Below are 57,671 nucleotides of genomic sequence, written 5' to 3' on the forward strand. Positions count from 1 at the left end.
GACGTACACCCTCGACCAGATCAACGAGGGCTATGCCGACATGCACGCGGGCAAGAACCTGCGTGGAGTCATCGAGTTCTCCGCCTGACCCCCGGAACCTTCAGCTACAGACAGGGGCCGCACCCTTACCGGGTGCGGCCCCTGTCGTCGTACATGTGGGTCAGACCAGGGCGGTCTTCAGCTCGGCGGTGAGTCGTTGCAGGTAGGCACCCATGCTCTTGGGCATCCCGAGCAGCACGACGCCGACCAGCGCACCACCGCGCCGGTAGCCGACGGCCGCCTCACCACCCAGCTCGCCCTCCAGCACCTCGACCTCGTCGCCGAGACCGGGCTGGCCGAGTGCGCGCAGGCTCACTGCGCCCTGGTCGGACCAGAACGTGGGGATCGTGCCGAACGGCTCGGTCCACGGCGTGTCCGCCAGATCAGCGAGCAGCACCCTGGCGGCGTACATGCTCGTGTCCACCGCCACCTGCCAGTGCTCGATCCGGCGCGGCTCGGCGTCGTACAGCGCGTTCGGGAAGCGGCCGACGTCGCCCACGGCGACGACGCCCGACAGTCCGCCCGGACGAAGAAACTGATCGCAGACGACGCCGTTGGTCAGATCGAGTCCGTTGCCCTCGAGCCAGCCGGTGTTCGGCTCCGAGCCGATCGCCTCCACGACCACGTCCGCGCGTAGCCGGATGCCGTCGGTGAGTTCCACGGCCCCAGGCTCGATCGCCGCCACGCCGGTGCCGAGGTGGAACGTCACGCCCGCCGCCGCATGCCGACGGCGCAGCTCGGCGCCGACCACGGCACCGAGCGGAACCTGCATCGGCACGTCGTCGACAGCGACCATCGCCACCTCGCAGCCACGGGCGATCGCCGTCGCGGCCACTTCGCAGCCGATGAACCCGGCGCCGATCACGACCACCCGCGAGCCGGGCCGCAGCCTGTCGCCGAGGGCGATCGCGTCGTCGAGCGTGCGCAGGGCCGTGGCCGGGCCACCCACCTCCGGTGGCAGCCTGCGGGCCCGGACCCCCGTCGCCGCCACCAGTCCGTCGTAGCTCAGCTCCGTGCCGTCATCGAGCACGACGACCCGGCGGCGGAGATCCGACGAGACGACGGCACGGCCCAGCAGCCAGTCGATCGGGTGCTCGCTGTCACGCCGACGCAGTTCGACACCGGCGTGATCGCCGCCGTCGGCGAGCAGCTTCTTCGACAGCGGCGGCCTGGTGTAGGGGTAGTGCACCTCGTCGCCGACGATCGTGATCTTCCCCGTCCAGCCGTGCCGGCGCAGACCCTCTGCCGTGCGCAGTCCGGCCAAGCCGGCTCCGGCGACGACGATGGTGCGCTCGTCGGGATCGAGTGCCTCCAGGTGACCCATTTGACGTACTCCTCGCGGTTCGTGGTGAAAGGTCGGTGCGACGTCAGACGACGCCGTCGGCGTGCAGTTCTTCGATGGCGCCGGGCTCGAGTCCGAACTCGGCCAGCAGCGCGTCGGTGTGCTCCCCCAGGGCGGGTACGTCGCCCATCACAGGCGTCAGGCCGGCGATGTCGATCGGCGGTGCGAGGGCGGGCGCGGGGCCGCCGGGCGTCTGCACCTCGTGCCAGCGCCCGCGCTCGCGCAGGACGGGGTGGTCGAGGAAATCGGCCACCTGGTTGATCCGCGCGTTGGCGATCCGCAGCCTGTCGAGCAGCGCGACCACCTCGTCGCTCGTACGCCGGGCAAAGGCCGCTGTCACGAAGACATCCAGCTCTGCCCGGTTCGCGACCCGATTCGCGCCGGAGCTGAACCGCTCGTCGTCGACGATCGCCACATCCTCGAGGAAGTCGGTGCAGAAGGCCTTCCACTCGACGTCGTTCTGGATCGAGAACAGCACCTCGGTCCCGTCGGCGGCCGGGTAGGCCCCGTACGGCGCGATGGTGGCGTGGTGGGTGCCGAGCCGACGCGGCTCGACCCCGGTGAACGCGGTGTAATACGCCGGCTGGCTCATCCACTCCGCGAGCGCGTCGAACAAGGAGACCTCGACGGGGCGTGCCACGCCGGTGGTGGCACGGCCGAGCAGCGCGGCCAGGACTCCGCTGAAGGCATACATGCCGGCGGCGATGTCGGCCACGGAGATGCCGACCCGGGCACCGGTCTCGGGACCGCCGGTGATCGAGACCAGGCCGGTCTGGCACTGGATCAGCAGGTCGTAGGCTTTGCGCTGTGCCCACGAGCCGGTGCTCCCGTAGCCGTTGACCGCGCAGTCGACCAGCCGCGGGTTGAGCTCGGCGAGGGCCTCCACGCCGAACCCGAGCCGGCCGACGGCGCCGGGCCCGAGGTTGTGCACGAAGACGTCGGCCTTCTCCAGGAGTGTCCCCAGCACGGCGCGTCCGCTGTCCGACTTCACATCGAGGGTCAGCGACTCCTTGCCCCGGTTGAGCCAGACGAAGTAGCTCGAGAGCCCGTGCACGGCAGTGTCGTAGCCGCGGGCGAAGTCGCCTGAACCGGGGCGCTCGATCTTGATCACGCGGGCCCCGAGATCGGCCAGCTGGCGGGTGGCGAAGGGAGCCGCCACAGCCTGCTCGAGACTGACGACGAGCAGGCCTTCCAACGGGCGCGGTGCGGCAGGGGATGGCATGGTCGGCAAGTTGTTTCTCCTGACGGATCTCTGTAGCGGATTTGTAGTTCAAACCTCACTCAGCCGGTCGGCCAATCATGGACTTCCACGATTGCAACCTTGGTCATATGATGTAAGCATAGTAACCGAGCATTATTGGATCGGGCAGTGTAGCCCCGGGTCGAAAGCGGAACACCGATGGACACCTCCACTGACATCACCACCCCGCCGGCCCAGCCTCGCCTGGCTCCCGGGCTGCGCTGGGGCATCAAAGGCTCGTTCGTCGACTACGTGCGCCGGATGCCGGACGGCAAGGGCTCGGTTGGCGAGGGCGCGACACCCGTCGGCACCGGTGATCTCTTCTACGAGTACGACGCGGCAGCGAGCAGCGCCGGCGACGACGCGGGCAGGCAAGTGTGGGCCTTTCGCGGCGACGTCCGGTTCAGCGGCCACTTCGGCATGCTCTTCGTCCGGATCGCCCATCCCTGGGTGGAGGTCGACGGGTCGCGGGCCGTGCTGACCATCGAGGATCCCCAGGCGCGCGAGGGTGCGCCGCGGGTGCCGCTGGTGACGGCCCGGCTGGAGCGCATCGCCACCGACGACGGGTCCGTGGTCTGGGGTGCCGACGACGTGGCCCTGACCGCCGACGGCGTGACGCTCTTCAACGACGTCTACGCCGAGGGCGAGCCGTTCGACCCGCTGGTGGTCCAGCTGCCCGCGTGACGGGCGCTCACCGATCCGGCAGGGCCGACGGAAGGGTCACGAAGGCATCCAGAACGCGAGCGAACCGTTGCTCCAGCAGCGGCTTGAGCACGTGATCGGTGAAGACGGCCTCGCGTCCCGCCGACATCGCGTTCAGCGCGAGGTCCGCGACCTGCTCCGGATCGAGCGCGGGACTCAACCCGTAGTCGGCGAACGCCTCGTCCTCGGGGTCCTGCCGGGAGCGGGTCATCCGCTCGGGCCGCACCTCCTCGGCACGGCTGATGTTCGTGCGCACGGCTGCCGGGTTGAGCAGAGTGACTCCTACCCGGGTCGAGGCGAGCTCCATGCGCAACGTCTCACTGAGCCCCACCACGCCGTACTTCGCAGTCGAGTAGAGCGTGCTGTGCCGACTGGGCAGGTAGCCGTTCATCGAGGCCGTGTTGAGGATGTGGCAGTCGCGTTTCGACTCGAGCATGCCGGGCAGGAACTCCTCGATGCCGTGGATCACTCCCCACAAGCAGACGCCCAGCACCCACTCCCAGTCCTCGTGCGTCGCGGTTGCCGCATGTCGCGGCGTGAAAACGCCGGCGTTGTTGCACAAGACCTGCACTCCGTCCGGCGCCCAGGCGGCGACCTGCTCACCGAGCGCCGCGACGTCCGCCCGTGACGAGACGTCGCATGCCACCGCGAGCGCGGGCGCGCCCTGTGCGGTGAGCTCGTCCACGACGGCGGCGGCGTCCTCGGCGCGGATGTCGACCACCACGACCCGGCTGCCCGCCAGCGCCAACCGCAGCGCCAGCGCCCGGCCGATGCCGTGCGCTGCTCCCGTGACCACGGCCGTCGTGCCGGCGAAGGTGCGCAGCGTCACCGCTCCACTCCCAGCGCCCGGGCCAGGACGGCGATCTCCTCGGCCAGGTAGCGGCGGGAGATACCGGCCGAAGGCTCGGCGGTGAAGGCCGCGTGGAACGCGCCGGGGAAGCGGTGCGCCTCGACCGCCACTCCCGCCTCGGCCAGCATCGCCCCGTAGGCGAGACCCTCGTCGCACAGCGGGTCCAGTTCCATCACCGCAACGTACGCAGGCGGCAGACCGCGCAGGTCGTCGATGCTCGCGCGTCCGGGGGCTGCCTCCGCCGGCACATCAGCCGATCCCGGGGCGAGGTCGCCCAGGTAGTGAGCCCAGCTGACCTCACCCACGGGACGGCTCCAGATCGGGGTGTCGTCGTAGCGCAGCATGCTCGCCGTGGCCAGTCGGTCGTCGGTGATGGGCACCGAAAGGAACTGGAAGCACGGCGCGAGTTCGCCGCGCACCCGGATCGCCAGGCCGGCTGCCAAGGCACCGCCGGCGCTGACACCGTGGAGGGCGATCCGCCCCGGATCGACACCGAGGTCGGTGGCAGCGGCGATCAGCCAGCGCAGCGCCGTCTCGCAGTCGTCGAGCGGTGCCGGGTAGGGGTGCTCGGGCGCCCGGCGGTAGTCGACCGAGACGACGACCGCCCCCAGCTCGCGGCTCAGCTCCACGTTGCGGGCGTGGCCGGCATCGGACGAGCCGCTCACGAATCCGCCACCGTGTAGGTGCAGGACCGCGGGCCGAGGCTCGGGTCGTGCCGGTGGCCGGTAGAGCCGCACCGATACAGTCCGGCCGTCGGGGCCGATTTTTCGGTCGGCGATCTCGATCTCCCCCGGTTCGACCTCGCGGGCGCGGGCCGCTGCCCCGGCATCCGAAGCTGCGCGGAAGCGCTGGTAGTCCACGAAGTCGACCACGGGCAACGCGTCGAGCACATGCTCCAGCTCGGGGTCGAGGAGCTCACGCCAGCCGCTCATGCGTCCGTCCCGCGGCGCAGCCCGTAGGTTCCGAGCGGTCGGCCGAGCTTGAGTAGCAGCCATTGCAACGTGATGCTCCCGTCGAACTGTGTGACGATCCGCCCCGAGGGGTGCTTGAAGTAGTTGCTCGACCGCGCCCAGGCCGTGCGCCGCAGGCGACGCTGCAGCCAGGCGTTGTATGCCGTACAGGCCAGCTCGTGGGTGTCGATCGCGCTGAAACCGCGTCGCTGCATCCGGCGCAGGTCGGCGACGACCCACGCCGCCTGCTGCTCGGACTTCCAATAGATGCTGACGGCGCCGGAACCGCTGGTGTTGGGGCCGAAGAGCATGTAGAAGTTCGGGTAGCCGGGGACCGTCACCCCCACGTGCGCGAACGCGCCGTCCGCCCAGGTGTCGCGCAGTCGGCGTCCCCGTCGTCCGATCACGTCGTAGCCGGCGAGAAGCTCTGCGGCGGTGAACCCGGTCGCCGTGACGATCACGTCCACCTCGTGATGCTCTCCGTCGACATCGACCAGACCGGTCGGCGTCGCCGAAGCCACCGGCCGCGGGACCAGGCGGACGTTGTCGCGCTTGAGCGCCGGATAGAAGTCGTCGGAGAACACCACTCGCTTGCCCTCGAAAGGGTAAGTGGGCGTGACTGCCTCACGTAGGTCGGGACGGTCGGCGAAGGTGGCGCCGATGTAGTCGCGCGCCATCTGATCCATCGCCCGGTTTCGCCTACTGCCCGCGACATAGCTCGGCCGGCCGCTGAGGTTGCGCCACTCCTTACGGATGATCTGGACGCTGCGGTCCAGCCGCCGGTGCCACGCGCGGGAAGTACGGCGCAATTCGGCTGCGTCGTAGGTGCGCTCGCCCTTGGGCAGCACCCATCCGGGTTCCCTCTGGAAGACGTTGACCGAGCGGGCGACCGGTGCAATCGCCGGAACGACCTGTGCCGAGGACGACCCGACCCCGACCACCGCCACCCGCGCATCGGCCAAGTCGACGTCGTGGCGCCACTGCTGGGTGTGCATGACGGCGCCACCGAAGGTGTCGAGGCCCGGCCACGCGGCGAGGTTCGGGTTGCTGAGCAGCCCGACGGCGCTGACGAGGACTTCGGCCCGGTAGATCTCACCCGCCGCCGTCGTGACGCTCCAGCGATGTTCGTCCTCGTCCCATCGGGCCTCGGTGACCCGCGTCCCGAAGACGAAGTGCCGCTCGAGGTCGGCCTCCTCGGCCACCTGCTCGAGATAGTCCAGCACCTCTTGCCGGCGCGCGTGGGTGCGTTGCCAGGGATGGGTGCGGAAGCCGAATTGGAAGATCAGCGACGCGATGTCGACCGCCGCACCGGGATAGGTGTTGATCCGCCAGGTCCCGCCGAGACCGTCGGTCTCGTCGAGAATGCGGAAGTCGTCGATTCCGGCTCGCTTCAGCCGGACTCCCATGGCGATTCCGCTGATTCCGGCGCCGATCACGAGGACACGCACGAACTCCTCCAATCGAGACCCTCCCCAACGATCCGCGGAAGGGGCTAAGGTAGCGAACATAACAAGAAAACCTTAGCGGAAGGTTAGCAACAAGATATGGGACGTGTCAGCGGAAAAGTTGCCTTCATTACCGGGGCTGCACGCGGTCAGGGCCGTAGCCATGCGGTCCGGCTCGCCGAGGAGGGTGCCGACATCATCGCCGTCGACCTGTGCGACGACGTACCGGAGATGGCCTATCCGGGCGGGACGCGCGAGGAGCTGGACGAGACGGTGCGCCTGGTCGAGCGGACGGGTCGCCGGATAGTCGCACAGCAGGCGGACGTGCGTGACTTCGCCCAGTTGCAGCAGGCGGTCGATGCAGGTGTCGCCGAATTGGGCCGGCTCGACGTCGTCGTGGCGAACGCCGGTGTCCTGACCGCCATCGGGCCTTTCGACCAGATGAGCGAGGCCGCCTTCACCGATCTCGTCGACATCAACCTCACCGGAGTGTGGCGCACCGTCAAGGCGGCCATGCCGCACCTGCGCGCCGGCGGACCGGGCGGCTCGATCATCCTGACCAGCTCGAGCGCCGGCATCCGGGCGTCGCGCAGCACCGCCCACTACGTCGCGAGCAAGTTCGGCGTCGTCGGTCTCATGCGAGCGATGGCACTCGAGCTCGGCCCCGAGATGATCCGGGTCAACAGCGTGAACCCGGCGCAGGTCGACACCCCGATGATCCAGAACGACTTCATGTACCGGCGCGCCTGTCCCGACGTGGAAAGCCCCGGCCGTGAGGAGCTCGCCGCGGCGTCGCTCTCGCGGATGGCGATGCCGATCCCGTGGGTCGACTCGGCCGAGGTCTCGCACGCGGTCGTCTTCCTCGCCTCCGATGAGTCGCGCTATGTGACCGGCCTGGCGATGACGGTCGACGGCGGGATCAGCATCTCCTGACCCCTGGTCCCTAATAATGCTTGCTGTTATCTTTTTAGATAAATAGACCACATCTAGGCGCCCGGGTGACGAGGCGTCTCCCGCCCAATCAGGAGCACCAATGACAACCCCACTCCTCGGCCGCGCGATCATCATCGGCGGCAGCATCGGCGGCACCCTGGCCGCAGCCGCGATCGCCGATCACTTCCGCGAGGTGGTGCTGCTCGAGCGTGACGAGCTACCCACCGAGCCGGTCTTCCGCAAGGGGGTGCCACAGGGCGCCCACTTCCACGCGCTCTTGGCCGCAGGCCGGGCCGCGATGGACTCTCTGCTTCCCGGCTTCTCCGATCACGCCTTCGAGATGGGCGCGGTGCGACTCGACTCCGCACAGGACGTGATGCGCCTGGACCGGGTCGGCTGGTCGCCTCGGTTCGAGTCGGGCCTCGAGTTCCTGATGGCGAGTCGGCCGTTGATCGAGAAGGCGCTTCGCGACAAGGCGGCCGAACTCGACGGCGTGCAGTACCGCTCAGGCGTCGAGGTGGCCGGACTGCTCGGCGCCGACGGCCGGGTCACGGGGGTGCGCACCACCAACGGGGAGGAGCTGCCCGCCGATCTGGTGATCGATGCCAGCGGTCGCTTCTCCGAGTCTCCGGCGTGGCTGCACGCGCTCGGTTACCCCACTCCCCGGGAGGAAGTCGTCAACGCGCACTGGGGCTACTCCTCCACCTTCCTGGAGGTGCCCGAGGACTGGGACCCGGGCTTCCAGGCACTCGCGCTCACCGCGTTCGGGGACGGCGCCCTGACTCCCGAATCGGCGTCCCGGGCAATGGCGATGTGGGTCGTCGAGGGCGAGCGCCGCTGGATCCTGACCGCTCAGGGCTCCGCCGGCGACCACCCGCCCCGGACCGAGGAGAAGCTGCGCGACTTCATCTCGAGCATCGGCGTGCCCGAGCTGGACAAGGCGCTGTCGCAGGTGACGTTCCCCGAGAAGATCTCGATGTGGCGCGACACCCGCAGCCGGCTTCGCGACTTCGCCGGCCAGCCGGAGCGGCCCGAATGCTTTCTCACCATCGGTGACGCCTGGATGGGCTTCAACCCCGTCTACGGGCAGGGTATGACCGCCGCGGCGCTCGAGGCCTCGGACCTGCGCACCGAGCTGGCCGCCCACCTGACCGAGCGCACCGATGAGCTGACCGGACTGGCGGGGCGGTACTACGCCAAGGCCGATGCCCTGATCAAGTACTGCTGGACCTCCTCGAACACCCTCGACCACCGCATTCCCGGTGTGGAGTACACGATCGACGGCGTCGCTCAGGAGGTCGATCCGACCTCGTCGGACTTCTCCGACCGGCTCGCCGCCTACATGGCGCTCGACCCGGAGCGTTACGTCCGTTACCGCGAGACCACCCAGCTGCTGCGCTCTCCCGAGTGGCTGGCCAGCGACGAGATCGTCAATGCCGTACGCGAACGCTGGGAGGAGCTGGGCAAGGCTGTCGTTCCGCGCTGAACGGAGGCGAAGCCGCATAATGGCGGCCATGGGATCTGTATTCAGCGCCATCATCAACGGAGATCTGCCCGGACGGTTCGTGTGGGAGGACGAGGACGTCGTCGCGTTCCTCACCATCGCGCCCGTCACGCAGGGCCACACCCTCGTCGTGCCCCGCGAGGAGGTGGACCAGTGGCAGGACGTCGACGGTGAGATCTGGAACAAGGTCATGGACGTGGCCCGCACGATCGGGCAGGCCGTCCGCCCGGCGTTCGACGCCCCGCGCGCGGGACTGCTGATCGCCGGACTCGAGGTGCCCCACCTGCACCTGCACGTCTTCCCCGCCTACGATCTCGGCGATTTCAACATCAGCAACGCTCAGCAGAATCCGTCGCAGGAATCGCTCGAGGAGGCGCAGGCGAAGATCAAGGCGGCGCTGCGCGAACTCGGCCACGGGGACAACGTCCCCGACTGACGGTCAGCTCGACCGCGGCAGTTCCACCCGGAACGTGGCACCTTCGCCGGGCCGGCTGTCGACGGTCACCGACCCGCAGTGGGCGGCGACGAGGGCCGCGACGATCGACAGGCCGAGCCCGCTGCCGCCGCTCTCCCGGGTGCGGGACGCGTCGGTGCGGTAGAACCTCTCGAACACCCGGGCCGCGTCTTCCTCGGTCAGTCCGGGTCCGGTGTCGGCCACCTCGAGCACGACGGTGTGCTCGGTGGTGCCGAGCCGGACCGTGACGTCCGCGGTGGCGGGGGTGTGTTTGACGGCATTGGCGAGCAGGTTGCCGAGGACCTGCCGCAGCCGGGCCTCGTCGCCGATCACCTCCGGTGTCCCGGGACCGGGGCGGACGTCGAGAGCGATGGACCGTTCGGGGGCGACGGCACGCGCCCCGTGCACGGCGTCGGACGCCACCGACAGCAGGTCGACGGGCCGGGTCTCGAGGGGTCGCTGGGCATCGAGGCGGGCGAGCATCAGCAGGTCTTCCACCAGGAGACCCATCCGCGACGCTTCCCCTTCGATGCGGCTCATCAGGGTTTCGGTGTCGGTCATCGCGCCCTGCCGATACAGTTCGGCGAAGCCGCGGATCGTGGTGAGCGGGGTGCGCAGTTCGTGACTCGCGTCGGCGACGAATCGCCGCATCTTCTCCTCGGACCGCCGCGCCGACTCCTCCGACGCCTCGGTGGCGGCGAACGCGTGCTGAATCTGCGCGAGCATTCCGTTGAGCGCCACGGACAGTCGCCCGATCTCGGTACGGTCGTCCCGTTCCGGGACGCGCCGGTGCAGGTCTCCCGACGCGATCGCCGCTGCGGTCTCCTCCACTTCGACGAGGGGTCGCAGACTGCGCCGGACCACGAAGTACGCGACCACTCCGAGCGCGATCAGCACGACCACTCCGATGATGAGTTGCAGCACGACCAGACGGTTCACCGTTTCGTCGTTCTCGGTGAGCGTCATCGCGACGGTGGTCTCGGTTCCGTCCGGCGCGGTCGTGGTCAGTACCCGCCACCGCACGTCGGAGTCGTCGGTCGAACCGACCGTGATGGGCACCGATGGCAGGTCTTCCGGCAGTGCGGGCGAGACGGATTCGTCGTTGATCTCACGCAGGACCGTTCCGTTCGCCAGCGTCGTGCGGACGTAGAACGGGCTCGGTGGGCGACCGGGGTTCGGTTCGTCCGGCGGCGGCAGAGGCCGCGATTTGCCGGGCTTGGCCCACCCCTGGGCCGCGTCGTGCAACTGGTGGTCGACGCGGTTGGTCAGCGAATTCTCGAGCGCCGACGTCACCGCGACACCGGACGCGAGGAGGCCGAGCGCCGACAGGAGGAGCACGGCGCCGACGAGTGTGATGCGCAGCGGCATCGCCCGGATCCACCGTCGCGCAGGCTTGTTCGGGACGGCGGTGACCACCTCGGCCGACTCCCGGGGAGCCGCGGGCGCGGTCATCGCCGCGGTTCTCGCATCACGTAGCCGACGCCGCGGAGGGTGTGGATCAGCGGGGTCTCGCCGGTGTCGACCTTCCGACGGAGGTACGACACGTACGACTCGACCACCCCGACCTCACCGCCGAAGTCGTAGTTCCAGACGTGGTCGAGGATCCGCGGCTTGCTCAGCACCGTGCCCGCGTTGACCATGAAGTACCGCAGCAGCGTGAACTCCGTCGGGGACAGCGACACCAGGTCGCCGGCCTTCCAGACCTCCCGCGTGTCGTCGTCGAGTTCGATGTCGGCGAACTTGATGCGGGCCGACTGCTCCTCCACCGACACCTTGCCCGCCCGCCGCAGGATGACGCGAAGCCGGGTCACCACTTCTTCGAGGCTGAACGGCTTGGTGACGTAGTCGTCCGCGCCGAGGGTGAGGCCGCTGATCTTGTCCTCCACCGCATCCTTCGCGGTGAGGAACAGCACCGGTGCGTCCACACCGTCGGCGCGCAACCGCTTGAGCAGGCCGAACCCGTCCATTCCCGGCATCATGACGTCGAGAATGACGGCGTCCGGGCGGAAGGTCCGCGCCGTGTCGAGTCCCTCGGCCCCGGTCGACGCCGTCGCCACCTCGAATCCCTGGAATCGGAGACTCACGGAGAGCAACTCGAGGATGTTCGGTTCGTCGTCGACGACGAGGACGCGGGCTTCGACAGGCTTATCATTCACGCAACCCATCATCACGCGTGAGACTGGATTGTCGCTGTAGGTTTCCTGGGAGGTTCCTGTGAGCCGGTGCGGCCGGCCCGGATCGGGCGGATTCCGGGCGTCAGTTCACCACGATATTGAGGTTGAACACTACCCCGCCGAACGTCAGGATCGTGTTGGCCAATCCGAGTGTGACACCACTGTTGAGCGCCCCGAGCAGTCCCAGCATCATGACCTCCATCGTCGCCCCGGTGAAGGGGTGTTTGCGCGCTGTCCGTGCGCGTTGCGGATGACACTAAGTCAAGTTCGAAGAATTCGTGGCGACACGCGCATGCAATTTCCCTGAATAAAATCACCCATTCTTCTCGAGCGAAAAAGGGTGAAATTCCGGGCGCATGAGCGAGGATGGGACAGTTGCGCTTCGGCGCCCCGGCGCTCACCGTCGTCGCACACACGACAACCCCGCCGTCGAGCGGACGGCGGGGTTGCGTGAAACGGAGTTGTCTTGACAGGCAGGAAGTTCAGGCGACGACGTTCATGTTGAGCACCACTCCGCCGAACGTGCCGATCGTGTTGGCGAGTCCGAGGGTGAAAGCGCTGTTGATTGCGGCGAGCAGTCCGAGCATCATGATGTTCCTCGTTATCTTCCGTGGTATACGCACAGAATTCACTGTCGCGCTCGACAATAAGTCAGCAGGGCTCGCTCTGCGAGATATTCGGCGCATTCCCGCGTCGTGCGCGCGGAGCGTGTCTGTGGGGTCGCTCACCACTCACGGGCGCGGAGCGCGTCGTTGGGTACCGTGGAATTCGTCGACACGACATCCGGACGAGCGCACCGTACCCGGCCAGCGACAAGACGGTGCCCGGAGGTTTGTCATGGCGTGGATCGTCCTTGTGCTGTCGGGAGTCCTGGAGGCCGTCTGGGCCACCGCCCTCGGCCGGTCGGAGGGATTCAGCAAGCTCGGACCAAGCATCGTCTTCGGCGTCGCCCTGGTCTTCAGCATGGCGGGTCTGGCCTACGCGATGCGCAGTCTCCCCACCGGAACGTCGTACGCGGTATGGGTCGGCATCGGCGCGGCACTCACGGTCGGGTTCGCGATGCTGACGGGCGCCGAGAGCACCACACCGGTGAAGATTCTGCTGATCCTGGGCATCGTCGGATGCGTCGTCGGACTGAAGGCTCTCCACTGACCGGATCGAGACGCTCGATGATTGTGTGTCGCGGGTTACAGTAACTCCATGAACCTGGTGTCGTTGATTGCCCTTCCGGTGCGTGCCGGTCTTGCGGCGGCCGATGTCGGTCTCGGTATCGCCGAGGCCACCCTCGTGACGGTCCGGACCGCGGTCGCCGGGACCGGAGTCGTCACGGGCATGAGCACCCAGGGCAGCCCGTTGCAGGTGATCAGCCAACTGTCCTCGCTGGCGGCCAACGACCGGCCGCTCGGGCAGGCACTCCAGCCGGGCGGTCCGCTCGACCGTCTCCTCGCCCCGGGCGGCCCCGTCGACCGTCTCACGTCGGAGGGCGGCACCCTCGAACGACTGCTGGAGCCGGGCGGCCCGCTCGAGCGGGTCCTCGCCAAGGACGGTCCGCTCGACCGGGTCCTCGCCGAGGACGGCACCCTGGAGCGCCTGCTCGCGAAAGACGGCCTGCTCGACCGTCTCACCGCCGAGCAGGGCCCACTCGAACGGCTGACCGCGCAGGACGGCGCGGTCGAACGGCTCACGGCGCCGGGCGGACTGGTGGACCGGGCGCTTGCCGAGAACGGCATCCTCGACACACTGCTGTCGGAGGGCGGCGCGTTCGAACGCCTCATCGCCGAGGGCGGCCCGCTCGATCAGATCGTGGCGCTGTCCGAGACGTTGACGGCGCTGGCACCCAACCTGGAGCGGATGAGCGCGAGCGTCGACCTGTTGCAGGAGACGGTGGGCGTTCTCAGTGCCGCCGTCGGGCCGCTCGGCGAACTGGCGGGCAAGTTGCCGGGGCGCTGGCTCAACAAGGGCAAGGCCGACCGTCCGGGCGTCGACTACACCCTCGGCCCCGCCTGACGCCTCGACCTCGAGCGTCCCGGGAGCGACCGGCCGACACTGACCGACACCTGCCTCTGGTATGTATTTCGCATGACACGAACCATCGTTGCGCTGTTGATCCCGGCCGCCCTGCTGCTCGGGGCGTGCAGTTCCGAATCGACCACCACCGAGGCCGAGTCCCCGGCGAGCGCAACGACCGAGGCCACCGAGGCGTCCTCCGCAGACCTGCCCGCAGTCGCGGACCTGTGCAAGGGCCTCCTCCAGTACGCGAACGGCGCCGAGGCCCGCGCGCAGCAGAGCGGCGAGACGTTCGACCGCACGCAGGCCCTCGACGACCTCTTCACCCAGTCGGCCGAGACGCCGGAGTGGAAGGACGCTCCGCAGGAGCGCAAGGACCAGATGATCCAGGCCTACGACGCCGCCAAGACCGGGGCCTGCTGACCCGTTCCCGATCGAGGACCGGACCTGTCCTCAATCCTTCGTGGCGTGGTCTGCATGACCGACACGACGAAGTCCATCCGACCGTTTCGCATCGACATCGCGCAGGTCGGCTCGACCGCCTGCTCACCAACGTCATGCTGTACTGGCTCACCGACACCGCATCCTCGGCCGCATACGTGGGCTACATGCAGGAATCTTCGTAGAGCCCGAGACCCTGACCGCGGACATCCGAGAATTCTTCGCAGGACTCCGCTGAGCCGATTCGGAGCGGTCGGATCAGGCGGGGGCGGTCAGATCAAACTCGAGATGAGGAAGGCGGCGAGCAGCACGCCGACGAGAACGGATCCGGCGGTGGCGGCCGCGAGGACCACCGAACCGGTCACGGTCATCGCCGGCGCCGCCGCGACGAGGGCAGCGACGAGAGCGGTTCCGAGCGAGAAGCGGCGGTCGGGCTCGGCCTGCCGGTCCTTCGCGTGCCGGGCGGTGCGGGTGCGGAATGCATTGTGGGCCGTGAGGGTCATGGTTCTTCTGTCCCGTCTGGAGTCGAATGCGGACCAGAGCCGAAGCTCTGGCGGGTTCAGAGTTCACCTCCTCGGCGCCATGGCGGATTACTGTGCGGGCGTATCACCCCGCACTTCCAGCCGCGACGCCAGCTCGGCGTTCTCGGATTCGAGCGCGAGGATGCGCTGAATGCCGGCGACGTTCACACCGTCGTCCATGAGCTGAGCGATGCGTGCCAACCTGCTCAGGTCGTCGTCGCTGTATCTGCGGGTGCCGCCGCTGGTCCGGGCCGGGGTGAGCAACCCGCGACGCTCGTACAGGCGGAGAGTCTGCGGGCCGATACCCGTCAACTCCGATGTCACCGCAATTCCGTAGACCCCGCGCCGTGAGCGGGGTAGGACGTCGATGGTCACAATAGGCTCCCTTCTGCTTAAGGAACACCTGATGTTAACACGAGAACGTAATGAATCTGCATCCGGAGATACAGATTTTGCATCTCGCATCCCTCACGCCTGGCCTGTAGCAGCCAGGACGAGCATCGGGTGACGTAATCTCGGACCCGAACCGAACACGAACCGCCGCCGACCCCGGACGGATTCGTACAAGGTGTCGTGGCCGTCAGCGCCACGGCCTCTGCGCGAGAGACGAGAAGACGGTGCCCCGCACGCAGGAACACGCAGATCGTTACCGTGACGCCCTCACGGCGCTCGCCGCGGCCACCCAGCGACCGGCCAACGTGGTCAACACCGGTGCCGGCTATGCAATTCGGGTCGACTTCGAGTTCAACCGCTACCTTCTCGCATCCAACGCCACGGACGGACTGAGCGACGCGGTCGAGGACAGGTCCGAGTGGCGGGTCAGCCTGTACCAGGGTGCCGCCGACGGCACGTCCGACGAGTTGCTGGCCACGGCCGGGCACGCGTGGCTGGTCGACGCATTCGACAGCGCTTTCGCCGACATCCGGGCCGAAGGAAAGTGGCAGGCGGCCGACGCATCGTTCGACGAGTTCAACCCCACCAGCGACCAGCCCGCGAGCTGATCCGGCACCGCTCAGGCGCGGTCGGGGACCCCGGATCGGACGAGTTGCTCCAGTTCGGCGTTTCGCGCCGCGAGGACCGCGTTCTCGGCTTCGAGCTGAAGGATCTGGCCGATGCCGATGAGATTGACCCCGGCGGCGACGAGTTCGGTGATCTTCTGGAGGCGCGCGACATCGTCCTCGCTGTACCGGCGGGTGCCACCGCCCGTGCGAGTCGGTGTGATCAACCCGCGCCGCTCGTAGAGGCGCAGCGTCTGTGGTCCGATACCCGTCAGTTCCGACGTTACCGAGATCCCGTACACACCCCGCTGCGAACGTAGCGGCACGTGAGAGGACGTCACCGGGTCTCCCTTCTTCTCAGGGCGCATCAATCTTAGCAAGCCCCAGTGAACACAATGTGCCGCGGGGCGCGCAGGTTCGCTCCGAAATGCCCGCAGTGCCGCGTGGCTGGACCAGCAATCTTGCCGATTCGGCTTGAACTTCCCGTCCGACCGCTGTAGAACAAATCTATATTCTTCAACGCAGATTAGTTCTCACGACGACGTCGCACGAAGGAGAACCGATGACCACCCACGACCCGCAGAGCACTCCCCACGACGGGGAGGTCCTCGTTCTCGGCGCAGGCAGCGGCGGAGCGATCGCCGGCGGCCTGATCGCCACGCTGGCGCTCAGCGCGCTCACGCTCCTCTCGTCCCTGCCGACGTGACCGGACGGCCCTTCGCGGCCGCCCTCCCCTCTCTCGGACACCGACACTTCGCACACGACAGGACACAACCCGCATGCCCGCCAGCTTCACATCCCACGGTTCCGCCACCAGCACCGCCACGCGAGGCGGAGCAACGATGAGCACCGAGGAAATCAAGGCCCGGATCGAGGCGATGTTCGCCGACGAGGCCGCCGACACGTCCCCCGCACTCGTCGAATAACGACGCCATTGCCGATGCCGGCAGGTCAGAGAAGGGCAGAGCCATGAAAGTGTCCACCCCGCTCGTCGAACCATCGCTCGACATCCGACGCATCCCCGTGTGGTCGAAGTCGGCGCATCGTCCGAAGCCCGTCGCCGACGCCGCACGGAGCGAGCGTCGGCAGACAAAGCCGGAAACCGCACGCCGCGATCGTGACCAATACCGCGACGTGCCCGCGCAGTGCGAGGCCATCGGCCGTCTCGCCGTCTCGGACCCCCGCCGCGAACTGCTGCGGCAGCGGCTGATCGAGCGGTGCCTGCCGCTCGCCGAACACATCGCGCGGCGGTTCCTCGGTCGCGGAGAACCCCTCGACGACCTGATCCAGGTCGCCCGCCTCGGTCTCGTCAAGGCCGTCGACCGGTTCGACTCGAGTTGCGGGGCGAGCTTCGTGTCCTACGCCGTCCCGACGATCACCGGCGAAGTGCGCAGGCACTTCCGCGACACCGGCTGGGCGATGCACGTCCCGCGCAGCATGCAGGAACTGCACCTCTCCCTCACCACCGCGACGACCGAACTGACCACCACCCTCGGACGCGCCCCGACGGCGAGCGAACTGGCCGAGGCCCTCGGGATCGACAAGGAGGAGGTGGTCCGGGGTCTGCGGGTCGCCGACGCCTACAGCACCCTGTCCGTCGATTTCCCGCTCGGCGAGGACGAGCGCCCGCTGTCGGAGACGATCGGCGACCTCGACCCGTCCCTCGCACACGTCGAGGACCATGTCGTCCTCGAGCCTCTGCTGGGATCGCTTCCCGACCTCGAACGCACCGTCCTCGTCCTGCGCTTCTTCGGCAACATGACCCAGTCGCAGATCGCTGCGCGGGTGGGTGTCTCGCAGATGCAGGTGTCCCGGCTGCTGACCAAGACCCTGGCGGACCTGCGCGGGAAGCTCGCCGACGCCGGCGGTCAGATGCTCGGGTAGGCGGCCAGGAAGTCCTCCCACGTCCGCTTGCCCGTCGCCGCCTCGGGCGACAGGTTGGCGCCGTCCCGGTACGCGTGGCCGGCCTTTCCGGGCATCCGGACCGGCATCGTCAGCCGGTGCCTGCCGGTCGCCTGCAGGTAACTGCGCGCCAGATCGCCCATCCCGTACACGGCCGGCCCCGGCAGGTCGGGAACCAGGCCGGCCGGGGCGCCGAGCGTCAGTTCCAACAGACGCGCCGCCACTTCCCCCGAATCGACCGGCTGGAAGCGCAGTCCGCCCGGGACCGGGATCACCGGCAGTTTCGCCATCTTCTGCAGCATGCTCAGCACCAGTTCGTGAAACTGGGCTGCGCGCAACGTCGTCCACGGCAGGCCCGCGTCGGCCACCGCTCGCTCCGCGGCCAGCTTGGATGTGAACCAGCCGAGCGGAACCCGGTCGGCCCCGATCACCGAGATGTAGACGACGTGCCGCACTCCGGCGCGCGCGGCGGCCTCCACCAGATTCCGGGTCGCCACCTCGTCACCCCTGGGGCCACCCGCCAGGTGCAGAACGGTCTCGACGCCGTCCAGTGCGGGGTCAATTCCCTTGCCCTCGAACAGGTCACCGGTCAGATACTCGACGCCGTCGCCGGGCTCGCGGCCGTGCCGGCTGAGAACCCGCACGTCCCGCCCCGCCGCCCGCAGCAGTGGGACAACCTGACGTCCGAGCGTGCCGGTGCCGCCGGTGACGAGAATGGGTGATGTCATGATCTCTCCAGATTCTTCGAACAGTTGATTGTCGGTGGGTCTACCTGTGAGACACGCCGCGAGGAAGGAATGTGACACGGTGGACGACCGTGATCGGCTGACCGAGCGTTTCGAGGAACACCGGCCGCGGCTGCGGGCCGTCGCGTACCGGATGCTGGGCTCGGTGAGCGAGGCCGACGACGCCGTCCAGGAAGCGTGGCTGCGCACGATCCGCGCGGACACCGGCGAGGTGGAGAACCTCGAGGCGTGGCTGATCACGGTGGTGTCGAGGGTGTGCCTGAACGTGCTGCGCTCCCGCGAGCAACGGCGCGAGGAACCTCTCGACGTGCAGGCACACGATCCGGCCGTCGGCCACGAAGACGGCGGCGACCCCGAACACGAAGCGATGCTGGCCGATTCGGTGGGGCTGGCGCTGCTGGTCGTGCTCGACACACTGACCCCGGCCGAGCGGCTCGCGTTCGTGTTGCACGACATGTTCGACGTGCCCTTCGACGACGTCGCCCCCATCGTGGGCCGCTCCTCCCAGGCGGTGCGGCAACTGGCCAGTCGCGCCCGCCGCCGGGTGAAGGGCGCCTCGCCGGCACCGGATTCCGCGGATCTGGACCGCAGGCGCGCCGTCGTCGACGCCTATCTGGCCGCCACCCGCGGCGGCGACTTCGACGCGCTGGTCGCCCTGCTCGATCCGGATGTGGTGCTCCGGGCCGATCCGGCTGTCGGACCCACCCCGGGACCTCTCGTGATCCGGGGCGCCCGCGTCGTGGCCAAGGGTGCGCTCGCATCCGCGGAACGGGCCCGGGTCACCCAGGTGGCCCTGGTGAACGGGTCGGCCGGGCTCGTGATGGCTCCCCGAGGGCGGCTGTACCTGGTGCTGGCGTTCACGATCGTGGACGGGAAGATCACCGAGATCGACGTCATCGCGGAGCCGGATCGCGTCCGACGACTCGATCTCGCCGTCCTCGGGGACTGAGCGGTCACCCGATCCGGGTGATGACCGTCGGCGCCGCGACCCGCAGCATGGAGGTAGCCGACACTCCGGGAGAGGGACGCGAACGTGACTACTGCCTCGGACGACGATGCCCCACCCCGAAGCGCGGCCGCGCCGTCGCCGTTCCCGCCGATCGCCGATTACGCCTTCCTCTCGAACTGCCACACCGGGGCGCTCATCGCGCCGGACGGTTCCGTCGACTGGCTGTGCGTGCCCCGGTTCGACTCACCCAGCGTGTTCGGCTCTCTCCTCGACCGTGAGGCCGGGATGTTCCGGATCGGCCCGTTCGGGCTCAACGTTCCGGCGTCCCGCCAGTACGAGCCGGGCACCAACATCATCTCCGCGGTGTGGAACACCCCGACCGGGTGGGTGAACGTGCGCAGTGCGCTGACGATGGGCCCGACCCGCGGTGAGGACACCGTCACTCCGCACACGAGGCCGCCCGCGGACGAGGATGCCGATCACATGCTGGTCCGCACGGTCACGTGCCTCGAAGGCAACGTGGAGGTGGAGTTGGTGTGCGAGCCCGTGTTCGATTACGGACGCGCACCGGCGGAGTGGGTTCTCGCGGACGGCGATCGGCACACCGCCGACGCGAGCGGTGCAGGGCTCACGCTGCGCCTGCGGACGGACATGGCGCTCGGCATCGAGGGCGGACGGGCTCGCGCGCGCCACATACTCGAGAAGGGCGAGACCCTGTACTGCGCGCTGACCTGGGCGGCGGAACTCACCGCGCCGGAAACGGCGGAAAACGCTGTCGCGCAACTCGATGCGACCGCGGCGTTCTGGCGGCGCTGGTTCAGTCACGCCCGCTTCCCCGACCATCGATGGCGTGAGGCGATCCAGCGGTCCGCCCTGACCATCAAGGGCCTCACGTACATGCCGACCGGCGCCACCGTCGCGGCTCTCACGACGTCCCTTCCGGAAACCCCGGGCGGCGAACGCAATTGGGACTACCGGTACACGTGGATGCGGGACTCCACGTTCACGCTGCAGGCACTGCACTACCTGAACCTGGACTGGGAGGCCGACGAGTTCATGCAGTTCATCGCCGACCTCGAGTCGAACGGTGATGGTGCACTGCAGATCATGTACGGAATCGACGGCACCCGGGATCTCACCGAGTCGACCCGCGACGACCTGTCCGGCTATGCGGGCGCGCGCCCGGTGCGGATCGGCAACGGCGCGTTCGACCAGCGGCAGAACGACGTGTTCGGCGCCGTCCTCGACTCGATCCTGCTGCACACGGTGCGCAGCAAGCGCCTTCCCCGCCGGTTGTGGCCGCTCGTGCAGCAGCAGGCGGCGTGCGCCTCCGCGGTGTGGCGCGACCCCGATCAGGGGATCTGGGAGGCGCGCGGCGCACCGCAGCACTACGTGTCGTCGAAGCTGATGTGCTGGGTGGCACTCGACCGGGCGTCGAAGATCGCCGGCATCCGCGGCGATCGCGCGTCCGAGGACGCCTGGCGTGCCACGGCCGAGGAGATCCGCGCCGACATCCTCGCGCACGGGGTGAAGAAGGGGGTGCTGCGGCAGCACTACGACACCGAGGCGCTGGACGCGTCGACGCTGCTCGCCGCGGTCTTCGGATTCCTTCCCCGCGGGGACGTCCGGCTGCGCGCCACCGTCGACGCCATCGCGAGCGATCTCACCGAGGACGGATTCGTCCTGCGCTACCGCACCGGCGAAACCGACGACGGGTTGTCGGGCAAGGAAGGCAGTTTCCTGATCTGCTCGTTCTGGCTGGTGTCGGCTCTCACCGTGGTCGATCAGGTGCAGGAGGCAACCGATTTGATGGAGCGACTGGTCAGCGTGTCCTCTCCCCTGGGCCTGTACGCCGAAGAGTTCGACACGAGCACCGGCCGCCACCTCGGCAATTTTCCGCAGGCGTTCTCGCACCTCGCGCTGATCGAGGCCGCGGGGCGCATCATCCTGCACGAGCGGATGCGGGAACTGATGTGAGCCGAGGCCGGGCCCGACGTGCCCGCCACCGTAGGCTGAGACCGTGTCCAGAGCCGAATCGAGTCGGACGTACAGCGGCCAACCGGTCGCCGAACGTCGCGTGGCCCGCCGGGCCCGGTTCCTCGACTCCGCCCTGTCGGTCTTCGCGGAGAAGACGTACGCCCACAGTTCGATCAGCGACATCTGCGCCCACGCGGGACTGTCGCGGCGCCAGTTCTACGAGGAGTTCGGCAGCCGCGAGGACATCCTCCTGGCCGTCTACGACACGATCCAGGACGACGCGCGGGACGCCGTGCTCGCCGCGAACGAGGCGGCGCCGTCCCGCGACCCGCGGACCGTCGCCGGCACCGTGATGACGGCCTACATCGAATCGGTCGGCACCGACGAGCGGCGCGCCAGGATCATCTTCGTGGAAGTGGTCGGGGCGGGCCCCCGGGTCGAGCAGTACCGCCTCGAGCGCCGCACTCAGTGGGCGCAACTCTTCGAGGCGGTCACCCGCACGATCGACGGTGGCGTCGTCGACCCACCGGAGCGGTTCGCGATGGTGTCGATCGCCTTCATCGGGGCGGTCAACGACCTCGCCCACCACTGGAGCACCGCCTCCCCCCGGCCGTCCGCGTCGGTCCTGGTGGACGTCCTGAGCACGATGCTCATCGCGCTGGTCACCGATCAATCCTGACCGGAACTTACTCGCGAGTATTGCGATACCCGTCACACCTGATCTAAGGTCTGCACTCAAAGTGAGACATGGACGTCTCACTTCGGCCCGGGGAGGACCACATGATCAGATCGAGAGCGCTGCGACACCGGATCCTGCTGGTGGGGGCGATGCTGGTGGGCGCACAGCTCGCCGTCGCCGCACCGTCGGTCGGGGCACCCGCCGAATCCGGGACGCCGGTGGACGTGCAACCGGCCCCGGCCGTCCCCGCCTGGCCCGAGGCCGACCGCGGGTTCTACGAACCGCCCGTCGAGGTGGTCGCGGCCGCCGAGCCCGGCGAGATCATCGCCGCCCGCGAAGTGCACCTGGCGAACCTGTCCGTGCTTCCGGTGAACGTCGACGCGTGGCAGCTGTCGTACCGCTCCAACAATTCGCGCGACGAGGCGATCCCGGCGGTCGCGACGGTGATCAAGCCGCGGGGCACGATCGACGGCGTCCGCAATCTGCTGTCGCTCCAGCCGGCGGAAGACTCGCTCGGCAAGTACTGCGCCGCCTCGTACGCGCTGCAGCAGTGGTCCGTGCCCGCGCCGCTGACCGGTCAGGTCGTCGCGCCGCTGCAGTTCCTCGAGGCCCAGGCCGCGCTCGCCCAGGGATGGGCCGTCGTACTGCCGGACCATCAGGGCCCGAACGCCGCCTACGCTGCCGGGCCCCTCGCGGGCCGCATCACCCTGGACGGAATCCGGGCGGCGGAGAACTTCGACCCCCTCGGCCTGTCCGGCAGGCAGACCCCGGTCGGACTGATGGGGTACTCGGGAGGCGCAATCGCGACGGGGCATGCCGCCGAACTCCACGAGAGTTACGCGCCGGACCTGAACATCGTCGGCGCGGCCGAGGGCGGTATCCCGGCCGATCTCGGCGCCCTGGTCGATCTCGCGGACAACAACCTGGGCGCGGGAATCGTGCTGGGCGGGGTGTTCGGGGTGAGCCGGGACTATCCCGAACTCGCGGAGTATCTCGACACCCACCTGAACCCCCTCGGCAGGCAACTCCTGGCAGCCAAGGGCAACCTGTGCGTCAGCTATCAGTCCGCGCTGCTGCCGTTCGCGAACCTGCGGGGCCTGTTCGACAGCCCCAGCGGCGACCCGCTGCGCGATCCGGTGGTCGCATCGGTACTCGACCGGACGAGGATGGGCCATCAGGTGCCGGACGTTCCCATGTTCATGTATCAGGCGAACCCGGACTGGCTGGTGCCGGTCGGGCCCGTCGACCGGCTCGTCGACACGTACTGCCAGGACCCGGACGCCCGGGTGACGTATACCCGCGACCATGCCAGCGAGCACCTGTCCCTCGAACCGGTCGCGGCCGCGAGCGCCCTGATGTGGCTGCGCGACCGTTTCGACGGGGTCCCGGCCGGCACCGGGTGCGCCACCCACGACGTGGGATCGATGGCCCTCGACGAGAAGACGTGGCCCATGTGGTCGTCGATCGTCGGCGACACACTCGCGAGCCTGCTCGGTCAGCCGATCGGCACGTGACGGTTCAGAGTCCGCCGCCGACACCGGTGAGCAGGGCGCGGGAGCCCTCGTGGAGCCGGTCCCGGACGACGTCGACGGTGGTCTTCATCGTCGCCGCGACCTCGTCGCAGGACATTCCCCGGTAGAACACGAGTGCGAGTGTCTCCCTCTCGAGGGCGGGCAGCGCTTCGACCGCATCCAATACCGCCGACCTGCACGAATTGACTTGCATGTACCCATAGTCAAGGACCGGCGGGCTGGGAGACAGGTACCCGAGGGTGACGAACTGCCCACCCAGGGGTGAGCGCGCGGGAAACGACAGAGGGCCACCTTCCGTGGAAGGTGGCCCTCTGTCGTGCGGAGTCGATTCCGCGGTGGAGCCTCCTGTCAGGATTGAACTGACGACCGCTCGCTTACAAGGCGAGTGCTCTACCACTGAGCTAAGGAGGCGGACACGCGCGCCCATCATATCCATTGCAGGAACGTCGGCTACTTCCGCCCACATTGGATAGCGTTGGAGCCATGAGTACCTCGGAGATCGCCACCGTCCTCGCTTGGCACGACGCCCTCAACTCCGGCGACATCGACACTCTGCTGTCGCTGTCGAGCGACGACATCGAGATGGGCGGGCCGAAAGGCGCCACTCAGGGCCTGGCGGCGCTGCGGGAATGGGCGTCGACCGCGGGCATCACGCTGATTCCGAAGCGAATGTATTACTACGATGGAGTGCTGGTGGTCGAACAGCAGGCCACGTGGGCCACGGACCCGGAAGAGACGCGTATCCTGGCCTCTGCATTCCGTGTCGTCCACGATCAGGTCATCTCCACGTTCCGCCACGAGACACTCGAGTCTGCACTCTCCGCTACCGATTTGACCGAGAAAGATCTTGTCTCCGACACGTAGTATGTCCAAGCTCACAGAATCCCTCCAACGTCTCACAGGCGACCGTCGCGCAACGGTCGATGCGGTCACCGCTGCACCCACACCGCTGCAGCCGATCGACCTCACCGACGATGCGGTCGTCGCCGAAGTACTCGACCTCGCCGTGCGAGTCGGTGAAGTGCTCCTCGCGTCCGGCACCGGTGCGATGGACACCGCCGAGCAGGTGCAGTTCATCGCCGCCACGTACGGCCTCGCCCAGTGCGATGTGGATGTCACGTACAACTCCATCGTGCTGTCGGCGTACCGCGGGCCCACTCTCCCGCCGGCGAGCACCATGCGGATCGTGCACTACCGCTCGATGGACTTCACCCGGCTCGCGGCGGTCGACCGGCTCACCCGGCGTATCCGCCGGGAGGCGGTCACGCCCAGCGAGGCGCACGAGGCTCTGACCGCGGTCACCACGGCGCCGCACCCGTACAACCGCTGGATCGCGACGCTCGCCTGGGCGTCGATGGCCGCGTCGGTGTCCGTGTTGATGGGTGGTGGGGTGCTGGTCGCGTCCGTCGCCTTCCTGACGACGATGGTGATCTACCGGGTCAACCGCGTCCTCAACCGCATCGGTCTGCCGTTCTTCTTCCAGCAGGTGGCGGGCGGTCTGGTGGCCGCGACCCCGGCGGCGACGCTGTACACGTTCCAGGATCAGCTGGGTGTCGAGATCAGACCCTCGCAGATCATTTCGGCCGGTGTGGTGGTGCTGTTGTCCGGGCTGTCGCTGGTCGGTTCCGTGCAGGACGCCATTACGGGGGCACCGATCACGGCGGCGGCACGATTCTTCGAAGTGGTCATGATGACCGGCGGCATCATCGCCGGTGTGGCCATCTCGTTGCGCCTGACCGGCGTGCTCGGTTCGACCCTGCCACCCGTCAACGTCGAGATCACGGAACTCGTGCAACTACCCGTGCTGGTGATGTCGGGCGCTTTCGCGTCGATGTTCTACGCGCTGGCGTGTTATGCCGAGCAGCGGGCCCTCACGGCCGCGTGGTTCGGCGGGGCGGCAGGCGCGCTCGTGTACATGGTGGCGCACCAGTTCGGCATCGGCCCGATCATCGGTTCGGCACTCGCCGCCACCGTGGTCGGCTTCGCCGGTGGTCTGATGGCCCGCCGCGCGCTCACGCCGCCGTTGGTCGTCGTGGTGGCGGGTATCACACCGCTGCTGCCGGGTCTGTCCCTGTACCGGGGTCTGTACGCCCTGCTGAACAACGAGGTCGTGATCGGACTGGGCTCGCTGCTGGCGGCGTTCGGTATCGGTTGCGCGCTCGCGGCCGGTGTCACACTCGGCGAATGGATCGCCCGGACTCTGCGGAGGCCGCGCATCCTGCGCCGCACAGACGACATCCGCCGCCCCGTTTTCAAAACGAGGCGGCGGAAGCCGGTCGAAACACACACACAGAAGGCGGCCTGAGGCAGTTTCAGGTGACGGCCTCTCGGCCGTCGGCCGGGCGCGACCGCCGGAATCTCACCGGACGGTCGTCCCGGCCCTAGGCGTCGCCGAAACGCGGGCGACGGGGAGGTCAGCTCTTGTCGACGCTGTGCCGTCCGCCCGACTTCTCGTCGGCCTCCATGGCCTCACGCAGGCTCTTCGGCCGCATGTCGGTCCAGTTCTTCTCCACGTACTCGAGGCAGGCTGCCCGGCTTTCCTCGCCGAAAACCACGCGCCAGCCTGCCGGCACCTCAGAGAACGTGGGCCACAGTGAGTGCTGGTCCTCGTCGTTCACCAGCACGTAGAAGCGGCCTTCTTCGTCATCGAATGGATTGGTGCTCATCTCGCCTCGCTTGTCGCATACGTGTCCTGTGCGTTCACACTAGCAAGCGTGCCGTTGCGGCCACGCCTTGTTACGACAGATGTAACGATCTCTCCCGCCCGCACGGCAACGTTCGACAGGAGCGACGACGTGATTCCGTGCGTTTTCTCCGTGCCGCCCTGCAGATAGATTCCCGCTGTGACGTCCGGTGAAACCGCCAATCGGTAATCTCGGCCGACTTCCCGTGGCGGGTGGGTTTTCGGCGCGAGATCGCCGAACAGCGGCGCGAGGGGGGCGGGGGTGAATCCGGTGGCCAGAATCAGTGCGTCGCAGGCGAGAGTGTCGGTGAGGCCGTCCACCCCGCTGCGCACCGCCACCTCGATCCCGTCCGAAGTCTCGTCGACGGCAATGATCTCCGACGCGCGCCGCATGAACAGCCGGCGGCGCCCGCGCACGCGTTCCTGGTACTCGGTCGCGTAGAGCTCGTTGATGAGTTCGATGTCGACCACCGAATAGTTAGTACTCCTATGGACATCCAGCAATCGCAGACGCTCCTCCTCGGGGGCGCCGTGCAGATCGTCCACTGCCTCCGGATCGAAGATGCGGTTGGCGTACGGACTGTCGTCCGCCGGGCTGTAGCCGTAACGCGAGAAGACGCTGTGGACTTCGGCTTCGGGGTAGTTTCCGTGCAGGTACTGCACGATCTCGGCGGCACTCTGGCCCGCCCCGAGAACGACGAACCGCTGGTGGACCGGGGCAGGCATCTCGCCGAGCCGGAACAGGAATTGATGGTTGTGGAAGCACCGCGCAGAGGGGTTGGCCCACTCGGGGATTCGTTCCCGCAGGCCGGCGCCCATCACGACGTTGCGTGCGATCACCGTGCTGCCGTCGGCGGCCCGGACCTCGAACCGGTCGATCACCCCGTCGTCGCCGCGGATTCCGCGTACCGACTCCACCGCGGTGCCGTACCGCACGTCGGCGTCCACTCGGCGTGCCGCCCACTGCAGGTAGTCGTGGAACTCGTGCCGAGTCGGGAAGAAGGTCTGGTGATTGACGAAGTCGACGAGGCGACCCTGATCGAAGAGGTAATTGAAGAAGGTGAATGCGCTGCGCGGATTCCGGAACGTCACCAGGTCCTTGGGAAACGCGATCTGCATGGTTGCCCCGTCGAGCAGCATCCCGGGGTGCCACCCGAATCGATCCTGCTTCTCGAAGAACTGCGCGCTGATCCGCTCGCGCGGGGGGCACTCCGCATTGTGTTCCTCGATGGCAATGGCCAGTGCGAGGTTGGCGGGACCGAATCCGACACCCACGACATCTCGCACCGGGAGATCTGTACCGACCGTTTCCGGCGATTCACTCATAGCTCGTTGTCCGTCCTCGACGCCACGCCGCACCCGACCCAGCCGCCGTCTGTCTTCCGGCAAGATAGTGAAGCCTATCCTTATTTCGAGCACAGTACCAAGTACTTCCGGCCCCCACGGCGGCGAAGTCCGCCGCGGAAGTGCGATCTAGATCACTCCTGATCACCGGACTCCTCCCGCCCATGCGGTGACCAGCGTCGACAACTCCGACGCCCAGCCACGGACCTCCCCGGCATCCAGCACATCGGAGGAGAAAGAGAAATATGCGTGGACGGGTCCGCCGCCGACCGGCTCGTAGAAGCTCAGTGTCAGATCCGAATCCGGCACACCCACCGGCACCGGCATGAAGCCGCCCAGCGCGTCGAGGTGACCGAGTCTGGCCTGCTCGTGATGGACGATCATGACCTGCGGACGAAGCACCGGTGTGTCTCCGAGCGCCTCCGCGACGTCGGCGAACGCCACGTCCTGGTTGTCCAGCGCGTCGAGGTTCACGGCACGGATACGCTGCAGCAACTCCACGGGATCGGGATTGCCACTCGTATCCGTTCGCAGCAGAACGATATTGAAGAAGCAGCCGACGAGCGCGTCCAGCGTCTCCTCCGTGCGTCCCGCCACGAGCGACCCCAGCGGGATGTCCGTGCCTGCGCCGTGCCGTGTCAGCACGGTCGCGAGCGCCGCCTGCAGCACCATGAACAGGCTGGTGCCCGTGTCGCTCGCGAACTTCGCGACCGCACTGTGCAGTTCCGCGTCGATCTCGACCGGCACGATCTCCGCCGTCCGCGGTCCGCGAACCGCCGGGGCGGGAAGTGCGAGCCGGGACGGCATCCCGTCCAGGGTCTCGCGCCAGTACGCGAGTTGCCGGGACCGGCGGCTGTCCGGGTCCGCGGGATCGCCGGCGAGTGCCTGCGACCACACCACGTAGTCGGCGTATCCGACGGGCAGCGGTTCCCATTCGGGTTCTGCGCCGTGTGACCGGGCGGCGTATGCGCCCATAAGATCCCCGAGCAGCGGCACCACGGACCACTCGTCGACGGCGATGTAGTGCATCGCGAGCAGCAGCGCCTGGGTGCCGTCGGCACCGGTCACCAGATGCACCCGCAGCGGGGCGTGCTCGGTGAGGTCGAGGGGCGCCTGCGCCAATTCGAAGACCGTGCGGTGCACGTCGCCACCGCCGACGTCGACGAGTTCGAGGGCGGGCCGCACCGCTTCCTGGGCCAACACGGTGTCCCCGACCTCCATGTACAGGGTCCGCAGCGGTTCGTGCCGCGAGGTGACGTCGTCGAGGGCCTGCGCCAGGACCTCGGGGTCGACGGTGTCGCGAAGCTGCAGCGACAGTGCGTGACTGGCGCGCGCGTCGGGGCCGGCCGCCCGGAACTGCTTCCAGAACCGGCGTTGCGGCCCCGACAGCGGCAGCGCGTCCGGCCTCGGATCCGAAACCGTCAGCATCGGTCTGCCGGTGGACGCGGCCGCCGCGACGATCGCGGAGAGTTCGGCCACCGTGGAACTGTCGAACACGTCCCGGATGCCGATGTCGACGGCGAACCGCCCACGGATCCGGCCCACCAGCCGCATCGACGCCATGGAGTTGCCACCGAGGTCGAAGAAGTTGTCGTGGATGCCCACCGACGGCAGGTGCAGGATCTCGGCGAACGCCGCGGCGATCTCCTTCTGCTCCGGCGTCTGCGGGGTGCCGTCCCCGGCCAGGGCCGACCAGTCCGGCAGCGGCAGCGCCTTGCGGTCGAGTTTGCCGTTGGGGGTCAACGGGAGTTCGCCGTCCAGCACGACCACGAGCGTCGGCACCATGTAGTCGGGCAACCGCGCTGCGGCGTGTTCGCGCACCGCCCGCGGGTCGATCTGCCCGGTCCCGTGCCCGTCCGCCGGGGTGACGTAGCCGACGAGGCGGACGATGTCGCCGGACCGGTCGGCGACGACCGCCGACTGCTTCACCGCCGGATGGCTTCCGAGAGCCGCGATGATCTCGCCGAGTTCGATGCGGAACCCGCGGATCTTCACCTGGTCGTCGACGCGTCCGAGGAAGTCGATGTTGCCGTCGGCCCGCCAGCGCGCCCGGTCCCCGGTCCGGTACATGCGGGTGCCCGCGTCGCCGAAGGGGCTGGGCACGAACCGGACCGACGTGAGGTCGGGTCTGCCGAGGTATCCGCGGGCCAGTCCGCGGCCGGCGATGTACAACTCGCCCGCCACTCCCGGCGGCACCGGCTGCAGGCGGTCGTCGAGGACGTACGCCTGTTCGTTGGGATCCGGGATGCCGATCGGCACAGCGGAGTTCCACCCGGGCTGCGCCTGCCACAGCGTGTTGTTGACGGTGGCCTCGGTGAGACCGTAAGCGGCCAGCAGGTTGAGCCGTTCCGCCCACCGTCCGATCAGTTCCGGCGGCACGGTCTCCGTGCCCACCAGCACGGTGCACCCCGCGGGGACGTCGCATCCGGACGGCAGCGCCGCCAGCAGGGACGGGGGAATGATCGCGTGCGTCACGGAATGCGCGGCCATGAAATCGGTGAGTTCCGGTCCGGCGACGCGGGACTCGTCGGGCACGATCACCAGCCGGGAACCCGTGCAGAGCGCCATCGACAACTCGAAGACCGCGACATCGAATCCGATCGACGCGAACTGCATCACCACCGAGCCCGGGATCAGCTTCATCCGCTGTTCGGCGGTGGCGACGAGGCTGGGGATCCCGTCGTGAGTGAGGATCGCGCCCTTCGGTTTACCGGTGGAGCCCGACGTGTAGATGACGTACGCGGCGTGGTCCAGACCCCGCGGGGGCGGCGGCACCGAGTCGTCGAGCCCGGCCGCGAGTTCCGCGGCGACGGACTCGTCGTCGAGGAGAAGACGTACGAGGCCGTCGACCTCCGCGATGCGGGGGCTCTCCCCCACCGTGGTCACCAGCACCCGCGCCGCGGAGTCGGCGAGCATGTAGGAGATGCGGTCGGACGGGTGGTTCAGGTCGAGCGGCAGGTACGCCGCCCCGAGCTTCAGCACCCCGAGCACGACCGCCACCATCTGCGAAGACCTCGGGACCGCCAGCCCCACAACATCTTCGGCCGAGACGCCGCGACGATGCAGCAGCGCGGCGATCCGGTCGGCGCGGGCACTCAGTTCCGTATACGTCACCTCGCCCGCGGCGTCGACGACGGCCACGGCGTCGGGGGTCGCGGCGACGTGGCGCGCGAACGCCTCGTAGAACGTCTCCTCCGCCACCGGATGCGCGGTGTCGTTGAACCCGTGCACCACCAGTTCGCGTTCCTCGCCGAGGAACACGTCGAGGTCGCCGACGGCGATCCCCGGGTCGGACGCGACGGCGCCGAGCACCGCGACCTGCCTGCGCGCGATCCTCTCCGCGGTGGCCTGTTCGAACAGGTCCGAACCGTATTCGAGGCGCAGTTCCACCCGTTCGTCGTCGAGGTACTCGGTGAAGTTGAACACCAGGTCGAACTTGGCCGTGCGTTCCTCGAACGCCACCGGGGTGAGGGCCGATCCGGATGCGTGCGCCGAATCGGACGTCCGGCTGTGGTAGCCGACCATCACCTGGAACAGCGGGTTCCGGGCCAGGGTCCGCGCCGGATTCACCCTCTCCACCACGGTTTCGAACGGGACGTCCGAGTGCGAGAACGCGGCCAGGTCGGTGTCGCGGACCCGTGCCAGCAACCGGTCGAACGTGGGGTTGCCCGACACGTCCGTCCGCAGCACCACGGTGTTGACGAAGAATCCGATCAGGTCGTCGAGGCCCTGCTCACTGCGGCCGGCGACCGGTGCCCCGATCGGCAGATCGTCGCCCGCGCCGAGACGGTGCAGCAACGCCGCCGACGCCGCGTGCAGCACCATGAACATGCTGGTCCCCGACGTCCGGGCGAGCGAACGCAGTGCCCGCGTCGTCGCGGCGTCGAGCGTCGTCTCGATGGCGCCGCCCGCGAAGCTGGGCCGCGCCGGACGGGTGCGGTCGGCGGGGAGCACCAACTCCTCCGGCGCCCCGGCGAGAGTGTTCGCCCAGTAGTCGAGTTGGCGGCTGACGAGGCTGGACGGGTCCTGCGGATCACCCAGGACGTCGCGCTGCCACAGGGTGTAGTCGGCGTACTGCAGGGCCAGCGGTTCCCAGCCCGGTGCCGAACCCTGCGCGCGAGCGGCGTACGCCGTCATCAGGTCCCGCAGGAACGGCCGGTCCGACCACTCGTCGGTGGCGATGTGGTGCAGCACGATTGCCAGCACCTGCTCGTCGCCGACCCGGATCAGGCTCGCGCGCACCGGGATGTCGGTGGCCAGGTCGAACGGCCGGCCGACGGTCTCGGTGACGAGCCGGACCAGATCGGCCTCGGTGCCATCGACCACCGCGACGTCGGGGCGGACGTCGTCCAGGATCACCTGCACGGGTTCGCCGTCGTGCTCCCCGAACACGGTGCGCAGCGATTCGTGCCGCGACACCACGTCGGTCAGCGCCTGCGCGAACACCTCCGGGTCCAGTGCGTCCCGCAGTCGCAGGACGATCGGGAAGTTGTAGGCGACGGCGGCGCCCGCGCCTGCCTCCACCTGCTGCAGGAGCCACAGGCGTTGCTGCGCAGCGGAGAGCGGCAGATGCTCCGGCCGTGTCCTGGCCGCGAGCACCGGACGCGTCGACGCGGTGTCGTCGCCGATCCGGGTGGCGAGTGCGGCCACCGTCGGCGCCTCGAACAGGTCGCGCATGGTGAGGTCGGTGTCGAGCGCGGCCCGTGCCCGGCTGATCAGCCTGGTGGCGAGCAGCGAGTGACCGCCGAGGTCGAAGAAGTCGTCGTCGATCCCGGGAGCGGGAACGCCGAGGATCTCGCCGAACAGTTCGGACAGCACCCGTTCGGTGTCGGTGCGGGGTTCGGTGCGCGCACCGCCGCTGCGGCCGAGCACGTCGTCCGCGGACGGCAGCGCCTTGACGTCGAGTTTGCCGTTGACCGTCATCGGCAGCCCGTCGACCTCGATGACCGCGGCGGGCACCATGTAGTCCGGCAGCGTTGCGCGCAGCGCCTGTGAGTACTTGTTAACGTCCGGCGGTTGATAAGTACTCACGACGGCGTAGCCGACCAACCGCTTGAACCCGCCCGGGCCCGAGTCGACGACGACCGCCGCCTGGCGCACGCCGTCGAGCGCTTCGAGCGCGGAGGCGATTTCGCCGAGTTCCACCCGGTGACCGCGGATCTTCACCTGATCGTCCGTGCGGCCCAGGAAGTCGAGGTTCCCGTCTTCGCGGCGGCGGACGAGGTCACCCGTCCGATACATACGTACGGATTCACGGAACGGGTCGGCGACGAAACGCTCCGCCGTCAACGCGAACCGGTCGAGGTAGCCGCGGGCCAACCCGACCCCGGAGATGTACAGCTCACCGGGAACGCCGTCGGGAACGGGACGCAACCAGGCGTCCAGCACGTATGCGGACGTGTTCCAGATCGGGGTGCCGACGGTGGGCGTCGCGCTGTCGTCGGTGCCGGCACCCAGCGTGTTGATGGTGTACTCGGTGGGACCGTACAGGTTGTATCCGCACGTTCCGTCCGTGTCGCGCAACCGGTTCCACACCGAATCCGACACCGCCTCGCCTCCGAGAAGCACCAGCGGCGGCCGGTGCCTTCCCGGGCCGTCGTCGAGCAGACCCTCCTCGATCAGGTGCTGCGCGTACGTCGGTGTCACGTTGACGACGTCGATCTCGTGGGTGTCGCAGTAGGCCACGAGCGCCTCGGCGTCACGCCGCAGGTTCTCGTCGCAGATGTGGACCTCGTGGCCCTCCACCAGCCACAGCAGTTCCTCCCACGACATGTCGAACGCGAACGACACGGTGTGCGCGATGCGCAGTCGCCGGCCGCCCGCCGCGGCGACGACGGGTTCGAAGATCGCCTCCCGGTGGTTGAACTGCATGTTGGTCAGCCCGCGGTACGGCGTGACGACGCCCTTCGGCCTGCCGGTGGACCCGGACGTGTAGATGACGTACGCCGGATGGTCCAGGCGACCGGGCGTTCCGGGCGCGAACCCGCCGAGTTCCGCCTCCGACAGCGGATCACACGCGACCGCCCCGAAGTCGAGGGTGTCGACGGCCACCGTGTCAACGGTGGCCGCGGCGAGCGTCCCCGCGACGTCCGACGTGGTGACGAGGACCGTCGGCCGGGCGTCGTCGATCATCGCGACGATACGCTCGGCCGGATGGTCGAGTTCGAGCGGCAGGTACGCGGATCCGGTGCGCAGGACGGCGAACAGCGCCACCACCATCTCCACCGTCCGCGGCAGTGCGAGCGCGACGATCCGTTCCGGGCCCGCGCCGTGACCCAGCAACAGCCGGGCCATCCGGTTCACGTCGGCGTCGAGTTCGGCGTAGCTCACGGCGCGGTCGCCGAACACGAGGGCCGTCTCGTCGGGACGGACGAGCGCCGCGTCGGCGAACAGGTCGGCGATGGTCGCGTCGGGCAGGGCTCTCGGCTGGACCGGTACCGGTGTTGCGGCACCGGCGATTCCGCCTACCATGCCCGACAGGTCCGTGGACCACTCCTCGAGGACGGTCACGTACCGCGACAGCATGCGTTCGACCCGCGACGCCGGGATCTTCTCGGGATGGAACTCGAATTTCACCTTCACGCTCGCGCCGGGTGTCACGACGACCGTGACCGGGTAGTGCGTGTGGTCGATGCTGTCGCCGCCGCTGATGTCGTGCGCCGCGTTGAGCGCCGACACCTGTTTCTCGTCCACGAAGTTCTGCAGCACGTAGAGCACGTCGAACAGTTGCCGGTGCTCGGAGACCCGCTGGATGGAGGCGAGCCCGAGGTAGTCGTACGGGGTCAGCGCCAACCGTTCGGACTGGATTCGCCGCAGCAGATCGGCGACGGTCTCGTCGGCGCGCAGTGTCGTCCGGACGGGGACGGTGTTGAGGAACATGCCCGTCACCGCGTCGATGCCCGGGACCTCCGGGGGTCGACCGGCGACGGTGGTGCCGAACACGAGGTCGCGGCGTCCCGTTTCGATTCCGAGGACGACGGCCAGCGCGGCGTTCAGTACCGCGTTGAACGTGACACCGGCGCCGCGGGCAGCGGCCCGGAGCTGTTCGCTCAGGTCCACCGGCAACACTGCGTCCCGGCGCTGCGGCGGCTCCGGCTCCCCGGTGATCGTCGCGGCCAGCAGTGTCGGCTCGTCGAGGCCGCCGAGCGCGTCGGTCCACGCCGAATGCGCGGCGTCCGCGTCCCGGCTGGCCAGCCACTGCAGGTAGTCCTCGAAGGACCCTTCCGGGGCGGCGAACCCGGAGTCGTCGCCGCCGGATTCGTAGAGGGCCAGCAGCTGGCTGACGACGAGACCGTTGGACCATCCGTCCCACAGCAGGAACTGCCGGTTGATCACCAGGCGGTCGTGGGAATCACCGAGCCGCAACACCATTGCCCGCCACAGCGGCGGGGACGTCAGGTCGAACGGCGTCAGCCGATCCTGCGCCGTCAATTGCTCGGCGTAGGAGACGCGTTCGGTCTCGTCGAGTTCGCGCAGGTCGAACTCGGCGACGGGAACGTCCAGTCCGGTGCCGAAGAACTGCACCGGCGCGGGCAGGCCCGCGCTGACGAATCCCGCTCGCAGCGTGGGGTTGCGGCGCTGCAGGGTCCGCAGCGCGGCGGCGAGCCGGTCGGTGTCGAGGCGGTGCTCGAAGTCGAGTGAGAACTGTGCCGTGTAGATGTCGTTGCCGGAGTCGAACCCGGCCTGGAAGTACAGGCCCTCCTGCAGCGGCGACAGCGGCAGCACCGTGTCGACCCCGCTCGGGCTCGCCTGGACGATCCGGTCGATCTCGTCCTGCGTCAACGTCACGAGCGGGAGATCGGACGGTGTGAGTATCGCCGGTCCGTCGTGTTCTGCGGCGGCGTCGGCGAGTTCACCCAGTGCGGCCACCCAGCCGTCGCTCAACGCGACGGTGTCGGCCTCGCTCAGGTCGGCCTCCGACCAGGCGAACACGGCCTGCAGTTCGGTGCCCTCCGCGGATTCCTCGCACAGCGCGTTGACGACCAGGCGGTACGGTCCGCCAAGGTCGGCATCGGGATCGGTTGCCAGGGAGTCGGATTCGACCGCCTGCGTCCAGGGTCCGGGCACAGCGTGCGGCATGCGGCCCAGGTAGTTGAACAGCACCTGCGACTCGGACCGGGCCGCCAGGAGACCGGCGGTGCGCGCGTTGACGTACCGCAGCATGCCGTAGCCGATGCCGCCGTCGGGCGCGCCGCGCAACTGTTCCTTGACGTCCTTGAGCGTGTCGAGTGCGCCCGCCCGGCTGCGCAAACGGACGGGGGTGACGTTGGTGAGCCAGCCGACCGTGCGGGAGAGATCCACGCCCTCGGAGAGTTCTTCGCGTCCGTGCCGCTCGAGGTCGACCAGCAGGTCGTTGTCGCGACCGCGCTCGGCGAGCCAGCGGTCGGCCGACAGTCGCAGCGCCGCGAGCAGCACGTCGGTGACGTCCGCGCCGACGACGGCGGGCACGGTGGTCAGCAGGGCAGCCGTGAGTTGCCGGTCCAGGCGGACCGTCCGCCGGGCGCCGCTGCCCACCACGGCGTGCCCGTCGGTGCCGGACACCAGGTCGGCACCGGGTTCGGTGACCCGCAGCCAGTGGTCGAGTTCTGCCAGGCGGGCCGGTTCCTGCGCCTGCTCGGTGACGATGCGGGCGAATCCGCGCAGCGACGTGGGCACCGGGTCGAGTGCCGCGTTCTCGCCGCTGTCGGCGGCCACCCACGCCATGGCGAGGTCCTCGATCAGGGTCCGCCACGACACCCCGTCGATCACCAGGTGGTGCGCGACGAGCAGGAGCCTGCCCGGTTCCTGCGGACCGGCGTCGAACCACACCGCCGACAGCATGGTGCCGTCGTCGGGGTTCAAGCGGTCGGTGGCGGCGTCGGATTCGGCCGCCACCATTTCGCGCAGCGCGTCGGCGTCGAGTCCGGTGACGTCGACGCGACTCAGCGTGAGGTCGGCGGTGGCGGCGATCTCGAGCGACCACACGCCCGGTGCGTGCCGGGTGAGCGTCTGCCGCAGGCCGTCGTGGTGGGCGATCACCGAGCGCAGGGCCGCCGTGAGGACGGTGGCATCGGTGCCGGCCGGGGTGTGGAGGAGGACGGCCTGGTTGAAGCGGTTCTTTCCGCCACTCCACTCGGACAGTCGGTGGACGACGGGAAGGGGCGGCAGGACGCCGATGCCCGACGCCTCCACCCGCGGGACCTGCGGGACAGCGGTGTCCGCGACCAGTCGCGCGAGCGCGGCGGGTGTCCGCTGTTCGAAGATCTGCCGCGGAGTGACGGTGATCCCCTCCCGGCGAGCGAGATTCACCAGGCGGATGGCGAGGATGCTGTCTCCGCCGAGGGCGAAGAAGTCGTCGTCCACCCCGACCGCCCCGAGACCGAGTACCTCGGCATAGTGGCCGGCGAGCACCCCCGCGGTCCCGCTTTCCACGACTGGCTCCGACGTCGCTTGCGCCGCGAAGTCCGGCGCGGGAAGGGCTTTGCGGTTGAGCTTGCCGCTGGGGCCGAGCGGGAATTCGGCCACGTTCACGAACGCGACGGGCACCATGAACTCCGGCAGCGCCGACGCCAGGTGCGCACGGACGTCGCCCGGATCGGCGTCCCCGACGACGTACCCGACCAGCTGTTGCCGACCGGGCGCATCGGAGCGCACGACGGCGGCGGCCTGCCGCACGCCGGGGCACGCGGCCATCTGGGCTTCGATCTCGCCCAGTTCGATCCGGAAGCCGCGCAGCTTCACCTGATCGTCGATCCGGCCGAGGTACTCGACGGCACCGGCCGCGTCGACCCGGGCGACGTCGCCGGTGCGGTACATGCGGGACCCGGTGCGGGAGAACGGGTCGGCGACGAAGCGTTCCGCGCTCAACCCGGGCCTGCCCAGGTAGCCGCGGGCCAGCTGCGGCCCGGACAGATAGAGCTCACCGGCGGCGCCCGCGGGCACGGGCTGCAGGTACCGGTCGAGCACGTAGAGCCCGGTGTTGGACGTCGGCAGGCCGATCGGCACAGACGGCGCGGCCGCGTCGATTCCCTGGACGGACGCGGCGTAGCTGACGTCGACCGACGCCTCGGTGGGGCCGTAGAGGTTGTCGAGTTCCACGCCCGGCAGGAGTTCCGCGACACGCCGCGCGGACGCCACGGGCAGCGCCTCACCGCTGCAGGAGATGATCCGGAGGCCGGTGCACCGGGCGGCGGCCGGCTCGGCGAGGAACACCTCGAGCATCGACGGGACGAAGTGCACGCGCGTGATCGACTGCCGCACGATGACGTCGGCGAGGTACGCCGGGTCCTTGTGCCCGTCCGGCCGGGCCAGCACGAGCGTCGCGCCGGCGAGGAGCGGTCCGAAGAATTCCAGCACCGACACGTCGAAGCTGGACGGCGTCTTCTGGAACACGTTGTCCGAGAAGGTGATCGGGCGGAACCGCTGAACCCACAGCAGGCGGTTGACGATGCCGGCGTGCGGCACGACGACGCCCTTGGGCCGTCCCGTCGAGCCCGACGTGTAGATCACGTAGGCCGGGTGCTGCGGTGCGAGCGGCACACCGGTCAGCGGCTCGGGTGAGTATCGGTCGGCGTCGGACACCCGGACCTCCGGGACGCCGGACCCGGTGAACGTCACCGTGCCGTCGGTGAGAACGCACACCGGCTCTGCGTCGGCCAGCATGTACGCCAGCCGGTCCGCGGGGTACCCGGTGTCGAGCGGGACGTACGCGCCGCCCGCCTTCCCGACCGCGAGCAGCGCCACCATCAGATCCAGCGAACGCGGCAGTGCCACCGCGACCTTCGACTCGGGAGCCACCCCACGCTCGGCGAGCAGCCGGGCGAGGCGGTTGGCGCGCGCGTGCAGTTCCGTGTACGTGAGGTGGTCGTCCTCGAACACGACGGCCGCTGCGTCCGGCGTGCGCTCGGCCTGCTGCTCGAGCAGGGCCGTCACCGTCGTGTCGGGGAACTGCACCTCGACGTCGCGCAGTGCGGCCTCGATCGGCTCACGCGACGCCAACGGGACGGCGGACACGGTCTGGTCGGCGTCGCGGGTCAACTCGGCGAGATAGGCGATCGTCGACTCCGCGAACCGGGTCGCGGTCGCCGCGTCGATTCGGGCGGCGTCGTACTTCAGCTCGAGGGTCAACGCGTCGCCGGGCATCACGATCAGCGTCATCGCGTACGGCGGGTGCTCGTCGAAACGGATGCCGGTCAACTGCACCGCACCGGTCGGGTCCGCGACCGCGCCGTCGCCGAGCGGGTAGTTCTCGAACACGACCAGTGTCTCGAACAGGTTCTGCAGTCCCGCTTCCCGGCGCAGTTCGGCCAGTCCGAGGTACTGGTGGTCGAGCAGCGTCGACTGCTCGTGCTGCCACCGGGCGAGGGTCCCGGCCACCGTGTCGGTGGGCCGGTACCGCAGCCGGGTGGGAACGGTGTTGATGAACAGGCCCACCATGGTCTCGATGCCGGGCAGGTCGCCACCGCGGCCCGACACCGTCGAACCGAACAGCACGTCCTCGCGGCCGGTGAGGCGGCCGAGGACCAGGCCCCACGTGCCGTGTACGAGCGTGCTGAGCGTCAGCCCGCGGGACCGGCCCACCGCGGTGAGGGCGGCGGTGTCTTCCGACGGCAGAGCCACCCGGACACTGCGGATCCCCGACTCCCCCTTCAGCGTGGGTGCCGGGAGTTCCACCGGCTCGGGAGCATCGGAGAGCGCCTCCCGCCACACCGCGAGCGACGCCTGACGGTCCCGCGCGCCCAGCCATTCGAGGTAGTTGCGGTAGGGCGTCGGCGTCGGCAGCGCCTGCGGCGTCCCCTCGACGCGGTACAGGGCCATCAGTTCCCGCAACATCACCGGCACCGACCACCCGTCGGCGACGATGTGGTGAATCGACTGCAGCAGAAGGAAGTTCTCGGGTTCTACCTGGGCGAGCGTGTAACGCAGCAGGGGTCCGCGGGCGAAGTCGAAGCCCCGCGCCCGGTCCGCCGCCAGTACTTCTTCCACGCGCTGCGCCGGATCCGCGACGCCGGTGAGGTCGAGTACCTCCATCGGCACCCGGACGTCGTCACCGACCACCTGAACCACCCGGCCGTCCGAGACCGCCCGCACCCCGGCGCGCAGGGCGGCGTGCCGGTCGACGACGGCCTGCAGTCCGCGGTGCAGCGCCGCCGCGTCGACGGGTCCGGTCAGTTCGATCACCTGCTGCACCACGTACGGGTCCGTGCCGGTGTCCTCGAACGCCGACTGGAAGTAGATGCCCTCCTGCAGCGGTGTCAGCGGCAGCAGGTCGGCCGCACCCGCCAGCGCGTCCACGTCTTGCTGGGTCAGCGAGACGAGCGGGAAGTCCGCAGGCGTGTGACCGCCGAGATCACCGACCCCGGCGAGCACCCGCAGCACCGCGGTCCACTCGTCGGCGAGGGCCCGGACGGCGTCGCGGGTGAGCACACCGGGCGCCCACGTCAGCGTCGTCCGCAGCACCGGACCGTCGGCACCGTCCTCGGCGATCACGTCGAATGCGAGGGCATGTCCGAGCGGCATCCGCGGGTCGTCGGCGCCGCCCATCGCTTGCGGCAGCCAATCGGCGCCGGCGCCGGACGTCACCCGCCCGAGGTAGTTGAACAGCACCTGCGGTGCCGGCGCCTGCGCGAGTTCCGGTTTCGCGGCACCGAGGTAGCACAACGCGCCGTAGCCGAACCCGGCACCCGGGATGCGGCGCAACTGGTCCTTCACGGCCTTGAGTGCGTCGGCGATTCCCGCTTCGTCCGCGGCCGCACCGGGGTCGAGCACCACCGGGTAGACGGTGGTGAACCAGCCGACGGTCCGGGACAGGTCGAGGGCGGGTCCGTCGGCGCGGCGCACGAGGTCTTCCTCGCGTCCGTGCCCCTCGACGTCGAGGAGGACGGGGCCGGGTTCGCCGCCCCGCCACCTCCGCAGTGCCACCGCGGCACCGGTGAGAAGTGCGTCGTTGACGTGGCCGTGGAACGCTGCGGGCACCGTGGACAGCAGCGGCCCGGTGAACTCCGCAGGCAGTGTCACCGTGAGGGTTTCGGCGTCACCGGCGAGGTCGAGGGCCGGGTCGAGCGCCCGCGAGCCGACGAGCGGGTCGCGGGTGGCCGCGACGTCCGCCCAGAACGGCAGTTCGTGGTCGAACCCGCCCGACTTCACGTGCTCGTCCAGCAGTTCGGACCAGCGGCGCAGCGACGTCCCGACCGGAGGCAGTTCGGGGACGCCCCCGGCCGTCGCGGTAGTGCCCGCGCGGGCGAGGTCCTCGAGGATGATGCGCCAGGACACTCCGTCGACCACTAGGTGGTGTCCGATCAGCAGCAACCGGCCGGATCCCTCGGCGGCGGAGAAGAGGACGGCCTGCAGCATCGTGCCCGTGTCCGGGTCGAGCCGTGCAACGGCCGCGCGGGTCTCGCTGTCGAGTTGCTCGGCGCTGCCGTCGAATTCGACGACCCGGAGGATTCCGTCGATCGCCGCCGGGGACGGTTCCGGCACGGAGAGTGTCCAGTGGTCGCCCCCGCGGCGGAGGCCGCTTCCGTTACCGCGAACCAGTGTCGCGCGGAGGGCGTCGTGCCGCTCGAGCACCGCCGCCAGGGCCGTCCTCGCGGCAGGTTCGTCGAGGTCCGCCGGAGTCTGCACCAGCACCGACTGGTGGAACGCGGCGATGTCGCCGCCCCGCTCGGCGGTGCGGGCGAGGATGGGGGTGCTGCGGACGTCGCCGACCGCGACGTCGTCCGAATCCACGGCGGCCGCGGTCCGGCCGTCCTGCGCCCGGGCGAGCGCCTCCGCGGTGCGGAGCTGGAAGATCTCCCGCGGGCTGATCGAGAGCCCTTCCCGCCGAGCGTGGTTGACCAGCTGGATCGCGACGATGCTGTCGCCGCCCAGCGCGAAGAAGTCGTCGGTGACACCGACGGACTCGACCCCGAGGACACCTGCCATCAACGCGCACAGGGTTTCCTCGGCGGCAGTGCGGGGCGCGACGTTCTCACCGGCCGCGCCGAGGTCCGGCTCGGGCAGTGCGCGCCGGTCCAGTTTTCCATTGGGGGTGAGCGGGAACCGGTCGAGGACGACGAACGCCGACGGCACCATGTACTCCGGCAGCTTCGACGTCGCCCAGCCCCGCAGCTCGGCGGCGTCCGGCACCGCATCCTGCTTCGCCACGACGTAGGCCGCGAGATACTTTGTGCCCGCCGCTGTTTCCCGCACGACGACGGCGCTGTGCCGGACGGCGGGATGCGACACGATGCCCGCCTCGACGTCCTCGAGTTCGAGCCGCATGCCCCGGATCTTCACCTGGTTGTCGGCGCGGCCGAGGAAGTCGAGGGTGCCGTCCGGCGCCCACCGGGCGAGGTCCCCGGTCCGATACAGCCGGGAACCGTCGTCCGCGAACGGGTTCGCGACGAAGCGGGACGCCGTCAGCTCCGGTGCGTCCACGTAGCCGCGTCCGAGCAGGAATCCGCCTGCGTACAGTTCGCCACCGGTGCCGAGCGGCACCGGGTTCAAGTGCTCGTCCAGCACGTACAGCTGGGTGTTGGGGTTCGGGCGCCCGATCGACGTCGCGATCCGCGCGGCGTCCTCCCGGTAGATCACGTGTGACACCCCGATCGTCGCCTCCGCCGGACCGTAACCGTGGTACATCGTGATGGCGAGTTGCGCTCGGAATCTCTCGAACAGCCGGGGGGTGAGAACCTCACCGCCGCACCACACGTGCTTCAGCGCCGACAACCGGTCCGTGCCCCGCGACAGGTCGAGCAGCACGTCCAGCATCGACGACACGAGGTAGACGAACGTCACCGATTCGCGGGCGATCAGGTCGAGGAGATACTGCGGGTTCCGTTCCCCGCCGGGCTCGGCCACCACGAGCCTGCCGCCTGCCACCAGGGGCAGCAGGATCTCGTTCACGGAGATGTCGAACGACAGCGGCGCCTTGAACAGCGACGCGTCCGAAGGTCCGAATCCCAGGATTTCGTCGCGCTGCCACAGCAGTCGCGCGCAGACGGCCTCGTGCCGGATCATGGCCCCCTTGGGCCTGCCCGTCGAACCCGACGTGAAGATGACGTACGCCAGCCGCGCACCCTGCACGGTCACGGTCGGCGGTTCGGTCGGCTGCCCGGCGTGCGCCCACGCCGCGAGGTCGACGGGCACGGCCCGCTCCCCCGCGTCGGTGACCCCGCCGGGTCCGGTGAGAACGAGCGCGGCCCCGGCGTCGGCGAGCACCGCCGTCCGGCGGTCCTCCGGCCACGACGGGTCCAGGGGCACGAACGCCCCACCCGAGCACATGACGGCGAGCAGTCCGATCACCATTTCCGCGGACCGCGGAAGACCGATCGCCACAACGGTTTCCGAACCGACACCGCGGTCCAGGAGGTGGTGGGACAGCTGCGCCACCCGTTCCCCGAGCTCCCGGTAGGTGAGCCGGACGTCGCCGGCGATCAGGGCCTCGGCATCCGGCGTCCGCGACACCTGGGCGTGGAACAGTTCGGGCACCGTCACCGAGTCCTGCGGGGACGCGGTGTCGTTGAACTCCACGAGCAACTGCCTGCGCTCGGCCTCGGTCATCGGATCGAGTGACGCGATGGGCTGCGCCGGGTCGGCGACGATCTGCCCGACGAAGTGCTCCAGCCTGCGGCGATGCTCCTCGAGTTCGGCGCCGAGACCGGCCGGGGCCCGCAGGTCGATCTGGATGGGCTCCGAATCCTGCCCACCGCGGATCGAGAAGTCGAGGTCGCGGACCGGTCCGGTCGCCGAACCGCGCACCCACGCCGGGAATCCGCCGAACGTCAGCGAATGCTCGAACATCATGGAATTGATTCCGGGACCGAAGATCTGACGGTCCGGGTCGATCGACCGCAGTTCGCGGGCGAGGTCCTCACCGCGGTAGCGCCCGTGCCGCAGCACCGAGATCAGCGTCGTGTCGATGCGGGTGGCGAGCTCACCCACCGTCATCTCGGGATCCACCTGCACCCGGAGCGGCAGGATCGTCGAGCACATTCCCGGAATGCGGCGCAGTTCGCGCCCGACCCGCGCCGTCATCGGCAGCGACAACGTGAGGTCGCGGCGGCCGGTGATCCGGTGGATGTACGCGACGACCGCGGCGAGCGGCAGCCGGGTGCGCCGGATCCCGGCGTCGGAGGCGAAGGCGTAGAGCGCGTCGGCGTCGTCCCCGTCGATCTCGACGAGGGCGGAGATCGGCGTCCCGGAGTAGTCGACGACCTGCGGCAGCAGCCGGGGCGGTTCCGGCGCGTCGACGACCTGCCGGATCCAGAAGTCGCGGTCGGATTCGAAGCGCTCGGACGCGCGGTAGTCGCGGTCGGACGCCACGAGGGTGTCGAGAGGCCACGGCGCCGTGGACGTCTCGAGTTCCGGGTGCTCGTACCGATCGACGACGTCCGCCACGAGCAGCGTGATGCCGTAGCCGTCGATGAGACTGTGGTGGTAGCGCTGGTACCAGATCACCGACTCGTCCCCGGTGTGCAGCAGGGCGTGCCGGAACAGCGGTTCGTCGCCCTCGATGTCGACGACGGTCTCCATGTCGCGGTCCATCCACGCGCGCGCACTCGCGTCGGGATCCTCGTCGCGGCGCAGGTCGACGACGCTCAGCGTCCACTCGCCGGGTGCTGTCGGCACCTGGAGCAGTTCGTTGTCTTCGCTTCGCTCGAAGCGGACGTGCAAGGCCTCGGCCCGTGCGACGGTCTTCCGGATCGCCGCGACGGTCCGGTCCAGATCGATCGGGCCCGCGACCTCGACGACGAGCGAGAGGTTGTAGACCGGGCTGACCGGGTTCAGTTGCTGCCCGACCCACACCTCGGACTGCGCAGCCGTCACCGGCAGCGCGACGGGCGTCGAACCGGCGCCGGTCGAGGAAGATGTGCTCCCAGCCGAAAGGTGCTGAGGGCGCGCAGCCGCCGAGTGGTCCGGAGACATGGGTGATCCGATCGTCCGTCGAGAGCGCCCGTCCAACGACGGGCACCCGAGGGAGTTTAGGTTAGGCTACCCACCAGCAACAAGCCGGTTGCCAGCAAGTTCACAGGCGAGGGGTAGCACAGCGGCAATTCCCGTTCAATCCCGCCGACCGCGTGTCCCCCGAACCGCCGACAGAATTTCCCACACAAAAGCGGTCATTACGTCGGGTTTTACCCCGTAAACATACTGTGCGTTCGCTCACGCGGGAGGCCCGGGCGGTGCCGGTTCCCGGGGGCAGGTGTCCAGCAAACGCCCCGAAATCTATTCGTGCCAGACCGCGGTGTTCCCGCCGCGACGCTTGGCGGCATAGAGGGCGATGTCGGCGTGATGGAGCAACTCGTCGACCGTGCGGGCCGACGTACTGTGCGCCATCCCCACACTGATCGTCACGACGAGTAGTTCGTCACCGACGTCGATCGGCATCGTGATCGAGGCGAGCATCCGGTCGACCACATCGTCGACAGCGAGTTGGTCGACGTCGGGAAGGATCGCGACGAACTCGTCGCCACCGAGCCTGCCCACCGCGGACGGTGCCCGCATCGCCTGCCGCAGATGCTCGGACACCGCCTGGAGGATGCGGTCGCCGACGCGATGCCCCCGAGTGTCGTTGACCTCCTTGAACCCGTCCACGTCGAGGAACAACGCGACTGCCGGACCCACGCCGGGCTCGAACAGGCGCTGCAGGTGCTCGGTGATGGCCGCGCGATTGAGCAATCCGGTGAGACTGTCGTGCGTGGCCTCGTGCAGAAGCAGCGCATGCGCCTCCTCCGCCCGCTTCTGCGCGGTTACTTCGGCGGTGACGTCCCGGAAATGCACGACCAGCGCACCGGAGTCGGCCGCGGCGGTCACCTCGATCGTCGCCCCGGGCGAGTACAGCGAATTCGCGCGCGTCTGCTGCTGCGCGCCGGTGGCGAGGACCTTGCGGCACAGTGCGTCGAAGTAGCTGCCCCGCGTTTCCGGGAGAACCTCGGTGACGACGCGTCCGAGCAACTCCTCCCGCGACCGTCGCACGTGCCGCAGGCAGCCGGAGTTGACGTAGATGATCCGAAGATCTTCGTCGAGCGCCAGGAACCCCAGACCCACCCGGTCGAGCAGCGACGCGAGTTGTGCGTCCCGGCCGGCGACGTGTCCGAGTTCGATGACGACCCCCGTGAGCTCGACAGGGGCACCGGACGCATCGGTGGTGACGTCGATGCTGCGAGTGAGGATGTACCGGGTCGACCGATCCGACAGCACGATACGGAACACGCATTCCGCGCCGACCGACGCGGCCGTGTCACCGAACATGCGGCGCACCGCGCCGATGTCGTCGGAATGGACTCGCTCGCGCCACAATTCGAGCGGCGGCAGGGAACCGTCGTCCCCGAAGATGGCGGCGGCCTTGGCATCCCACCACAACGACCCGTTCACGACGTCGAACCGGACGATGCCCACCCCGAGGCGCGGAATGCCCAACGCCATCAGAACCTCGCCGTCACCGTGATCGTCTCCCAGCCGCTCGAAGATCCACCCTACTCACCACGGTGGCGGCAGCCACGACGTCAGTTGGCGAGGAACTCGAGCAATACCTTGTTCACCACTTCGGGCTGTTCGAGGTAGCCGTAGTGCCCCACATCGGGGATCTCGTAGTACCGGGCCGACGGGATCGCCTCGGCCACCTCACGCGAGAGGTACGGCGGAATCATCCGGTCGTCGGCGAAACCGACGGACAGGCACGGCGCCGTGATCGCCCGGTAGGCCTGCCTGCGATCGAAGCTGCGGTCCATCTCCATCTGCGCGCGTACGCCTTCGGACGTCCGGCCGCCGCTGAACTCGAACAGGTCGAGCCAGTCGCGGGCCGTGTGCGGGTCGACGAGCGACGCGGGTGACAGGTTCATCACGGCGGTCACCGCGGCCCGGTACTTGGCGGGGAGTTCGACACCGCTGTCGTGGAGCGCGCGCTCACCCTCGGTGAGGGTCTGCTGGAAGTAGTCCATGCGGGCGTGACCGGCGAGGAAGGCCGCCTTGAGCACGAGATCGGGTCGGGACAGGGCCAGTTCCTGTGCGACGCGGGCGCCCATCGAGGTGCCGACGACCCGGGCCGGACCGCCGCCGAGGTGCTCGATCAGTCCCGCGGTGTCCGCGACGAGGTCATCCATGGTGATTCCGTCGACGCTCTCACCGGACGGCGCGATGCCCCGGTTGTCGAACGTGCAGACGCGGTAGCCGGCGTCGACGAGCGCGGGGGTCTGATGCAGATCCCACACCCGCCCCGGGCTTCCGGTTCCCATGATGAGCACCACTAAATCGCCGGATCCCTTGACCTGGTAATTCAGGGGGATCCCGTTGATCGTGGCGATCGTCATCTTGCCTTCCTTCCCTGGGCGGTCTCACCGAAATAGATTGGATAGCCTAAGCTGGCTTTGCTGCCGCTCGAAAGCGGCGCTGACCGACAAGCTCGTCCAGGAGGACCGCGTTGAGAGTCGCCACACTCGGATATCAAACCTGGGGTCACCGTACCCTGCAGGCCCTGCTCCAGTCCGACCATGAGGTCGTCCTCGCGATCACCCACCCCAAGAGCGATCACGTCTACGAACAGATGTGGGCGGACTCCGTCGCCGACCTGGCCACCGCGCACGGCGTGCCCGTGCACATCGCCACCAAGCCGGACGAGGACTTCAAGGCCGCGCTGAAGGAAGCCGACCCGGACATCGTCGTCGCCAACAACTGGCGCACGTGGCTGCCACGGGACGTCTTCGATTCTCCCCGCTACGGCACCCTCAATATTCACGATTCGCTCCTGCCCAAGTACACAGGATTCTCCCCGCTCATCTGGGCGCTCATCAACGGTGAGGAAGAAGTAGGCCTCACCGCGCACCTGATGGACGAGGAACTCGACGCCGGCGACATCGTTTTGCAGAGGTCGACGCCGGTCGGGCCGACGGACACCGTCACCGATCTGTTCCACCGCACCGTCGACATGATCGGCCCGATCACGCTCGACGCGCTCGCACTGATCGAGTCCGGTCGCACGGACTGGACGCCACAGGACCGTTCGCAGGCCACGTTCTTCCACAAGCGTGCCCCCGAGGACAGCCTCATCGACTGGACGTGGCCCGCCGAGGCCATCGAACGCCTCGTCCGCGCCCAGTCCGACCCGTACCCGAATGCCTTCACCCATTTCAAGGGTCAGCGTGTCCGGGTTCTGAAGGCCGCCGTATCCGAAGGAAATTACGGAGGCACGCCCGGGCGTGTCTTCATCCACGAAGGCGACGGAATGGTCATCGTCGCCGGACCCGACGCCCGCACCGGACAGAACAAGGGCCTCAAGATCCAGCGCGTCCGCCTCGACGACGGCACCGAACTCGCCGGGACCGACTTCTTCCCCCACGGCGGCGGCTACCTCAGCTGACGCCCGTGCGCCTTTCCGGTTGCTCCGACTACCAGAAAGGCGCACGAGGCGCGGAGCGCCCTACCGCCCCTCCCACGCCGACCACAGCTCGGCGTAGCGCCCGCCGGCCGCGACGAGCCGGGTGTGCGGACCTTCCTCGACGATCCGTCCGTGTTCCAGGACGACCACCCGATCGGCGGCAGCCGCCTGCGTCAGCCGGTGGGCCACCACCAGCGTCGTGCGACCGCGGGTCGCGGCCTCGGCCGACGACTCGAGTTCCCGTGCACCCGCGCTGCCCGCCTCGGCCGTCGCCTCGTCCAGGATCGCGACCGCCGGGTTCGCGAGGACGAGTCGGGCCAGAGCCAGTTGCTGCGCCTGGGCGGCGGTCAACTCGTGTCCGCCCTCCCCGACCACGGTCTGGACGCCGTCGTCCAGAGCGGTCACCCAGCCGTCGGCGCCGACGGCCTTCAACGCCATCGCCGCGTCCTCCTCGGACGCGTCGGGTGCCGCGAGCCGCAGGTCGTCGATCAGCGGTCCGGCGAACACGTGGACTTCCTGGCTGACGATGGCGACCCGGCGACGGAGGCCCCCCGGCTCGAGGTCCTCCAGCGCGGTTCCGCCGATCCGCACCGACCCGGCCGTGGGGACGATCGACCCGGCCGCGATCGCCGCGACCGTCGTCTTGCCCGCCCCGGTCGAGCCGACGAGGGCGACGCGTTCACCGGATTTCACGTGCAGGCTGATGCCGTGCACCACTTCGTGGCTGCCGTCGTAGGTGTGGCGGATGCCGTCGAGTTCGAGCGTCGCGTCCGTGTTCTCCCCGGCGGCGGCGGTCCCGGCGGAGGTTTCGTCGTCGAGGTCGACGACACCGACGAGCCGCGCCAGGCTCGCACCGGCCGACTGGACCTCGTCGAACGTGTACATCAGCATGCCGATCGGATTGAACAACCGGTGGAAGAGCAGCGCCGCGGTCGTGGTCTGGCCGACGGTGACGATGTCCGCGTTCACCAGGGCGAACCCGGCGGCGAGGATGGTGGCCAGCCCAACGAACTCGGCCCGGTTGCCCCGTCCCGCGAACCGGGTGAACAGCGCGAAGACGCCGACGGACAGGTCGCGGGCCTTCTCCGACGCACCGTTGATCTGGTCGAGGTGGCTGTCTTCCAGGCCGTAGGCGCGCACCGTCCGCGCACCCTGCATGCTGCTGATCAGGGCCTGCGAACGCTCTCCCATCGCGACGCGTTCGGCGGCGTACACCGGCGCGGACCGCGGCAGGTACCAGCGCATCGCCAGCGCGTACATCGGCAGCGCCACCATGCCCGCGAGCCCGAGCCGCCAGTCGATGCCGAGCATCGTGACCATGCTCAGCACCACCAGCAGGACCGCGGTGACGAGGTTGGGGACGACGTCGGTGACGGCCTTGCCGATCACCGCGACGTCGTCGCCGACGCGCGACAGCAGGTCGCCCTTGCCGACGCGTTCGACCGTCTGGATCGGCAGCCGGAGCGCCCGGTCGACGGTGCGCTCGCGCAGGTCCGCCAGGATTCCCTCGCCGAGACTGCGGATCAGGTACGACGCGAACCCGGCGCACAGTCCGCCGACCACTGCGGCGGACGCGATCACCGCGACCACCCAGCCGATGGTGGACGGCGGCGCACCGTCCTGGACGCGGTCGACGAGGACACCGAAGACGTAGACGGGGACCAGTGCCATACCGGCCGCGACGGCCGCCACCAGCAGGGTGAACACGCTTCGGCCGCGGCGTCGTCCCAGCTCGGACCTCAGCCACACCCAGGTGTCGCGCGCGTTCGCGATGGGAAGCAGTTCACTCATCGCAGGACCGCCTGACGGTAGTTCGCGTTCTCGGTGGCCAGTTGCGAGTGGGTGCCCTCGCCGGCCACCGTTCCGTCGTCGAGCACGACGACGCGGTCGGTGACGGACAGCAGCGCGGGGCTGCTCGTGATGAGGATCGTGGTCTGACGGTTCACGACCGTCGGAGACGTCGGATTCAACGCAGCCGTGCGGTGCCGCAGGTCCGCGATTCCGCCCGCGATCGTGTGTTCGGTGACGGCGTCCACCGCCGTCGTCGGATCGTGCAGCACCATCACCGGCGACTGCGCCACCAGTGCTCGCGCCAGGGCGACGCGCTGTCGTTGACCGCCGGACAGCGAGGACCCTCGGTCGGCAACCTCGTGGTCGAGCCCCTCGGGGTGGGCGTCGACGACGTCGACCGCCGCGGACGCGGACAGCGCCGCGTGCACCTCGGACGCCGTGGCGCCGGGCCGGCCCGCGGTCACGTTCGATGCGACGGTCCCGGAGAACAGGTCGCCGTTGTGGGGTTCGACGAGCAGCGTCCGGCGGGCGTGCGAAAGATCCGCGTCCGACAGCCGCACCCCGCCCACCGTCAGTTCGCCGTCGTAGCGGTCGGGCGGCACCTGCCCGGACAGCAGCGCGGCCAGCGCCTCGGCATCCTGCGGGCGGTACGCGACGACGCCGAGCAATTCGCCGGGGGTGACCCGCAGGTCCAGTCCGTTCAGGGACCGGTAGGACACGCCGGTGAGACTGAGTTCGCTGCCGTCGAGTGTCCGGCCCGCGCCCGCGGGCAGCAGGGGTTCCGCGTCCAGGACGAGTGCGAGACGGTCCGCCGACGCGCGGGCGAGGGCGAGGAACCCGGGCAGGCCGGCGAGAACACCGAGCGGTTCGATGAAGAACTGGGACAGTCCGACGACGGTGATCAGCTCGCCGATGGTGATGCGGCCCTCGAGCGCGAACCAGCCGGCGAAACCCGCGACCCCGACGGCGAGAAGGGCGCTGACGGTCATCGACACCCCGGCGAACACGGCGGAACTCTTCGCCGTGTGCAGCGTGGCGCCGAGCGCGTCGCGGCTGGCCGCGCGATACCGGCGCGACGCCGACACCTCGGCGCCGATCCCGCGCAGCGGCCGGAGCCCGCTCACGAGGTCGGTGGCCATCGCGGACGCCCGCGCGACCGCCGCCTGCTGGTCGGTGGCGCGGCGGGTGATCAGCGGCGCGGCGAGTTGGAGAAGTCCGAGGATGACGGGGGTACCGATCAGGACGGCGAGGCCGAGGGGCACGTCGATCAGCAGCAGGGCGATCGCGGATCCGATCGCCGCGGTGAGGGCCGCGGCGGCGCGCGGGGTGATGTCCGCGATCCACGCCGCGCGGTCGGCGTCCGTCGTCGACACGGACAGCAGTTCACCGGCGCGCAGGTCGCTGCGCACTCCCCGCGGGGCGAGGATGCGGTGCGCGACATCCATCCGGAGCTGGTGGGCCTCGTTCTGCATCGCCACGACGATGAAACGCGCCCCGTAGCGCCAGGCCGCGGTGAGCACCAGGAACAGCAGTGCGAGGGCGCACAGCCACACCGCGAGCGCGAACACGTCGCCGGTCGCGACGGCCCGGTCGACGATCACACCGATCGAGATCGGGACCAGCGTCTCGGCTACCTGATGCAGGCAGACGAGTACGGTGCCGATCCCCAGCCGTCTCCGATTCCGCACCAGGGTGCGACGCAGAATTGCGGTGCCACCAGTCTTCACGCGCGTAACTCCCAACGCCGACGCTTCCCCACCCACCACAAAGTAAGCAGACCCTAACTAGATGGACCCTAATCGATGGGCAACTAGCGTTGACATGCCCGGTTCTCATAGAGTCGCCGATACGAACTACTGCGCGTGACGCAGCAGCAAGCCCGAGAGGACAAAGATGGCCGCGAAGACGACCGCCGAAAACGACATCGCGGACGAGGATCTCGAACCCCTAGCCGACGAGACCGCCCGCCAGGCGCAGCGCGTTGTCGCTGCATACGCCGAAGATGCCGACGAGTGCAGGATGCTGCTCTCCATGCTCGGAATCGGACCCACCACCAAGCTCGACTGATAATTTCATCCACTTCGACCGCGAAGGAAGCCCGTGGCTGCCAGTTCGGAATCGTCAGCATCGTCATCACGCTCGACTTCTGATCCGGTTTCCGGGCAAGCCGACTTCGTCGTCGTCGCGAACCGGCTCCCCGTCGACCTCGAACGCCTTCCGGACGGCACCACCCGCTGGAAGCGCAGCCCCGGTGGCCTCGTCACCGCGCTCGAGCCGATCCTGCGCCGCAACAAGGGCGCATGGGTCGGCTGGGCGGGGGTCCCGGATGCCGAGCTCGATCCCGTCGTCGAGGACGATCTCGAGCTGTACCCCGTTCCGCTGAGCGCCGCGGAGATCGCCGACTACTACGAGGGCTTCTCCAACGCCACGCTGTGGCCGCTGTACCACGACGTCATCGTCAAACCCGAGTACAACCGCGCCTGGTGGAACGCGTACGTCGAGGTCAACCGGCGTTTCGCGGAGGCCACGTCGAAGGCTGCCGCACAGGGCGCCACCGTGTGGATCCAGGACTACCAGCTGCAGCTCGTCCCGAAGATGCTGCGCATGCTCCGCCCCGACCTCACCATCGGGTTCTTCCTGCACATTCCGTTCCCGCCGGTGGAACTGTTCATGCAGATGCCGTGGCGCACCGAGATCATCGAGGGCCTGCTCGGCGCCGACCTGATCGGGTTCCACCTCCCCGGCGGCGCCCAGAACTTCCTCTACCTGGCCCGCAAACTCGCCGGCCAGCAGACGTCCCGCGGCAACGTGGGCGTCCGTTCCAAGCTGGGCGTCGTGCAGGTGGGTTTCCGCACGGTCCGCGTCGGCGCGTTCCCGATCTCCATCGACTCGGGGCAGCTCGACGAGCAGTCCCGGTCCAAGTCCATCCGGGACCGCGCCAGGAAGATCCGCAAGGAACTGGGCAATCCCAAACACATCATGCTCGGCGTCGACCGCCTCGATTACACGAAGGGCATCGACGTCCGCCTCGCCGCGTTGCACGAACTGCTCGACGAGAAGCGCGTCGACCCCGCCGACACCGTGCTCGTGCAACTCGCGACCCCCAGCCGTGAACGCGTGGAGAGCTATGTCCACATGCGCGGCGAAATCGAGCAGTCGGTGTCGCGGATCAACGGCGAGTACGGCGAGGTCGGCAGGCCCGTCGTGCACTACATCCACCGGCCGATCCCCCGCGACGAACTGATCGCGTTCTTCGTCGCCGCCGACGTGATGCTGGTGACGCCGCTACGGGACGGCATGAACCTGGTAGCCAAGGAGTACGTGGCGTGCCGGAGTGATCTCGGCGGCGCGCTGCTGCTCAGCGAGTTCACCGGTGCGGCCGCCGAACTGCGCCAGGCGTTCCTGTGCAATCCGCACGATCTCGACAGCGTCAAGGACGCGATGGCGCAGGCCCTGAACCAGCCGAAGGAGGACGGCCGACGCCACATGCGGGCCCTGCGCAGGCAGGTCCTCGCACACGACGTCGACCGGTGGGCCCGGTCCTTCCTCGACGCCCTCGCGCACGGCGGCGCCGCGGGCCCCGCACTGATCGCTCCCGCCGAGGCGTCCGAGTCCGACTACACCGAGGACGCCACCGCGGACAACTGACCTCCCCGGGTCAGCTGACCGGACGTCACCAGGAAGGCGACGAAGTCGCGGATCGTCTCGTCGGCGGGCCGCGGGGCGTAACCGAGTTCGGACCGCGCCTTGCCGCCGTCGACGACCGGCGCCGCGAGCAGCGCCGACATCGCCGACCGCGACAGCACGTCCGACCCGAACCGGGTTCCGATCGGTTCGGCGATCGGCAGCACGCGTTCGATGACACTGAGCGGGAACGAGTACAGCGGCCCCCGACGGCCCGCCGTACGCGCTGCCCTCCTCACGACATCATGCATGCCGAGCATGTGCCCCGAGATCAGGTAGTTCTCACCGGTCCGACCCTTCTCGCCTGCGGCGATCAGTCCGGCGGCGACGTCGCGGACGTCGACGAAGTCGAACCCGCCCTGCACCGCCGCGGGCACCCGGCCGCGAGCGGCGTTGCGCAGCAACGCGTTCACCCGCGACAGTCCGTAGTCGGCGGGCCCGTACACCCCGGTGGGGTTGCAGATCACCGCGTCGAGGCCGGCGTCGACCACTGCGCGGAGTTCGATCTCGCCCGCCCATTTCGACCGGTCGTACACGGGGATCGACGCGTCGACGGACCGCGGCGAGTGCTCGTCGAGCGTTCCGCCGCAACTGCTCTGGTCGAAGGAGTGCACGGAACTGCAGTGCACCATCCGCCGAACTCCCACCGCGAGAGCGGCTTCGGCGACGGTACGAACGCCCTTGGTGTTGACGGTCCACGCCAGGTCGTCCTTCTGGGCGAGGGTGATCATCGCGACCAGGTGGTAGACCACCTCGGCGCCCTCCAGCGCCCGCTTCATGGATTCGACGTCGAGTACGTCGGCGTTCACCCACGTGACCCCGAATTCGGGTGCGTACCGGGAACGCACGCGGTCGATGGCGGTGACCTCGTGCCCTGCCGCGACCAACAGATTGAGCAGATTGTTGCCCACGAATCCCGCGGCGCCGGTTACTGCAACCTTCATCGACGACTCCCTGTTCGGTTGTGGCCGTGCGACACAGCGTCGTGCGTCGACTCTCGGCCAGGAGACCCCGACACTACTAGAACTTGTTTCATTTTGCGAAGGGTGTGGCTTCGCCCCGTGAGTACTTATTAACGTCGGGCGGTTGATAAGTACTCACGGGCGGCGGAGCCGCAGCTACACCGGGGTCAGCTGATCGACGAGCCAGCGGTCGTCGACCTTCTGCAACGAAACCCGCACCCGGCTGCCCGACGTTCGGGCGTCCGGGGCGTCGGCGCTCGTCGTCGTCTGGTTCAGGTACAGCAGAACCACCGCCTCGTCGGGTGTGGTGGATACCGGCGCCGCGGCCTGCACCGACACCTGCACGGTGAGTTGCTTCTCCTTGGCGCCCGGTGCGATGGTTCCCTGCACGAGCGTGGTGTAGTCGTCACGGAACGAACCGGTGAGTCCGTCTGCGGCAGCAGCCAACTGGTTGTCGACGTCGGCGAAGTCGTACGCCAGCATCGCGACGGCCTGCTTGCCCGCGGCGTCGACGGCGTCGATGCGCGCCTGCTCGGACAGTTGATCCTGCCGGTGGCCGTACCAGAGGAAGCCCACCCCGACGGCGAGCGCGACCACCACGACCGCGGCCGCGATCTTCAGCGCTACGCCCTTGGTGAGTGCGAACTTTCGCTTGCCTTCGTTGTTGTCGCTCATGGCACGAACTCCACCTTCGATGCGGTCAACTTGCCGTCGACGTCGCTGATCGTCACCCGCATCCGGAAGTCGCGCGGTGACGGTTCCGGTTGTTCCTTGCTGCTCACCATCGTCCGCGCGGCCACCAGGACGTTCGCCGAGATCGACGTCTCGGTCCCGTTCTCGACGCCGGCCTCGATGACCTCGCCCTCGGTGGTCACGTTCGCGTCCTGCACGACACCGACGAACGGATCCTCCCGGCCCTGGAACTCTTCGAGGAACTGCCCGGACGCGCCGGCGATGATCCGGTCGACGTCGGCCTTCGCGGTCTCGGGATGGATGGTCGTCAGGTTGAGCACCGTCTGCCGGGCCGTGTCGACGAAGGCTTGACGGCGGTCGTCCCGTTCGCGTGCGGACCGCTGGTCGAGCAGCAGGACCACCGCCGCGGCGATCAGTGCGACGATCACCACCGCCGTAACACCCCACGCGAGCAACGACTTCAGTGGCCGACCCTGATTCGCTGCCTCGATGGGCGGTGTCTCGGACGCGGGGGACGCGGACTTCGTCGTGGAGACCTTCTCGGCCTCGGGCGCGGCCTGCGCGCCCGCCGGCTTGGCGAGGACCACCGGCTTCGGGGCCTCGGTCTCCCCCACCGGTGGGCCGGCGTGCCGGACGGCCCGGCGCCTCGTCCGGTCAGTCGATGCGGGCGTCTGCTGCGCCTGATCCGCGGAGTCGGTCACACGTTCGTCTGTTCCGGAACTCAAATCTGCTGACCTGTCATCATCGTCTGCCACGTCGAGTCCTTTCCCTGCACCGCCAGATCCGGTTGGGTGTACGTCTTTCCATCCGAACCAATGAAGCTACCGGTGGCCGGGTCGTAGGGCACGGCCGCGACCGGTGCACCCGCGGAGCCTTCGTAGGAACTCGGAACGGCTGTGTACGAGGGTACATCCGGCGGCATGATCGGCCCGTACGGCGGGTTGTTGCCCGACGCCTCCCAGCCCTCGCGGCACGCCTCGACCGTCGGTGCGCGACGTCCGGGGAACTCCATGCACGGCAGGTTCCGCGCACCGCGCACGACGGACGGGTCGTCCGGAGCGGCCTTGCAGTACAGGTCGTTCGGTGTCGCGATCGGGTCGGTCTGATCTCCCGACCGGCGTTGGTCCGGGGGCAGGAATCCCGTCGTGCACGCCGGGGGGTCGTGCAGTTGCAGGGCGAAGTCGACGATCGCGCCGTCCTCCACGGGCCCGCCCGTCGCCGCCGTCACGAGCGCCGCGGTCAGCGGCGGGTAGATGACCAGAACCTGCTCGATGCTCTTGTTGTAGATGACCCCGACCTGGCCGACGCTCACCAGATTCCGCAGCAGGATCGGCAGCGTCGGCTGCAGGTCCTGAAACAGCTGGGTGGTCTCCTGCGCCGCGCCGGGCCCCTTCTCCAGCACCGACCGCAGGCTCGGGTCGCTCGCCCGCAACTGGTCGGTGAACGTCACGAGGTCCTGGGTCCAGGAGCGGATGGCGTCGCTGCTGACGGTCTGGGTGTCGAGCAGCGGGCCGACCTGGTCGATCAGGGCCTTCGTCGCGTCGCTGTTCGCGTCGGCCTCCTCGACGAACAGGCGGGCCGAGTCGATGAGCCGCTGCAGGTCGGGACCGGATCCGTTGAACGCCGTGAACGCCTCGTCGATCACCGTCTGCAGCCTGGTGTCCGAAATGCTGGCGAGCAGTTCGTCGGCCTGGTCGAGCATCTCGCCGACGTCCTGCGGGATGGTGGCCCGATCCTCCGGGATCACGTCGCCGTCCGCGAGGTACGGGCCGTCGGCGGCGCCTTCCCGCGGAATCAGGTCGACGTACTGCTCGCCGACCGCCGACACGCTCTTGACGGCCGCGTCGACGTCGGCCGGGATCTTGTAGTCGCTGTCGAGCGACATCTTCGCCTCCACACCCTCGCCGGTGAGCGTCACGTTCTCGACGACACCGATGTTGGTGCCGCGGTACGCGACATTGGCGTGGGAGTAGAGCCCGCCGGTGGACGGCAGTCGGACGCTCACCTCATACCGTCCGACGCCGAACAGCACCGGCACCTTGATGTACTGGATCGACATCACGACGAGCCCGATGACGGTGAGGATCGAGAAGATGATCAGCTGAATGCGAACGAATCTCGTCATTCTCATGGTGTCGGAGCCCCTCCCAGTTGCGGCGGAAGGCCCGGTATCTGCGGCAGTCCGGGTATCTGCGGGAGCCCCGGAATCACCGGCGGTGCGGGTGCCGGTTTCGGGGCCGGCTGCAGTGGCGCCTGCAGCGGGTCGCCCGACTGTCCGGCCACCCCGGCGAGCGATCCCACGGCGCCCTCGACACCGCCGAGCGATCCGCCGAGACCGGTTCCGGTGAGGAAGTTGCTGTCGACGCGTTCGTTGGTCAGGTCGATCGTCATCATGAGGTTCGCGTAGTCGCCCTGAATCGCCTTGTCCATCGTCTTCATCGGGAAGGGGTACGTGAGCATCAGGGTCAGCACCTCGGTCAGCGCGCTCCCCGAGTTGGCGAGTTCACGCAGCACCGGGGTGAGGTTGCGCAGGTTCGCCTTCAGGTCCTCGCCGCTGCTCTCGACGAGACGGGTGGCGGTGTCACTGAGCTTGCCCACCTCGACCAGTGCGGTGGTGAGATTCTGCCGTTGGGTGACGAGCACTTCCAGTGCCGGTGGGATGCCGTCCAGCGCCGCGTCCAGGGTAGCCTTCTGCTCGTTGACGGTGCCCGACAACCGGTCGAGCCCCTCCATCGCACCGATGATGTCGCCGCGCTGTTGGTCGAGGCTCGTGACGAGCTGATCGAGTTGCGGA

Annotated in this window: 44 protein-coding genes, 1 tRNA gene and 1 riboswitch (1 of these 46 running past the window's edge); of the genes, 20 read left to right on the plus strand and 25 right to left on the minus strand. The window is 68.9% G+C overall.

Annotation, left to right across the window (positions count from 1 at the left end):
• Nucleotides 1-160 precede the first annotated feature (160 nt).
• The gene (locus tag CA951_RS34150) at nt 161-1,363 is read right to left on the minus strand and encodes an NAD(P)/FAD-dependent oxidoreductase (protein WP_179220418.1); all 1,203 of its coding nucleotides are present in this window, start codon (nt 1,361-1,363) and stop codon (nt 161-163) included.
• A 43-nt stretch (nt 1,364-1,406) separates the two neighbouring features.
• Nucleotides 1,407-2,603, minus strand: a complete 1,197-nt coding sequence (locus tag CA951_RS34155) for a CaiB/BaiF CoA-transferase family protein (protein ID WP_087561086.1) — start codon at nt 2,601-2,603, stop codon at nt 1,407-1,409.
• 177 nt (nt 2,604-2,780) lie between these two features.
• Here CA951_RS34155 and CA951_RS34160 point away from each other — a divergent pair, with 177 nt between their 5' ends.
• Entirely contained in the window at nt 2,781-3,305 is a 525-nt protein-coding gene (locus CA951_RS34160; protein ID WP_087561087.1) for an HtaA domain-containing protein, read from the plus strand.
• Nucleotides 3,306-3,312: 7 nt separating this feature from the next.
• Here CA951_RS34160 and CA951_RS34165 read toward each other — a convergent pair whose 3' ends face one another.
• Genes CA951_RS34165 through CA951_RS34175 form a run of 3 tightly spaced genes read right to left on the minus strand, consistent with a single transcriptional unit; the run spans nt 3,313 to nt 6,571 of the window.
• Nucleotides 3,313-4,152 (minus strand): SDR family NAD(P)-dependent oxidoreductase, encoded by an 840-nt coding sequence (locus CA951_RS34165; protein ID WP_087561088.1) that lies wholly within the window; start codon nt 4,150-4,152, stop codon nt 3,313-3,315.
• Nucleotides 4,149-5,105, minus strand: coding sequence for an alpha/beta hydrolase (locus tag CA951_RS34170; RefSeq protein WP_087561089.1), 957 nt, complete (start codon nt 5,103-5,105; stop codon nt 4,149-4,151). Before CA951_RS34170 ends, CA951_RS34165 begins: the two co-directional genes overlap by 4 nt.
• Nucleotides 5,102-6,571, minus strand: a complete 1,470-nt coding sequence (locus CA951_RS34175; RefSeq protein ID WP_179220419.1) for an NAD(P)/FAD-dependent oxidoreductase — start codon at nt 6,569-6,571, stop codon at nt 5,102-5,104. Before CA951_RS34175 ends, CA951_RS34170 begins: the two co-directional genes overlap by 4 nt.
• A 96-nt stretch (nt 6,572-6,667) precedes the next feature.
• On the opposite strand from CA951_RS34175, the gene CA951_RS34180 reads away from it, so the two are divergent.
• From CA951_RS34180 to CA951_RS34190, 3 genes are all read left to right on the plus strand, one after another.
• A complete protein-coding gene (locus CA951_RS34180; protein WP_087561091.1) occupies nt 6,668-7,501 on the plus strand; it encodes a mycofactocin-coupled SDR family oxidoreductase in 834 nt (277 codons plus the stop codon).
• Between the two features lie 100 nt (nt 7,502-7,601).
• Nucleotides 7,602-8,987: an NAD(P)/FAD-dependent oxidoreductase gene (locus CA951_RS34185; RefSeq protein WP_087561092.1), complete on the plus strand. Its 1,386-nt coding sequence runs from the start codon at nt 7,602-7,604 to the stop codon at nt 8,985-8,987.
• Nucleotides 8,988-9,015: 28 nt separating this feature from the next.
• Complete coding sequence (locus CA951_RS34190) at nt 9,016-9,441, plus strand: HIT family protein (RefSeq protein WP_179220420.1); 426 nt, start codon at nt 9,016-9,018, stop codon at nt 9,439-9,441.
• A 3-nt stretch (nt 9,442-9,444) separates the two neighbouring features.
• Here CA951_RS34190 and CA951_RS34195 read toward each other — a convergent pair whose 3' ends face one another.
• Both CA951_RS34195 and CA951_RS34200 read right to left on the minus strand, forming a co-directional pair.
• Entirely contained in the window at nt 9,445-10,827 is a 1,383-nt protein-coding gene (locus CA951_RS34195) for a cell wall metabolism sensor histidine kinase WalK (RefSeq protein WP_087561161.1), read from the minus strand.
• A gap of 80 nt (nt 10,828-10,907) precedes the next feature.
• Nucleotides 10,908-11,624 (minus strand): response regulator transcription factor, encoded by a 717-nt coding sequence (locus CA951_RS34200; RefSeq protein WP_167372175.1) that lies wholly within the window; start codon nt 11,622-11,624, stop codon nt 10,908-10,910.
• A 774-nt stretch (nt 11,625-12,398) separates the two neighbouring features.
• Nucleotides 12,399-12,460, plus strand: a riboswitch (guanidine-III (ykkC-III) riboswitch).
• Nucleotides 12,461-12,470: 10 nt separating this feature from the next.
• Between CA951_RS34200 and CA951_RS34205 the strand changes: the two genes are divergently transcribed.
• From CA951_RS34205 to CA951_RS34215, 3 genes are all read left to right on the plus strand, one after another.
• Nucleotides 12,471-12,785 carry a multidrug efflux SMR transporter gene (locus CA951_RS34205; RefSeq protein WP_087561094.1) on the plus strand — a complete coding sequence of 105 codons (315 nt, stop codon included), beginning with the start codon at nt 12,471-12,473 and terminating at the stop codon, nt 12,783-12,785.
• A 48-nt stretch (nt 12,786-12,833) separates the two neighbouring features.
• Complete coding sequence (locus tag CA951_RS34210; protein ID WP_087561095.1) at nt 12,834-13,640, plus strand: ABC transporter; 807 nt, start codon at nt 12,834-12,836, stop codon at nt 13,638-13,640.
• 72 nt (nt 13,641-13,712) lie between these two features.
• Nucleotides 13,713-14,063, plus strand: coding sequence for a hypothetical protein (locus CA951_RS34215; protein WP_087561096.1), 351 nt, complete (start codon nt 13,713-13,715; stop codon nt 14,061-14,063).
• 290 nt (nt 14,064-14,353) lie between these two features.
• Here the strand turns inward: CA951_RS34215 and CA951_RS34220 are convergent, their stop codons facing one another.
• A complete protein-coding gene (locus CA951_RS34220) occupies nt 14,354-14,584 on the minus strand; it encodes a hypothetical protein (protein ID WP_087561097.1) in 231 nt (76 codons plus the stop codon).
• Between the two features lie 87 nt (nt 14,585-14,671).
• Complete coding sequence (locus CA951_RS34225) at nt 14,672-14,977, minus strand: MerR family transcriptional regulator (RefSeq protein WP_087561098.1); 306 nt, start codon at nt 14,975-14,977, stop codon at nt 14,672-14,674.
• Nucleotides 14,978-15,219: 242 nt separating this feature from the next.
• Between CA951_RS34225 and CA951_RS34230 the strand changes: the two genes are divergently transcribed.
• The gene (locus CA951_RS34230; RefSeq protein WP_087561099.1) at nt 15,220-15,603 is read left to right on the plus strand and encodes a hypothetical protein; all 384 of its coding nucleotides are present in this window, start codon (nt 15,220-15,222) and stop codon (nt 15,601-15,603) included.
• 11 nt (nt 15,604-15,614) lie between these two features.
• Here CA951_RS34230 and CA951_RS34235 read toward each other — a convergent pair whose 3' ends face one another.
• Nucleotides 15,615-15,941, minus strand: a complete 327-nt coding sequence (locus CA951_RS34235; protein ID WP_087561100.1) for a helix-turn-helix transcriptional regulator — start codon at nt 15,939-15,941, stop codon at nt 15,615-15,617.
• A gap of 221 nt (nt 15,942-16,162) precedes the next feature.
• Between CA951_RS34235 and CA951_RS43625 the strand changes: the two genes are divergently transcribed.
• The 3 genes from CA951_RS43625 to CA951_RS34240 all read left to right on the plus strand — a co-directional run bounded on the left by CA951_RS43625 (nt 16,163) and on the right by CA951_RS34240 (nt 17,484).
• Nucleotides 16,163-16,306 (plus strand): hypothetical protein, encoded by a 144-nt coding sequence (locus tag CA951_RS43625; protein WP_167372176.1) that lies wholly within the window; start codon nt 16,163-16,165, stop codon nt 16,304-16,306.
• 73 nt (nt 16,307-16,379) lie between these two features.
• A complete protein-coding gene (locus CA951_RS43630) occupies nt 16,380-16,526 on the plus strand; it encodes a hypothetical protein (RefSeq protein ID WP_179220422.1) in 147 nt (48 codons plus the stop codon).
• Nucleotides 16,527-16,569: 43 nt separating this feature from the next.
• Complete coding sequence (locus CA951_RS34240; RefSeq protein ID WP_087561101.1) at nt 16,570-17,484, plus strand: SigB/SigF/SigG family RNA polymerase sigma factor; 915 nt, start codon at nt 16,570-16,572, stop codon at nt 17,482-17,484.
• Here the strand turns inward: CA951_RS34240 and CA951_RS34245 are convergent.
• A complete protein-coding gene (locus tag CA951_RS34245; protein WP_087561102.1) occupies nt 17,469-18,230 on the minus strand; it encodes an SDR family oxidoreductase in 762 nt (253 codons plus the stop codon). The two genes, CA951_RS34240 and CA951_RS34245, sit on opposite strands and share 16 nt — an antisense overlap.
• Nucleotides 18,231-18,309: 79 nt before the next feature.
• Between CA951_RS34245 and CA951_RS34250 the strand changes: the two genes are divergently transcribed.
• From CA951_RS34250 to CA951_RS34265, 4 genes are all read left to right on the plus strand, one after another.
• Nucleotides 18,310-19,197 (plus strand): sigma-70 family RNA polymerase sigma factor, encoded by an 888-nt coding sequence (locus CA951_RS34250; protein ID WP_087561103.1) that lies wholly within the window; start codon nt 18,310-18,312, stop codon nt 19,195-19,197.
• 84 nt (nt 19,198-19,281) lie between these two features.
• A complete protein-coding gene (locus CA951_RS34255; protein ID WP_087561104.1) occupies nt 19,282-21,174 on the plus strand; it encodes a glycoside hydrolase family 15 protein in 1,893 nt (630 codons plus the stop codon).
• Nucleotides 21,175-21,217: 43 nt separating this feature from the next.
• Nucleotides 21,218-21,853 (plus strand): TetR/AcrR family transcriptional regulator, encoded by a 636-nt coding sequence (locus CA951_RS34260; RefSeq protein ID WP_087561105.1) that lies wholly within the window; start codon nt 21,218-21,220, stop codon nt 21,851-21,853.
• A 101-nt stretch (nt 21,854-21,954) separates the two neighbouring features.
• Nucleotides 21,955-23,367, plus strand: a complete 1,413-nt coding sequence (locus CA951_RS34265) for a lipase family protein (protein ID WP_087561106.1) — start codon at nt 21,955-21,957, stop codon at nt 23,365-23,367.
• Nucleotides 23,368-23,371: 4 nt separating this feature from the next.
• On the opposite strand, the gene CA951_RS34270 is transcribed toward CA951_RS34265, so the two are convergent.
• Together CA951_RS34270 and CA951_RS34275 are read right to left on the minus strand one after the other, a co-directional pair.
• Nucleotides 23,372-23,578, minus strand: coding sequence for an RNA polymerase sigma factor (locus CA951_RS34270; RefSeq protein ID WP_087561107.1), 207 nt, complete (start codon nt 23,576-23,578; stop codon nt 23,372-23,374).
• A 143-nt stretch (nt 23,579-23,721) separates the two neighbouring features.
• Nucleotides 23,722-23,796: transfer RNA gene (locus CA951_RS34275), tRNA-Thr, on the minus strand.
• Nucleotides 23,797-23,868: 72 nt separating this feature from the next.
• Here CA951_RS34275 and CA951_RS34280 point away from each other — a divergent pair.
• Both CA951_RS34280 and CA951_RS34285 read left to right on the plus strand, forming a co-directional pair.
• Nucleotides 23,869-24,249: a nuclear transport factor 2 family protein gene (locus tag CA951_RS34280; RefSeq protein WP_087561108.1), complete on the plus strand. Its 381-nt coding sequence runs from the start codon at nt 23,869-23,871 to the stop codon at nt 24,247-24,249.
• 1 nt (nt 24,250) lies between these two features.
• A complete protein-coding gene (locus CA951_RS34285) occupies nt 24,251-25,690 on the plus strand; it encodes a threonine/serine exporter ThrE family protein (RefSeq protein WP_087561109.1) in 1,440 nt (479 codons plus the stop codon).
• A 109-nt stretch (nt 25,691-25,799) separates the two neighbouring features.
• Here CA951_RS34285 and CA951_RS34290 read toward each other — a convergent pair whose 3' ends face one another.
• The 5 genes from CA951_RS34290 to CA951_RS34310 all read right to left on the minus strand — a co-directional run bounded on the left by CA951_RS34290 (nt 25,800) and on the right by CA951_RS34310 (nt 46,683).
• Nucleotides 25,800-26,051 carry an MbtH family protein gene (locus tag CA951_RS34290; protein WP_005244517.1) on the minus strand — a complete coding sequence of 84 codons (252 nt, stop codon included), beginning with the start codon at nt 26,049-26,051 and terminating at the stop codon, nt 25,800-25,802.
• Nucleotides 26,048-27,394, minus strand: coding sequence for a lysine N(6)-hydroxylase/L-ornithine N(5)-oxygenase family protein (locus CA951_RS34295; protein WP_087561110.1), 1,347 nt, complete (start codon nt 27,392-27,394; stop codon nt 26,048-26,050). Before CA951_RS34295 ends, CA951_RS34290 begins: the two co-directional genes overlap by 4 nt.
• Nucleotides 27,395-27,556: 162 nt before the next feature.
• Nucleotides 27,557-44,299, minus strand: a complete 16,743-nt coding sequence (locus CA951_RS34300) for a non-ribosomal peptide synthetase (RefSeq protein ID WP_087561111.1) — start codon at nt 44,297-44,299, stop codon at nt 27,557-27,559.
• A 300-nt stretch (nt 44,300-44,599) separates the two neighbouring features.
• Nucleotides 44,600-45,799, minus strand: coding sequence for a sensor domain-containing diguanylate cyclase (locus tag CA951_RS34305; RefSeq protein ID WP_087561112.1), 1,200 nt, complete (start codon nt 45,797-45,799; stop codon nt 44,600-44,602).
• Nucleotides 45,800-45,879: 80 nt separating this feature from the next.
• On the minus strand, nt 45,880-46,683 hold the full coding sequence (locus tag CA951_RS34310; RefSeq protein ID WP_087561113.1) for an alpha/beta fold hydrolase: 804 nt from the start codon (nt 46,681-46,683) through the stop codon (nt 45,880-45,882).
• 110 nt (nt 46,684-46,793) lie between these two features.
• On the opposite strand from CA951_RS34310, the gene CA951_RS34315 reads away from it, so the two are divergent.
• On the plus strand, nt 46,794-47,729 hold the full coding sequence (locus CA951_RS34315) for a methionyl-tRNA formyltransferase (protein WP_087561114.1): 936 nt from the start codon (nt 46,794-46,796) through the stop codon (nt 47,727-47,729).
• A 60-nt stretch (nt 47,730-47,789) separates the two neighbouring features.
• Here CA951_RS34315 and CA951_RS34320 read toward each other — a convergent pair whose 3' ends face one another.
• Both CA951_RS34320 and CA951_RS34325 read right to left on the minus strand, forming a co-directional pair.
• Nucleotides 47,790-49,538: an ABC transporter ATP-binding protein gene (locus tag CA951_RS34320; protein WP_087561115.1), complete on the minus strand. Its 1,749-nt coding sequence runs from the start codon at nt 49,536-49,538 to the stop codon at nt 47,790-47,792.
• Nucleotides 49,535-51,265, minus strand: coding sequence for an ABC transporter ATP-binding protein (locus CA951_RS34325; protein WP_087561116.1), 1,731 nt, complete (start codon nt 51,263-51,265; stop codon nt 49,535-49,537). Before CA951_RS34325 ends, CA951_RS34320 begins: the two co-directional genes overlap by 4 nt.
• A 166-nt stretch (nt 51,266-51,431) precedes the next feature.
• Here CA951_RS34325 and CA951_RS43635 point away from each other — a divergent pair, with 166 nt between their 5' ends.
• Both CA951_RS43635 and CA951_RS34330 read left to right on the plus strand, forming a co-directional pair.
• On the plus strand, nt 51,432-51,605 hold the full coding sequence (locus CA951_RS43635) for a hypothetical protein (protein ID WP_005244525.1): 174 nt from the start codon (nt 51,432-51,434) through the stop codon (nt 51,603-51,605).
• Nucleotides 51,606-51,638: 33 nt separating this feature from the next.
• Nucleotides 51,639-53,186 (plus strand): trehalose-6-phosphate synthase, encoded by a 1,548-nt coding sequence (locus tag CA951_RS34330; protein WP_087561117.1) that lies wholly within the window; start codon nt 51,639-51,641, stop codon nt 53,184-53,186.
• Here CA951_RS34330 and CA951_RS34335 read toward each other — a convergent pair.
• The 5 genes from CA951_RS34335 to CA951_RS34355 form a co-directional block, all read right to left on the minus strand.
• Nucleotides 53,156-54,166 (minus strand): NAD-dependent epimerase/dehydratase family protein, encoded by a 1,011-nt coding sequence (locus CA951_RS34335; protein ID WP_087561118.1) that lies wholly within the window; start codon nt 54,164-54,166, stop codon nt 53,156-53,158. The two genes, CA951_RS34330 and CA951_RS34335, sit on opposite strands and share 31 nt — an antisense overlap.
• Nucleotides 54,167-54,340: 174 nt before the next feature.
• Entirely contained in the window at nt 54,341-54,859 is a 519-nt protein-coding gene (locus CA951_RS34340) for a h domain protein (protein ID WP_087561119.1), read from the minus strand.
• Nucleotides 54,856-55,602: a hypothetical protein gene (locus CA951_RS34345; protein WP_087561120.1), complete on the minus strand. Its 747-nt coding sequence runs from the start codon at nt 55,600-55,602 to the stop codon at nt 54,856-54,858. Before CA951_RS34345 ends, CA951_RS34340 begins: the two co-directional genes overlap by 4 nt.
• A complete protein-coding gene (locus tag CA951_RS34350; protein ID WP_087561121.1) occupies nt 55,599-57,008 on the minus strand; it encodes an MCE family protein in 1,410 nt (469 codons plus the stop codon). Before CA951_RS34350 ends, CA951_RS34345 begins: the two co-directional genes overlap by 4 nt.
• Nucleotides 57,005-57,671 carry the 3' portion of an MCE family protein gene (locus CA951_RS34355; protein ID WP_087561122.1) on the minus strand. 563 nt of this gene lie beyond the right edge of the window, so the window shows 667 of its 1,230 coding nt (coding positions 564-1,230); its start codon lies off the right edge, out of view — the gene reads right to left on this strand; its stop codon occupies nt 57,005-57,007. Before CA951_RS34355 ends, CA951_RS34350 begins: the two co-directional genes overlap by 4 nt.

The organism is Rhodococcus sp. NCIMB 12038, from assembly GCF_002165735.1.
Lineage (GTDB): Bacteria > Actinomycetota > Actinomycetes > Mycobacteriales > Mycobacteriaceae > Rhodococcus_F.

What these genes read in the sequence shown, in the direction of transcription:
- CA951_RS34150 (WP_179220418.1), bottom strand. Translation starts at nt 1,363, where the DNA reads ATGGGTCACCTGGAGGCACTCGATCCCGACGAGCGCACCATCGTCGTC.
- CA951_RS34155 (WP_087561086.1), bottom strand. Translation starts at nt 2,603, where the DNA reads ATGCCATCCCCTGCCGCACCGCGCCCGTTGGAAGGCCTGCTCGTCGTC.
- CA951_RS34160 (WP_087561087.1), top strand. Translation starts at nt 2,781, where the DNA reads ATGGACACCTCCACTGACATCACCACCCCGCCGGCCCAGCCTCGCCTG.
- CA951_RS34170 (WP_087561089.1), bottom strand. Translation starts at nt 5,105, where the DNA reads ATGAGCGGCTGGCGTGAGCTCCTCGACCCCGAGCTGGAGCATGTGCTC.
- CA951_RS34180 (WP_087561091.1), top strand. Translation starts at nt 6,668, where the DNA reads ATGGGACGTGTCAGCGGAAAAGTTGCCTTCATTACCGGGGCTGCACGC.
- CA951_RS34185 (WP_087561092.1), top strand. Translation starts at nt 7,602, where the DNA reads ATGACAACCCCACTCCTCGGCCGCGCGATCATCATCGGCGGCAGCATC.
- CA951_RS34190 (WP_179220420.1), top strand. Translation starts at nt 9,016, where the DNA reads ATGGGATCTGTATTCAGCGCCATCATCAACGGAGATCTGCCCGGACGG.
- CA951_RS34195 (WP_087561161.1), bottom strand. Translation starts at nt 10,827, where the DNA reads ATGCCGCTGCGCATCACACTCGTCGGCGCCGTGCTCCTCCTGTCGGCG.
- CA951_RS34200 (WP_167372175.1), bottom strand. Translation starts at nt 11,624, where the DNA reads ATGGGTTGCGTGAATGATAAGCCTGTCGAAGCCCGCGTCCTCGTCGTC.
- CA951_RS34205 (WP_087561094.1), top strand. Translation starts at nt 12,471, where the DNA reads ATGGCGTGGATCGTCCTTGTGCTGTCGGGAGTCCTGGAGGCCGTCTGG.
- CA951_RS34210 (WP_087561095.1), top strand. Translation starts at nt 12,834, where the DNA reads ATGAACCTGGTGTCGTTGATTGCCCTTCCGGTGCGTGCCGGTCTTGCG.
- CA951_RS34215 (WP_087561096.1), top strand. Translation starts at nt 13,713, where the DNA reads ATGACACGAACCATCGTTGCGCTGTTGATCCCGGCCGCCCTGCTGCTC.
- CA951_RS34220 (WP_087561097.1), bottom strand. Translation starts at nt 14,584, where the DNA reads ATGACCCTCACGGCCCACAATGCATTCCGCACCCGCACCGCCCGGCAC.
- CA951_RS43625 (WP_167372176.1), top strand. Translation starts at nt 16,163, where the DNA reads ATGACCACCCACGACCCGCAGAGCACTCCCCACGACGGGGAGGTCCTC.
- CA951_RS43630 (WP_179220422.1), top strand. Translation starts at nt 16,380, where the DNA reads ATGCCCGCCAGCTTCACATCCCACGGTTCCGCCACCAGCACCGCCACG.
- CA951_RS34240 (WP_087561101.1), top strand. Translation starts at nt 16,570, where the DNA reads ATGAAAGTGTCCACCCCGCTCGTCGAACCATCGCTCGACATCCGACGC.
- CA951_RS34245 (WP_087561102.1), bottom strand. Translation starts at nt 18,230, where the DNA reads ATGACATCACCCATTCTCGTCACCGGCGGCACCGGCACGCTCGGACGT.
- CA951_RS34265 (WP_087561106.1), top strand. Translation starts at nt 21,955, where the DNA reads ATGATCAGATCGAGAGCGCTGCGACACCGGATCCTGCTGGTGGGGGCG.
- CA951_RS34270 (WP_087561107.1), bottom strand. Translation starts at nt 23,578, where the DNA reads ATGCAAGTCAATTCGTGCAGGTCGGCGGTATTGGATGCGGTCGAAGCG.
- CA951_RS34280 (WP_087561108.1), top strand. Translation starts at nt 23,869, where the DNA reads ATGAGTACCTCGGAGATCGCCACCGTCCTCGCTTGGCACGACGCCCTC.
- CA951_RS34285 (WP_087561109.1), top strand. Translation starts at nt 24,251, where the DNA reads ATGTCCAAGCTCACAGAATCCCTCCAACGTCTCACAGGCGACCGTCGC.
- CA951_RS34290 (WP_005244517.1), bottom strand. Translation starts at nt 26,051, where the DNA reads ATGAGCACCAATCCATTCGATGACGAAGAAGGCCGCTTCTACGTGCTG.
- CA951_RS34295 (WP_087561110.1), bottom strand. Translation starts at nt 27,394, where the DNA reads ATGAGTGAATCGCCGGAAACGGTCGGTACAGATCTCCCGGTGCGAGAT.
- CA951_RS34300 (WP_087561111.1), bottom strand. Translation starts at nt 44,299, where the DNA reads ATGTCTCCGGACCACTCGGCGGCTGCGCGCCCTCAGCACCTTTCGGCT.
- CA951_RS34305 (WP_087561112.1), bottom strand. Translation starts at nt 45,799, where the DNA reads ATGGCGTTGGGCATTCCGCGCCTCGGGGTGGGCATCGTCCGGTTCGAC.
- CA951_RS34310 (WP_087561113.1), bottom strand. Translation starts at nt 46,683, where the DNA reads ATGACGATCGCCACGATCAACGGGATCCCCCTGAATTACCAGGTCAAG.
- CA951_RS34320 (WP_087561115.1), bottom strand. Translation starts at nt 49,538, where the DNA reads ATGAGTGAACTGCTTCCCATCGCGAACGCGCGCGACACCTGGGTGTGG.
- CA951_RS43635 (WP_005244525.1), top strand. Translation starts at nt 51,432, where the DNA reads ATGGCCGCGAAGACGACCGCCGAAAACGACATCGCGGACGAGGATCTC.
- CA951_RS34335 (WP_087561118.1), bottom strand. Translation starts at nt 54,166, where the DNA reads ATGAAGGTTGCAGTAACCGGCGCCGCGGGATTCGTGGGCAACAATCTG.
- CA951_RS34340 (WP_087561119.1), bottom strand. Translation starts at nt 54,859, where the DNA reads ATGAGCGACAACAACGAAGGCAAGCGAAAGTTCGCACTCACCAAGGGC.
- CA951_RS34350 (WP_087561121.1), bottom strand. Translation starts at nt 57,008, where the DNA reads ATGAGAATGACGAGATTCGTTCGCATTCAGCTGATCATCTTCTCGATC.